This window comes from Aquimarina sp. Aq78 (genome assembly GCF_900299525.1).
In the GTDB taxonomy this organism is placed as follows: Bacteria; Bacteroidota; Bacteroidia; order Flavobacteriales; family Flavobacteriaceae; genus Aquimarina.
In genome coordinates, this window is record NZ_OMKA01000003.1 from 288,358 (window position 1) to 346,028 (window position 57,671).

Here is a 57,671-nt window from a genome sequence, read left to right on the forward strand (position 1 = left end):
TATTTACATTTCATCCATTAAAAAATACACTTCGGTCATAAATATTTTAAAAAGATCAGTTTCCTAATGATCTTTACACTATAAATTAAAAACTAAACCATCATGAAAACAATAATTATTATACTTGCTTTTTTTACCATTACAGCAACCAATGCCCAATCATCATATGAAAAAGGAATGACTAAAGCTTTTGAATTATGGGGAGATAAAAACCCAGATGAGGCTATTAACCTTTTTGAACGTATTGCTAAAGCTGAAAAAGAAAACTGGCTACCGTATTACTATGCTGCCCAAGTTCATATTATTACAACTTTTAGTATAAAAGATGCAGAAGCTATAGAATCCAGATTAAAAAAGGCTCAGGATTACCTTAATGAAGCAAAAACATATGCGAGTGACAATGCCGAAATACTAATTATGGAAGCATTACTTAACACAGCATATGTTGCATACAATCCCTCGGTATACGGGATGACATTGTCTGCCAAAGTTGAACAATTATATCAAAAAGCAAAGGTATTAGAACCCAAAAATCCCAGAGCGACTTTATACCATGCCGAATGGAAAATGGGAGGTGCAAAATTCTTTGGTAAAGACCCAAAAGCTTTTTGTCCTGAGATAGAAAAAGCTATCTTGTATTTTGAAAACGAATCCCATGATATTCCATTCTACCCAAAATGGGGTAAAGATCAGGTAAAACGTGTTCAGGAAAATTGTAAAGGATAATTTTTAAAAGTAAAAATTCACCCTTGATCATATTAAAATAAAAAAGAGGTGTACATGAATGATTTAAAAAGAATAGCCATTGTTTCCCTAGTGGTCTCTGTGATAGTTGCATTGGTAGCTTTATTAGTAAATGGTTTTAATTTTGACCGAATCCTTACTGTAAAATGGTGGACTATTGCCTATATGTATTGTTTCATTCTAACCTACCTAAACTCTCTTTATTTCACTATTTTAAATAATAAATTTGAATGGAAAAACAAAGGGCTACAAAGGGTTTTAATTGGAGCCGGAGGTTCTATCATCATAACAATGGTAGGGTATGCAATATGTCAGTTTGTTGTTGCTGTAGTCATACTTAAAACCCAAACAAGCTCAGAGTTTATTGCGGATCAGTCTTTTAAAGATTACCTGTTTCCATTATTACTAACAGTTATTATTTCTCTATTCTTTCATACGGTATACTTTTATAAAGCATTACAGGAGAAAAAAGTTACCGAGCAAAAGATTATAGCGGGAACTGTTTCTGCAAAGTTTGCAGCATTAAAGAATCAATTAGATCCTCATTTTTTGTTTAACAGCCTTAATGTATTGACCTCTCTAATTGAGGAAAATCCAAAAATGGCACAAAAATTTACAACATCATTATCAAAAGTATATCGATATGTTTTAGAGCAAAAAGATAAAGAATTGGTCACTGTGGACGAAGAATTAAAATTTGCTCGAACCTATATGACCTTAATACAATTACGCTTTGAAGACAGTATTATTTTTGAGATTCCTGAGCAAGCATTAAATCCTGAAGCCAGAGTAGTACCATTATCATTACAAATTTTACTTGAGAATACTGTAAAACACAATATAGTGATGCCAGAGAACCCTCTGCATATCAAAATCTATGAAAAAGATAATTTTCTAATCGTTGAAAATAATCTTCAACCTAAAGAAGTCATAAAACAAAGCAGTGGTGTAGGCTTAGGAAATGTACAACAACGATACGCACTATTAACGAAAAGAAAATTTTCGGTGTATAAAACGGAAGAGGCATTTATTGCAGAGCTTCCAATATTAACAAAACAAATAAAATCAGCAGATATGACAATTTCAGAAAATATAGAACACACAAAAAGCATAAAATATAAAAGAGCAAAAGAACGTGTACAAAAGATCAAAGAATTTTATGGCAACCTGATTTCTTATGTAATCGTTATCCCTTGCCTGGCTGTACTAAATTACAAAACAACAGGATTTGGTATTCCCTGGGTTATATTTCCTATTGTGGGTTGGGGTATCGGGCTCATCTTTCATTATTCAGAAGCTTATGGATATCACCCAGTATTAGGAAAGGATTGGGAAGAGAAAAAAATTAGAAAATATATGAACGAATCAAATGACAGCTACCATGAATGATTATAACGAAGAAAAAGCTTACGAAAAAGCAAAGAAAAGACTTGATGAAGAAAAAGGATTCTATTCTCACCTTGCTGTATATATTGTAATCAATATTGCTCTATTGTTTTTCATGTCTAACTTAATAACATTTATTGACGCTAATAATGATGACCCAGGCTTTAGAAACTGGAAATTCTGGAATACCATTTTAACTCCAGTAATATGGGGAATTGCATTGTTAGGTCATGGATTATGGGTATTTAGAGAAAGGTTCTTTCTGAAAAAATTCTTTAAAAAATCTATTTTCAGCAAAGATTGGGAAGAACGTAAAATCAAAGAATTTATGGACAAGGATAAGTTTTAATTTCTTTTTAAAACAATATCAATAAACTTAAAAACTAATTATCATGAAAGATTTCAATAAAGAAAAAAGATATGAACGGGCAAAAGAGCGAGTAGAAGAATTAAAAAAATTCTATAATAATTTATTCTCTTATGTTATCGTTATTGGGTTTCTTGCCGGATTAAATTATTATCAAAACGAATGGCATTATGCCTGGTTTTTATGGGCTGCATTCGGTTGGGGAATTGGTTTAGCTTTTCATGCAGTCAAAGCTTATAGAATAAACCCTATGTTTGATAAAGACTGGGAAGAACGTAAGATTAGAGAATATATGGACGAGGAACAAGGCCCGGAACAACAACGTTGGGAATAAAAATGATAACTATAAAAGTGTGAAATCAGGAGTGATACGCACTAGGCATAAATTCTTTACCTTTTTAAAACTTTAAAACTATCTAACTTTAAAAGAATGAACATTATAATTATTGAAGATGAAAAACCTGCTGCCAGACGTCTAAACAGAATGCTTGGTGAACTAAATATAAAAGTACATACCATGTTACATTCTGTGCGAGAATCTATAGAATGGTTTAGTACTAATGAACATCCGGATCTAATTTTTCTGGATATTCAATTAAGTGATGGTTTATCTTTTGAAATATTTGATGCAATCACTATAAAAAGCTCAATTATATTTACCACTGCTTATGACGAATATGCTCTTAAAGCTTTTAAGCTAAATAGTATCGATTATCTTTTAAAACCAATAGACGACGAAGAGTTAGAAGTTGCTGTAAAAAAATACAAGGAACAATTACCACAAAAACAACAGCTTCAGGTAGATTTTGAAGATATCAAAAAGCTGTTAATAAACCCTATGGATCGCACGTATAAAAAGCGATTCACGACAAAGGTAGGACAACATCTTAAAATATTTTCGGTAGAAGATATCGAATGTTTTTATTCTGAAAATAAAGGAACATATTTGCATACAACAGATAATAGAAACTATCTGATCGATACGACTCTAGAGTCTCTTGAAGACGAATTAAATCCACAGCAATTTTTTAGAGCAAGCAGAAAGTTCTACATCAACATAAATGCGATACAAGATATTATATCCTATACCAATTCAAGATTACAAATAAAACTTAATCATTTTAGCGAACAAGAAATTATCGTAGCAAGAGAGCGTGTAAAGGATTTTAAGATGTGGTTAGAATGATAGAGACTAAGAGTAGTATTTATTCTTGGTTTAATTATTGTCTGTCATCAGAAATCCACATATTGATCTATCAATCTGTCCTGGCAAAGGCATCAGTATCATTATCTACCTCACCAGGAGAACATTTTGTTTTTAAATATTTTGTGAAACAAAAGGTAATCCACTAAATTATTTCTTGGTTAATTAAAGAAACAACCATATTATATTCTATACCTCTTTTCATTTTTGATCCTTATGAGTATGTGATATAAATATTCTGGAAAAATAAAAGTATTACTTACTTTTGATAATACACACTCTATCATAATGACAACCCACTATAAACCTTTATTAGGCAAATACCTTATTTTTCCTTTATTTATTCTTGTATTCAACTCCTTTTGTGTTTCTGGTCAAGAAAATGATATTCAAGATGCTATAGCATATATTAAACAAGCTGGGTTATTTTACAACAATGAAGATTATGAAAAAAGCATGTCCTATTATGATAAAGCGGAACAAATAGTTAAAAAAGCGCACCATGACTCCTTATTATCTATTATATATGCTAGAAAAGGTCATATACATCTTAGAGATGGAAAAAATAAAGATGCACTTGACGCCTATTCAAAAGCATTAGATATTACAGAACAGACAGGGCACAAAGAAATTGAAATTAAAGCTAATTCGGGACTCATTGTTATTCTCAAAAGAATGAACAGATTGGACAAATCTCTAAAAATCGCACATCACTCACTTAAATTAATTCCGAATACTAATTTTTATAGAAAAGGAGCTCACGCTAGTATTTTGATTCTTACTAGTGAAGTGTATTTAGATAGAGAACAATATGATTCTACATTATACTATATAGAAAAAGGGCTAGATATAAGCAAAGAGCTGGGGTATAAAGAGGCTATTTTGGATTTATACATAAAAAAAGGAATGGTATATTATTATCAAAAAAAATATGATACATCCTTAGATTTTTTATTTAAAGCAAAAGGCATTCTGTCCCAACAAGAAATTAACAACAAAACCTACCCCATAATCAACACCAATTATTTCATTGCAAGTTGTTATTATCAGCAAGAATTTTATGATAAAGCGATTAACGTATTAACGAATAGTATAAACAACTTTGCAGAAAATGATTCCCTAAAACCTCCAGCGATTAGGTCTCATTTGCTACTAGCTCATTGTTACAATGAAAAAAAAGAACATGAAAAAGCAAATCTGTGGAGTAACAGATATGTTAAATTAAATGAATCTTATCAAAAAGATAAGGATCAAACAGTGGATATTATTCATGAAAAAGAGACTAATAGACTTCAAAAACAAATAGTAACCCTTAAAACAAAACAAACCAAAGATAAGCAAGCTAAAAACCTAATATTCTGGATTCTTTTAATCACATTAATGATGCTTACCTGTATCGTTTTTATGTACATCAAAAAACAACGATCCAATAAAGCTTTGTTTAATAAATTAATGAAAGAAATTAACAATTTAGAATCTATTAAACAAATCACGGCTAATAAGAAAGAATCGCCCAAAGAAATTATTATTGATGATCAGAAAATCAACGAAATTATTAAAGGCTTAGAAAAACTAGAAGCTCAAGAATACTTTTTAAAGTCTGAATGTAATTTACGATCCATGGCAAAAAAGTTAAAAACCAATGCCACGTATTTATCCAAAATAATAAACATTCACAAAGAAAAAAACTTTACCGATTATATCAATGACCTTAGAATTGAATATGTTCTAAAAAGATTAAAAGATGACAAAAAATTCAGGTCATTTTCTATTCAATCTATTGCTGCAGAAATTGGATATAAAAGTAGCTACTCGCTGGTGAAACATTTTAAAGCAAAAACAGGCATCAATCCGTCCTATTATATTAAGAGTTTGGATAAGCAATATTTAGACTCAGAAATTAGTATATAACTCATGGCTATTTTAAACAATTTAGCCATAAGTAATTATTATAAGCTCTTAAAATAAAATATATTTCTAACGAAATACATTTTTCTTAATTCTTATATACTTAAGAAAAAGGCTTATAAATAACTAAATCATCCTAAGAATGAAAAAAGACGGAACACAAAAAATCAATCTCAAAAAGTTAACAATAGCAAGGATCAACTTAGGTTCTATGAAAAAAATAGAAGGAGGATCCAGTGTTTTAACCAGTGACATTGCAGAAGTAAACGGAGTGATTATCGATTATTGTTATAACGAAAAATAAATATTACTTTTTCAAAATATTTATTACCCTGCTAATGTGCAGGGTTTTTTTATGGCTATTTTGTTTAAAATGGTCATACTTCATTTTTAATACCCCTAATTGCTACATACTTTAGTTTCAGAATCAAAACTATCCACAGTGATTAATTTTGATAAAGGGGGCAGCCGAAAACCTTATCTATAGAGTAGGTAATTAAAACTTATCATCATGTTTAATAACATTTTAGATTTAAAAGGAGCAACTCAATTAAGTAAAAACGAACAACAAACAATCAAAGCTGGTACATACTATGGTGATCAATGTCTTAGCCTTTGTGGTGGTCATTGTTCTTTTGGGCGTTGTTATGAGCAGTTAGACTAAATATTATTTCCCTAAGGTTAATCCTTAGGGACTTTTTTGTTGTATTTCTAATTTAAAACATTAAAAATGATTCATAAAATTTTAAAAGTAAACGGAGTTACGGTACTTAAAAAACAACATCAGAAATTGATTCACGGTGGTGCTTATGGATGTCAAAATGTAGCAAGAAGATGTATAGAGGATAGCGATTGCTGTTCAGGAAGTTGTGGAGTAGAAAGAATTATCAACGGAAACGTAGTTATACTTTCTATATGTTCATTTACCTGAATACCAGGTTCTATTTTTTGAACAACCTATAATGACAAAAAAACAAGATGTCATCAGGATAATAGACAGAAAACTGCAACTGTCTTAAAATGTTTGCTGTCATAATAAAAACAAATAATTTCTAACAAAATGAAAAAAATAATGCAATTAAAAGGAGCTCAAGTTTTAAATAAAAAAGAGCAAAAATCTATTAATGGAGGTAACACAGGTATGCGTTGCTATAGTCATGATGATTGTAGTGTTTTAAATTCGATACCTGGCTTTGAGCATGAAGAATTCTTTTGCTTTTGGGGAATGTGCCAAATAGCATAACAGATTTTTTTTATACGTACTAGGTTAACTTTAAAAAGTCAAAAGATCGAATGATCTCTTGGCTTTTTTTGAATGAGGGAGGGTAATAAAATGTACTAAAGAGATTAATACTCCCACTGTCTTTTCTTATTTAACTCCTCCTCGGCTTCTAATTCTTCCTTCGGAATTACTTTAAGAAAAGAAGGGTGTTGTTCTATGGCATACTCTAATTTACTAACGATATCGTCAATAGAATCATTTTCATAGTCTATATCCAGTGGCTCTTTTACAACCATAGATTGCAATATTCCCCGTTTTTTAATTCGAATACCTTTTTTATCAAAAGATCTTCTAAAACCATCTATTACAATAGGGATTACAATTGGTTTATATTTTCTGATAATATGAGCAGTTCCTTTGCGAATAGGCTTAAAAGGTTTTGTTGTTCCCTGCGGAAATGTAATCACCCACCCATCATCTAATGCTCTTGAAATATTGGTAATATCGCTCATTTTTACCTGGCGATTCACATCTTTTCCTTTCTCTCTCCAGGTACGCTCTACAGTTATAGCTCCTGCATATGCTAGAATTCTTGCTAACAATCCAGCTCTCATCGTCTCTTTTGCAGCAACGTAATATAAATTCATTTTTGGTTGCCACAGATACCCTACATTTTTAATAGAATCTGTACGACCACTTAAACTTGCATTAAAGACATGAAACATTGCTACTACATCAGCAAAATAGGTCTGATGATTAGAAACAAATAACACATTATTATCTGGAAGGTTTTTAAAAATTTCACTTCCTTCAATTTGTAATTCATTAAAACCTCTATAACGACTATGCGTTAACCCACCCATAATACGGATAAGCCATTTTTTAAAAAATAATATATGTCCAAATGGATTTCTTTTAAATAATCCCATATGTAGAAAACCGGTTGTATTAGGAATGCCAAATATACAAAATCATAACGCTATTGACGTCTTTAAAAGCATTTTAAGCTCACTTAACATCATTGCAGTTGCTCCCCAGACAACGTAACCGTTTAGTTCAAAGGAAGGTACCTCTATATTCTTTGCATAAGAAGTCGTTAATTTTTTAAAAACTACATTATCTTCATTAAGAAGTTCTGTTAGCGGAACCTCAATAACTTTTGCAACTTCTTCTTTCTGGCGAACAAAATTGGGTCTTCTTTCAGAAAACCCTAAAAACGGATGTACCCAAAAATTAGAAGGAGGTATATATACTTTTGTAAGGGACTTAAGAATCGTAACCGTATTGGGCTGTACTCCTACTTCTTCATGAGTTTCGCGTAATGCGGTCTCTGTATAGTCTACATCATAAGTCTCTACTTTTCCTCCTGGCAATGCTATCTGTCCCGAATGAACTCCTTCATATTCGGGTCGTAAAATCAGTACAAGATGAGTTATAGCATCCTTTGGGTAAAAAAGCATCATCACTGCAGCATTTCGAGGATTCTTCTCTTCAATTTTAAGATGATTTAATGCTTTCATACGAGCTTCTGGAGCCATAATAAAATGGGAAGATTCTCCCGGTACTGACATTTTTTCTATTTTTGGGATTAAATTTTTAAATGTTTCAAATGTCATTTACCAAATCAATTTTATGCTTTTGCGTATCTATTTTCATATTCTCTAGTTGTGAAGATACACATTCTAAGAAAAATAAACAGGATGTAAAAACAAATACAGATTCAATTTCTGTAAATGATAAAAAGGAAAAAACGAATACTACTACAACACAGGGAAAAAAGAAATTGGATAGCAAAAACAAAGACTCTGAAGAAGAGCCATTTAGACTAACTAATGATAGTCTAGAGGAATTCCTGACTAATTATGGTAAAGAAAATCCAGAGACATTGGTTAATATAAAAACCATATATGGTGATATCCATATCAAATTATATAAAAAAACACCTATACATAGAGCAAATTTTATTTATCTGGTAAAACAGAAATATTTTGATGAAACTTTTTTCTATCGTGTAGCCAAAGGTTTTGTAATCCAGGGAGGTAATAGTGATCGTCAACAAATGGCAAACAAACGTCATGAAATTGGAGACTATACCATTCCGCAGGAGCCCGTAAAAGGTTTGAGGCACACCAGAGGTGCTGTTGCCCTATCCAAACAATGGGTAGATAATCCATCAAATCGCTCCACACCATTCGAATTCTTTATTGTAATTGCTAAAAACGGAGCTTTTCACCTGGATGGAGAACATACGATTTTCGGAAAAGTTGTAAAAGGAATGGATGTGGCTGATAAAATCTCTAATGTTCCTACAGATGGTAGCGAATGGCCAAAAGAAAATATTTTTATAAAAGCTGAAGTGATTAAGTAATACTGGTTATTGTATAAAACAAAGAAAAAAGCGGACCTAAGTCCGCTTATAAAATTTAGCATGGCGCAGCAATAGTTTCACATTGACATGTATTATGTGTTCCCACAGCCCACTTTACGCGTTCTTTATATGGTCCCATAGGGTGAGCTAACCCTCCTTTTACCTGTGCAATGGTCTTCTTGTTTAATTCTAATTTTTTAAAATTCATTTTTTTCATGTTATAAAAGTTTTATGATTTATACCATTATATCAACAAGGAAAAAAATTGTTACCCCAAAAAAGAAACTATTTTTATAAAAACCGAAGAGAAGGAATAAAACAAAGAAGAAAGTTGTTTTGTAGTATTTAGGATTATTTAAAACCTAAAAGATTCTGATCTACACCTATTTTTGGTTATTGAAAAGAAAAAAGCCCTTTGAAAGGGCTTTTTAAAATAAATTTTAAGTACTTCTCTTATGATTATTGCTCGTTGGCATTATCATCTTAGAAAGCAGGTCCACAACCACTATAATCCAGACACTTTACAAACTTTTCATCATTTGTAGGGTGTTGTTCATCGCACGCACCAAATATTACACTACAATCTGTTCTCATTCTTCCACCTGATATATTTTTTAGGCTACCTCTAGTTAGTGATTTAACACCATTAATTTCTAAAATAGATTTTAACATGATTATTGTTTTAAGAATTAATTTGTCTGTATTTTTTTTTAAGTCGCTTACGACTTTACGACTATTTTCGCGAAAATATTTTATAACATCATAAAATGTTATGTCCAATAAAGGTAATGCAACAGTACACTTTATTGAAAGGTGTAGTACTTAACATTTATAAATTTTAAGGTATCAATTTATAAATGTTACCTTCTATTTTTATTGCATCCTTATTGGTAATTCAATGCAAAAAAAATGGTAGCTAGAAAAAGAAACTATTTTTATAAAAGCAGAGGGGATAAAAAAACAGCTAGTGTGTTTTAAGGGTTTTATTTCTGATACCAGCTATTAAAAGATTATAGTTTCTGCGTATAGTAATTGTAATCGGCTATTACTCGATCTACAAACTGTAATGGTTTTTCTTGTGGAGTAACATCCATTAAAGCACTTACTTTTTTAGAAAGTTCCAGAATAATATTATGATCTGCATCTCGCCTGGCTTCTGTATAAATAGTTTTTATTTTACGAATCTCTGCATCACTAAAAACAGTAACCTGAGGATACATGGCTACATAATCCTCGGGAATATCGACTAATATGGTCTGATTAAATCGTACACGTTGCCGCTCACTAATCACAGTAGTACCTGCTGCCATATCTCCAAGGCGTTGTCCTTTGCCGTTTAACAAAATAGAAACAACCGCAACACCTCCAAATGCCAAAGTAATATCTAATAAACGAAGCAGCCATCGTACCAGATAATTCGAAAAAGCTGGTCTTGCACCATCCATACGAGCCACTTTTATTTTCATCGTTGCTTTACCAGGAGTTTTACCATCCCAAAATGTTTCCCATACTATAAAATATAAGAATGGAGGTAAACTTAAAATTAACCAAAAAGCCCACTCGTCTCCATAATCAAGACTTAATGCCCCAATCATAAATATAGCTATGATAAAATAAGCTATGATAATCAAAAGATCAATAAGATACGCTAGAATACGCTCTCCTATCCCAGCAGCATTTTGCTGTATACTAACATTTTGAGCAGTTTCTATTTGAAAATTATCCATTAATTATGTTTCTTTGAGCCTCTTAATCTTCGATACATGCGTGAGGCGGCTTTTGTGAGGCAAAATAAAGATAAATGGTTAAAATTTGAAAGTGTTCTGGTTAATAATACTCAAATAACTCCAGATGAGCTATCTAATTTATATATAGAGATAACTGATCACCTTAGTTATGCTCAGACATTTTACCCTAATAGTCAAACTCTTAACTACTTAAATGGCTTAGCATCCAGTGCCCATCAAAAAATCTATAAAACAAAAAAAGAGAAAAAAAACCGATTGTATTCTTTTTGGGTTAAAGAATTCCCTTTAGAGTTCTATCAATATCAAAAACACTTACTAATCGCATTCCTGATTTCTGCTTTATTTACAGCTATCGGAGCGTACTCTTCTGCGACAGACGGAGCTTTTGTAAGATCAATATTAGGTGATGCATATGTAAATATGACCTTAGAAAATATTGCTAATGCAGATCCCATGGCAGTATATAAACAAATGGGAGAAACCAATATGTTTTTGGGAATTACTTTAAACAATATAAAAGTAGCTCTTAATTGCTTTATTCTAGGAGTAATGTTCGGGATAGGTACCATATATATGCTCATGCAAAATTTTATAATGCTAGGTTCTTTTCAGTATTTCTTCTACGAGAAAGGATTACTTTGGGAAAGTGCTCGCACGATATGGATTCATGGTACTATTGAAATCTCTGTAATTATTATTGCAGGATGTGCAGGCCTGGTTGTAGGAAATTCTATTTTATTTCCAAAAACATATACTCGACTTACTTCTTTTATTAGAGGAATTAAAGCAGGGTTAAAAATTGTGATTAGCACGATTCCATTTTTTATAGTAGCAGGGTTTTTAGAAGGTTTTGTGACCAGACATACAGAAATGCCGGATTGGCTAGCTATTGTAATCATATGTGGGTCGCTAGCTCTAATCTTATTTTATTACGTAATTTACCCAAGACAACTTTACAACAGACAAAAAAATGAATAATAATTACATAGAGTTTAAGAAAAAAAGAGAGTTAGGAGATATCCTAACAGATACTTTTGCTTTTATAAGAGAAAATGGTAAATCATTGATATCTGTTTTATTAAAAACATCAGGTATCGCTTTTGTATTACTTTTACTTGCTTCTGGGTATTATACTTATTCTTCTGCTAATATTTTTGATCCGGTGAGCATTCGAAATGGAGAGATGCTAAATTCGGGAGCGCTTATTATTGCTCTTTTTGCAATGCTAGCAACATTACTCGTATTTTATGCATTACTTTTCGGAACCGTTTTACATTATATTAAAAACTATATAAATAACAAAGGTAGTGTTGACCAGGGAGTTGTAGTACAGGGAGTAAAAAAAGATTTCGGAAATATTATCGGATTAGGAATACTTTCGGGATTGATTACTTTTTTTGGTTTCATGCTTTGTGCAATTCCAGGTATCTATTTATATGTCCCTATGAGTTTGGTTTTTTCAATTCTGGTATTTCGTAACACCAGTATTTCTGATGCTATAAATGATAGTTTCCTACTTGTGAAAAACGAATGGTGGATTACCTTTGCTACACTTTTTGTTATCGCGATAATTATAGGGATTATAAGTATGGTATTTTCTATTCCGGCAGTAATCTATACATTTACAAAAACATTTACTGCAGCTTCAGAAGGGTCTTTGGCCGATCCATCTACTATGGTTGATTGGGTTTTTATAGTCTTAAATACGCTATCATCGGCAGTTCAATATATATTATATATTATCACCGCAATTTCTACTGCATTTATATATTATAATTTGAATGAAAGAAAACACGCTACAGGCGCTTTAGAACAAATTGACTCTTTAGGTAAATCAGAATAAATTGAAAATTCTTTACTACGTCTTATTTTTTGTACCACTCTTCTTATCGGCAAGGGTTCAGGACAGTACTGCTATATCTGCTCCCCAGGAGTTAGTTTATGATCTCGATTCTAAGCAAAAAGCACCACAGTTTGATAACCCGAAAATGGAGGAGTTTAAAACACAAGATGATTTTGATTATACCGAATATCAGGAACCTGATAACTGGTGGACGCAATTTAAAAATTGGGTGACTCAACTCTGGCATCGGTTTATCTCGTGGTTATTCGGCACAGAAGAAGTAACCGGATTCTGGGCTGTAGTTTTTAGATTACTACCCTATCTCTTAGTTATAGGTGTATTATTTCTATTAGGTTGGTTATTTATGAAAGTAAATCCTGCAGATATGCTTCTCGAAAAGCAACTTGCTCCACAGGTAGAGCTTACAGAAGACGAAGATATTATTCAAAATCAGGATATCCAACAGCTCATTAATCAGGCCTTAGAGCATAAAAATTATAGATTAGCAATTCGGTATTATTACTTGTTTGTATTAAAAAAATTATCTGATGTAGAACTCATTCAATGGGAAGCTCAAAAAACAAATACCGATTATATAAAAGAATTAACAGATGATTCGGTACAACATCAATTTAAATCTATCACCAAGTTATATGATTTTATCTGGTATGGAAGCTTTGAGGTTAATGAAAAGTTATATCTGAAAGCTGAAAAAGAGTTTACTTCTATAACCCATCTTATCCAACGTTAATGTGATGACTAAAAGTTCTAAAATATTAATCATCATCATTATAGGAGCCATTGGTTTACTCACCTATATAGAAGCTAGTGAGCCCGAACCTGTAAACTGGTATCCAAGTTATGCCAAAACAGATAAAATTCCCTTGGGTTCTTTTGTTTCCTACAATTTAATAAAAGAGTCTTTTGATACTCAAGAGTTACAGGATATAAACCAACCACCTTATGAATTTCTCAAGGATAATGATAGTGTATCAGGAACATATTTTTTTATTAATGGATCAATAAGTTTTGATAAAAATGAGCTACATACAATATTAAAATGGGTCGAAAGAGGGAATACTTTATTTGTTTCAGCAAAAACTATAGAAAATCGATTATTAGACACTCTTAATATTGAGACAGATAATCTTATATCTATTGATAAAATATCTACTAAACCACTTGTAGAGTTGGTTAATAAAGAGCTTAAAACACAGTCACCTTTTTTATATAATCAAGATATTTACAATCCTTATTTCAATGAATTAGATACTGTAAATGCTACTATCTTAGGGGTTTCACAGTTATATAATGATACATTAAAGATCAAAGATCCAAAAGTAAACTACATACAACAATCTTTTGGCAATGGAAAAATTCTATTACACACCTTTCCCGAAGCTTTTGGGAATTATTTTATGCTAAAAGACAAGAATTATCTATATACTCAAAACCTTTTGGCATATATAAATCCCAATCAAAAAATACTATGGGATAATTATTATAAATCGGGAAAGACATTTTATACCTCTCCCCTTTTCTTACTTTTAAATAATCGCTATCTCAAATGGGCATACTACTTTGTTCTTATTGGAGTAGTCCTTTTTGTAATTTTTGAAGGAAAACGAAAACAACGTAGTATTCCGATTATAGAGCCTTTAAAAAATCAGACTTTATCTTTTACAAAGACCATTAGCGGAATGTATTTTGAAAAAGGAAAACATAAAGAAATAGCAACTAAGCAAAACCTGTTATTTTTGGATTATGTTCGTAACGTGCTTAGAATTCCTACAAATGAACTAAATGAAAAAACAATAGTCGATATTGCAGCCAGAAGCAACAATAGTATAGAGGATACCAAAATAATATTTAAATATTTTGATGAACTCAATAAAAAAGTAAAAATTGAAAAAGAAGATTTATTAAAACTTTATCAATTAATCAACATATTCAAAAGTCGATCTTAAAAAACGATATATCATTTAAACGAAGTATAAATGGAAAACGAAGAAATTAAAAACAATATAAATCCAGAACAATCCCCTGAAACAGAATCTCAAGAGCAAAATCTGAGTTTTGAGAACAGGATTGATCTTAGTGAATTACAACAATCTGTAGAAAAACTAAAGGCAGAATTGGCAAAAGTAATCGTTGGACAGCAGGATTTTATCGAGCTATTAATTGTTTCCTTGTTGTCTAACGGTCATGTTTTAATCGAAGGAGTCCCTGGGATCGCAAAAACGGTGACTGCCAAATTATTCGCAAAAACGTTAAAGACTGGTTTTAACCGAATCCAATTTACTCCTGATCTTATGCCAAGTGATGTATTAGGAACTTCTGTACTTAATATGAAAACAAGTGACTTTGAATTTAAAAAAGGGCCTATTTTTTCTAATATGGTTCTCATCGATGAGATTAATCGTGCTCCTGCCAAAACTCAAGCAGCCTTGTTTGAAGTGATGGAAGAAAAGCAAGTAACTATAGATGGTATTCGATATCCTATGGATCCTCCTTTTATGGTATTGGCAACTCAAAATCCTGTAGAACAAGAAGGGACTTATGCTTTACCAGAAGCACAACTGGATCGATTTTTATTTAAAATCAAAGTAGATTACCCTACTTTTGAAGACGAAGTAAATATCCTAAAGACCCATCATGTTAGAAAAACAACAAAGCCTTTAGAAATGGTTGATCCTGTGATTACTCCGAAACAATTACTAGAATTTAAAGCAAAAACACAAGATGTAATCATTGAAGAAAAAATTCTGGGGTATATTGCCGAGATTGTAACCAAAACCAGAACACATCCTCATTTATATTTAGGAGGTTCTCCACGTGCATCAATTGCTGTTATGAATGCCTCAAAAGCTTTTGCTGCAATTAACGGGAGAGATTTTGTAACACCAGAGGATATAAAAAAATCACTTTTTCCTGTGTTACGCCATCGTTTAATCTTATCACCAGAACGTGAAATGGAAGGAATGACAACAGAAAATGTTATTGAAATGATATTGCAATCTGTAGAAATACCCCGTTAGTTTTGATCCAATTTTTAAAATCACTATATCTAAGTTCCAGAGTGTTTTATATATTCACTCTAATATCAGTATTGTTTTTATTATCATACTGGTTTACTTCAATATACCCTATTGTCTGGTTATTGGTATGGGGATTAATGATTGTTTTTCTGTTTGATATTGTGGCTTTATATAATACTCAAAATGGAGTTCATGCCAATAGAATTTTGCCCGATAAATTTTCGAATAGCGATTTTAATGCTGTTCCGGTAAGAATAAAAAGTAATTACAAGTTCACTACTAATGTAGAGATTATCGATGAGATCCCTGTACAATTTCAAAAACGTGATTTCCTCAAAAAAGGAAGTATCTCTCCTAAGTCTATTTTAGATTTTGAATACTCATTACGCCCTGTAAAACGAGGAGAGTATGTCTTTGGAAACCTATATGTGTACGCCATGACCAGGATAGGTCTTGCAAAACGTCGTTATAGTTTTGATAAAGCTGCAATGGTAAAAGTATATCCTTCTTTTATCCAAATGAAAAAGTATGATTTTTTGGCTATTGATAATAAGTTAACCCAAATAGGACTTAAAAAAATACGCCGTATTGGGCACACTATGGAGTTTGAGCAAATCAAAGAATATGTAACCGGTGATGATGTTCGTACCATTAACTGGAAAGCTTCTGCAAAACATGGTAATTTGATGATCAATCAATTTCAGGATGAGAAATCTCAACCTATATATTCTATAATCGATGCTAGTCGTGTTATGAAAATGCCATTTAAAGGATTGAGTCTTCTGGATTATGCTGTTAACAGTACGCTGGCTTTTTCTAATATTGCCTTAAAAAAACATGATAAGGTAGGGATGTTATCTTTTTCTAATACAGTAAATGATTTTTTGCCGTCTAGCGGAAAGAAAACATACATTAACAATATTTCTGAAACACTTTATAATGTCAAAACCCAGTTTCTTGATTCTGATTATGGATTATTATATACTCATGTTAAACGACAAATAAACCATAGAAGTTTACTCCTGTTATATACTAATTTTGAGCACATATCATCTTTAAAAAGACAACTTCCATATTTACAGGCATTAGCAAAAAAACATGTACTGGTAGTCATCTTCTTTCAGAATACAGAACTTGATCATCTTATCCAACAAAATGCAGAAGACCTACAAACTATTTATGATCAAACTATTGCGCAACAATTTGCATATGATAAAAAAGTAATGGTAAAAGAGCTACAAAAACATGGGATACAAACTGTGTTAACTACCCCAGAAAATCTTACTGTTAATACCATTAACAAATACTTGGAAATTAAAGCCAGGGGGTTATTATAATGTTTCCAATGGTTTCTTGAATATCATCATATCATTGGATTTAGCATGTAAACCCAAAACTCTAGATAATCAACATATTACATACCCTATATTTAAGATTTAGTTTTTGGATACAAATAGGAAAAATATACGAAAAAGAAAGCATCTGTTCTTTTAATGGAAAATAAAAATAATGCAAACCAAAGTTCGCTTTATATAAGACTTTACTAAAAGTTACGTAACAATTCATTACACTTAAAAATTTAAAATTGATTATTCTTTTTCATTACATATTTCACACTTGTGTTAATGAGTTTATCCAATAAATTTTCTTCAAAACATCTTACGTGTAGTATATCACAAAATTCTTCGTAGCCAATTTTGAAAACATAAAAAATCATAATTTTAACTCAAATAAAAAATGCTCCTGATTTCCCAGAAGCATTTTAGATAATTGAAATTACATAATGTAATTATTTAAACTCAATTAATTCTTACCACCACCAGGATGAAGCATTAATATTATCTCCACCCATAGCAGCAGAGGCTTGCTCGTAGTTACTCGCATTTACAGATTGTTCTAAACTTGGGTACCTCAATCGTATAGGAACCATATCATTATTAAGATTGCCTGATCCCGCCTTGATAAAAGATGGTTTACCTGTTCTTTTCCAATCAAACCAAGGTTCTACTCCGGTATGATAAAGTGCTAACCATTTTTGTTCATATAATCTATCTGTACTATTATCATATGGCACTGCTGTTGTAAGAAAGTCAACAGGTATGGTTACTCCCCATTGATCAAAAGAGGACTGTACAGCTATATCATAATAACCTTTTGCTGTACCAGCAGAAATCATAGTCTTTTCTTTGGCTTCTGCTAAAATAAAATTCAACTCACTATACGTCATAAATATTCCTTGGATTCTCTCTGCTTCTTCAAAGAACTCTACTGCTTTTCTACTAAAATCTGCAGGACGCCCTATTTCTCCCAGTGGTTGTCCTGGTATTATTCCTAGTGTTCGATCGTCGGTTCCTTCCTTAGGGTTTATCCATAAGTTTAAACGAGGGTCATTATTAGTGTCTAACAATCCTAAAAAATGAGCTGTTGGTATACGTAAAAAGTATTCATAATCTCTTCCTCCTCCTGCTTGAGATACGTTAGATACATCAGGAACAACTCCGCTATATTTATATATAGCATTATCATCATTTGAAGTAAATACAGGATATGTATCTGGATTATTTATAATACTATTCATATCTGAGCTTACATTTTGTACTCCGGATATTCTCATTAACAAACGTAAACGTAACGAATTTGCAAACTTTTTCCATTTACCTAAATCCCCATTGTATACAATATCTCCTTTAATAGTTTCTGAAACATCAGCAATAGTATTTGCTTCTTCTAACTTTGAGAATATAGCTGCATAAATATCTTCTTGTTTATCATAAACAGGAGTAGTGATTCCTTCAATTGTTCTATTAGCTTCTGTCATAGGTGCGTCGCCATATGCATCTGTGATAACACTGTAAATATATGCTTCTAGAATTAAAGCAATAGCTTTATAATTTTCATTATTATTCTCTTCTGCAATTACTTTTAAATCACTAATATCCTGCAATATCCTATACATTGGGGACCAGAATCTATCATCTGCCTGCCAACGATATATATCGATATCATTAAATTCATAATTCCCTGTATATTGCCCTATAACATCTCCAAAACCGTAAGTTTGATTCACTGTAATATTTGACAAATCAAACAAAACTGTAGGTAGCAATAAGTTTTCGCTTGCTGTTACTGGATCATTTGGATTGGTATTCAACTCTTCGAACTGATCTGTACAAGCTCCTAGAATAATCAGAGTTAATAAATAAACTATTTTTTTCATGATTATGTTACTTTTTATAATTTCATATTAAGTTTAAAACCGTACGTTCTTGCAGAGGGTAGTTGAGTTACTTCAAATCCTGGCAATAAAGACCCTCCGTTTAACGCCTGAGCTTCAGGATCTATATTGGGAACATCTGTCCACAGTACTAAATTGGATCCAACCAGGCTTATAGAAAACTGTTGTAAACCAAGTGGTTTAACAACTTTTTCAGGGAAAGTATACCCCAGGCTTAACTGACGTAGCTTTATGTAGGAGGCATCAAAAATATTTGCTTCGGCATTACTTCTTGGCACTCCGTATGCCCATGCTTCTGCAGTTACTTCCTGAGTATTTGGGACAAAACCTCCTGCCCCATCACTTACTACTCCTTCTCCAACAACTCCATCTCTCCATCCAGCTGTTAGTGCTAGAATTCCACTTTCTCTTCCAATTGCATTGGTATAAGAATAAATTTCTCCTCCTTGTCTGATATCAAATAACACAGATAAATTTATTCCCTTATATCTTAGATTTGTTGATAATCCTAACATCCAATCAGGATTGTAGTTTCCCACTTTTTTTCTATCTCCTGTGAGTGGTAAACCATTTTCAAATATAATTTCTCCAACATCATTTCTAACATAGGCCTGGCCATAAATATCTCCCATTTGTTCTCCTGGTCTAGCCTCTACTGTAACTCCATCTGGTCCTTGAGCGATAATAAATGTATCCAGGTCTCCTGATAAGGATTTTACTTCGCTTTCATTTTTTGAAAAATTAGCATTTATGCTCCATTCAAAATTCTCGGTTCTAATAGGCACCATACCTAAGGCTAGTTCTATTCCCGAATTTTGAATCTCTCCTGCATTTGTTACCAAAGAATTGAATCCATTACTCCCAGATACTCCAACATTAAGAATTTGATCTCTGGATATTGATGTATAATAAGTTGCATCTAAAGAAAGTCGTTTTTTGAATAAAAAGGTTTCTAATCCAAATTCTGTAGATGTAGTTCTTTCTGGTTTCAAATTAGCATTTGGTAATTGAGTCGGGTTGGTCAATGTACCAGGTAGTGTGGCAAAATTAAATGTTTTTGAAAGTCTATAAGGATCGGTATCTTTACCTACTTCTGCTATATTAAATCTAAGTTTTAAGAAATCTATTGCTTCTGGCATAGAAAACAACGCAGAAGGAATAAAAGACAAGGAAGCTGCAGGATAGAAATACGAATCATTTCCTGCTGGTAGTGTAGAAGACCAGTCATTTCTCGCAGATATATCTAAATATAAAAAGTCCTTATATCCTATATTTGTAAATGCATATACGCTATTAATCCTTTTCTTAAAGATATCTCTTCTCAATTCTGGGGTTACATCAATATTCTGTGAATTGTAAATTCCAGGAATCGTTAATCCATTACCTAATAAGAAACTTTCGGTAATTTTTTGATCAAATCTATTGCTTCCTATTGACGTTTTGGTTTCAAAATTGCCAAATTCTTTTTCATATGAAAGCAAGAAGTCTGCATTGATTTCAGAAAAATTAATTCTTTGCTCTCTATATAATCCATTTGGAGCTCTTTGTGCACCAATAGATCTACGTGACCATCTAAAATCATTTGATTCGTCTGCCCCTATTCGAGCTAATAGGCTTAGGTTTTCTGTAAAGTGATACGTTGTATTTACATTTCCAATAAACCTTTTCTTATTGAATGTATTAATATTCTCATTTACAATAAACCAGGGATTATCTCCCCATGTAAATAATTTACGTTGTTCTTCATTTTCTACATTCCAATAGTTTTTTAAATCATCTAAATCAACATTTATATAGTTCCAAAGTAAAGTATACATTATACCTTGCGAGCCATATCCTGCTACCGGAAGGTTATCAGAACTCCTATCTATATAATTAGCTAATCCTTGAATTTTCCATTTATCATTGATACTATAACTAGCGTTTAATCTAAAACTGTTTCCTTTTAGGTTTGTGTTAGGAATTATTCCTTCATTATAATTATTCCCATAGCTAAATAAAAAATTCCCTTTCTCATTAGCTCCAGAAATAGAAACTGTATTATTTAAATTTACACCTGTTTCAAAAAAGTCATTTAAATCATATCGATTGATAAATGGTCTATCGATTGATTCTCCTAAAGATAATTCATGGGAAACAATAGATCCATCAAGTCTTGGTCCATAATTAGTACCAAAATTTGAGGCATATGCTCCGGCCCATCCACCACCATATTCGGTCTGTAAATCTGGTAATCTTAATGCAGAACTAAACATAGTAGAAGACGAGATTTCAACTCCTAAACCATGCCCTACTTTTCCTTTTTTTGTAGTAATTACAATTACACCATTTGCTGCTCTGGATCCATATAATGCAGATGCCGCAGCACCTTTAAGCACCGTTACAGATTCAAAATCATCAGAATTAAGTTCTGAAAGGCCATTACCATAATCCGTTGGAAGATCTACTTGATCAGTAGAATTTCCTCCAACTCCAAAAACACGATTGTTTACAGGTATACCATCCAAAATAAACAAAGGTTCGTTACTATTAAGGTTTAAGGAATTCTCTCCTCTTATCACCACTCTTGCAGAACTTCCTAAACCATTACTTGCTCCTGTTACCTGTAAACCGGGAACTTTACCAGAAAGAGTATTGATAACATTAGTCGCTTTAACTCTATTAATATCTTCAGATTTTAGTTCGCTAACTGCATATCCTAAAGCCTTTTTTTCTTTTCGTATCCCTAAAGAAGTTACTACTACTTCTTCTAATAGATCAGCCCCCTCTTGTAATGAAATATTGATAACCGTTTGGTTCTTTATCATTATCGTTTGAGTCTCATATCCCAAAACAGAAAATTCTATAATTTCTCCTTCATTAACTTCTAAAGCATAATTTCCATCAAAATCTGTTGCAGTACCTCTTGTTGTATTTTGTATTATTACATTTACTCCTGGAACAGGTGTCCCAGCAGGATCTACTACAACACCCGTAATTTGTTTTTGAGCAAAAAGGGAAGTAGAAAAAATGAGAAATAAAATAATCAGGTTCTTGTTCATTTTCACAAGTTTTTAGTGTTATTTAATAATTGATTTAGATTGCCTATTTGAGTGTAACTTTTACCCAAGTATTAATAGTTTGATTTTTAGTTTTCAAAACAGTTTTCATATACTTTGTACTAGTGGGAGGTTTTATTTTGGTAGTAAACTCTCTTTTTTGAATATCGACTTCTCCCAAAAGAGCAAAATTATCTTTCTCTCCTTTTTTATAATTATCGGTATAGCTTATATATACTTTTCCTGTTTCATTTTCCTTATGCTCTGTTAACCACTGCAGATGTAGAAATTCATTATTTACACATACTCCTTGCAACTTAGATACATCTACTTTTTTCATTAGAGAAATTCCATCTAATTCTAATGCTGTTTCTTCTGGTACAGTAATATCCAGATAATCACAAATAGTAGGGAATATGTCTACGATAGCTACTTTGTTGTTTTTAAAGTAATTATTATCAATAGGCTTACTTAATGCTATCCAAGTACTTCGTTCTCTATAAGATTGTTGACCATGATGTTTCCCATCACTAGGCATTCTTCCGTGATCTGTTGTCACTATTATGAGCCAATCTTCTCCTGTTTTTTGTTCTCTTAATTTGACAGCATCCCAAATAAGACCGAGTAGTGAATCTTCAAAAGACACTACATTAAAATACGTAGGGCTTTCTCCAAAAATATGCCCCATATCATCACTATGCTCTAGATATATCCAGGATAAATCTGGTCCTGTTTCAAATATGTGATTGGCTGCTTCCCTAGCCACTTCTGCATCTATTCGTTTTAGGTATTTTTTTAATTTATCATGCGGAAACTTTTCTTCATTTAACTCTAAGCCATCAAAAGAATAATCCATTTTTATGGCACTCGTTTCCTTTAATCCTTCTCCTACAAGCTTGGTTCTGTTATCCAACCATGATGAATAAATAGCAATTTTCTTATCTGGATAAGTATCTTTAAATACTCTAAATATCGAAGGGTAATTATAGTTAGGCTTTAGGATAGAATTTCCATAAACATTATGCTTGTTAACCCAAGTACCCGTAAGTAAACTATTATAGCCAACCGCAGATATAGTTGGTGTTTCAGTGTATTTTCCTTTTTCTCCTCCAACATATGCTTCAGAAAAAGCACCTTCTTTGGACATCGTATCTATAAAGGGAGTATTAGATTTATAAAATAAATCTGTTGAAATACCATCAACAATTATGAATACTACTTTTTTAGCACCTTCGGTAGTAGTATTTTTAGAAGTTTTATCCTGACCATTAACAGAACATCCAATTAGTATTATCACTATGTATAAAAAAAATCTCATAAGAATTATTAGTTAGTTAAAACAAGATTAATCATCTGGAAAAAAGATTAAACTATTACTGTTTTCCCATTGCAAATCTACATCGAAGTAAAAATAGATTGAACAACCAGTCAATTAAAAAAAGTTTACTGTATGGTTAAACTAATGTTATAGATTTTCTATTTAAGTTAACTAAATTGTTTTAGTAGTTTCAGTCGATCAGCATTTGCACGCAAGGAAAAACACCTTGTTATCAACACATTACCAGGTGTTTCAACATAGAAATTAGTACAAGTTTCAGAGGTATATAGAAGTAGTATTTTGCTAGATTAGTCATATGGGTCTTTTGATTTGTAAAACAAAAGAAGATTTAATAAATCGATTTTAAAACTATATTTTTGACAAAAATCAACAGTTAATGGGTAGAAAAAACTTAAGTGAAACACGGCAAAAAGAAATCATAATTGCTTTCTATACAGTAGCCAAAAAAATCGGTTTAGAAAATACTTCTGTAGCAAAAGTTGCCGAAGAAATGGGAATTAGCAAAGGCTTAGTAATGCATTATTTTGAAACAAAAGAGAGTCTTCTAGTTGCATTAAAAGATTATATTCTCGAAAAATACTTAAGTTTTATTGATTCAGAAAAACTTAAATCCATAGATAGTAAGGAAAAACTAGAAGAGTTTATTATACTTTTATTTTCAAGAAAATGGAATGATTATGTAGACGATGGGGTTTTTTATAGTTTTTATGCACAAGTATATCGAAATAAAGATTTTAATAAAAGTTTTAAGTCTTTTTTGGAAACATTACACGATGTCTTAAAAGACAGGTTGTTGGATGCAAGAAACAACGGAATTATAGTGAATACTAATATAAGTGAGCTTACCGAAATTATTTTTGCCCTTATCGATGGAGCTTACTACTATCTGGGAACTTTTACAAACAACAGAAAAGAATATGAAAAACAAGTAGCCATATACATGAATCATGTAAAACAATTAATTCAATATAAAACAAGTTAGGTATTTATACTTATTAATTGATAAACTTTCTTTTCAAAACAATTCTAATTATCGATATTAAGCCAATTAATCCCCAAACTACATTTACCACAATTGTGGGATAATCACCTACAGGTAAAGCATTAACAATCAAACATAAAGCTCCAAAAGTGTTCATACCATGAAATAGTTCTTTATTCGATTTTAGAATTTCTAAACTTAACAATAAATAAGCAAGCACATAAACTATAGCGCCCAGCCAACCAATAATTTGAGTTATGGTCATTCTTCTACAATTTTACATCAAATAAACTTCTATTTTCAATAAACCTATATACTCATATAGCATTATTTACCTTTTCATAACATTACATCTATACTTCGAATCTTAACACATAGCATAATCGGACTTGCAATTGAATAAAAATTAGACATCATAATTAATTAGATTTATTGAACTTTTTCTTTTGCTAGCAAATTTCGCATCCAATGTGCTTCACAAAGTTGCTTATTATCAAAAAATCGATGTTATCAAATTGCTTACTGAAGAAGGTATTAATATAAAGGCAATGAATAGTAATGGATCGAGGACATTAATAAAAGAGCTCTTGAAAATTAAATAAGAAATTTATTTTCATTCCCAAATAGAATATATTTGAATCATATACTCTCAAAATATGCATTAAAAATTTCGAGAGTAATACTAAAAATAGGTACTCTAAATCAATACAAAAAAAGCTTCTTTAATTAGAATTTGTTTACTACCTATGCAACTATAAAATCATTATTTTCTGTTTTCTATTTTTATAGAATATTCATACCACTAAGAGATATACATTCTTTGTGGCAATCTTGGAAAAAAAACTATATTTACCATGTAAGCAACACTATTTTACTTATTAAATCATACATACTAAAAATGATAATTTTTTGTTTTAGAGATTATGAAGAAAATAAATTTTTGATCAAAAAATTAAGTTAGTTAAATAGTATAACTTCAAAAATTTAAAAGAAACTTATTAGAATTAACTCATCTAAAAAACACAAACATGACAATTAAAAAATCAATGATTATAGCTGTTTTAGCTATAGCAACTTTAGGAGCTTGTACAGAGAAAAAAGAAAAAAAAGAAGAAAACACAGATCCTGCTAAAGTAGAAGCTACTCAAGAATCAACAATAGAGGTTGATGAAGCTGAAAAAGCAAGATTAGATAGTATCCAACAAGTAAAAGAACACGGACACGCACATTAATCTATATTGCAAAAATGTTAAAAAACACCAAAACATTCTTTATATTTCTCGCCTTTGTGCTGGTTTCAATAACAGCAAACGCTACGCATGGTGTTGATGATGAAACACAGTCTTTTTTATTGGGAAATAAAGGAATTGCTTTTGGACCGTTTCTATACATCGGTGCAAAACATATGATAACAGGATATGACCATCTACTTTTTCTGGTAGGGGTCATTTTCTTTTTATACAGAACAAAAGAAATATTATTGTATGTAAGTTTTTTTACAATCGGTCATAGTTTTACCCTATTACTTGGTGTAATGGCAGATATTAATGTAAATGCATTTTTAATAGATGCCATTATCGCATTATCGATTGTATATAAAGGATTTGATAACCTAGGAGGATTTAAGCATTTTTTTAAGAAACAACCCAATACCAAAATAGCGGTATTAATTTTTGGATTGTTTCATGGTTTTGGATTAGCAACCAAATTACAAGAATTTAATTTTGATAAAGAAGGCCTTTTTGTAAATCTAATCGGTTTTAATATAGGTGTAGAAATAGGACAGTTTTTAGCCTTAGGATTAGTTCTTATACTTTTAGGGGTTTGGAGAAGGTATAACAGTTACGTTAAATTCTCTAATCTTACCAATATAATTCTTATGGCTGCAGGCTTTTTGTTGTTTGGATTTCAAATGACAGGATATTTCATGACGTAACTCTAAATTATGACAACAAGCAATACCCACATAATGAATAAAAAACAACTTATAAAATCAATTTTTATAGCCTTATTTATTGGTTTTGTTGTGCTTATAACTGCAGTTTTGCCTGCAGAATACAATATAGACCCACTAGGTACAGGAAAGCTTTTTGGTTTTAGCAGATTATATGTAAATGATACTGAAAAAATAAAAACAGTCGATACAGAACCAGTATCTCAATTAAATTTCGAGAAACTTAAATTAGAAAAATTAGGTTCTCCGGTAAGTGTACCTAAACCCAAAGAAGCAAACAATCCACCACCATCAGAACAATTTACAGAGCAAAATGATACTATTAATGTGACTGTCCCTGCTGGAAAAGGTATAGAATACAAGTTTAAAGCATTAAAATATGGGAGTATAAAGTATGAGTGGAGTACTGCTAATGATGCTATTGTTTATATTGATTTTCATGGAGAAGTACGACAAGAAAACCCTCCCGAAAATGTATTTTATGAGAGTTATACTTTGGCATATTCTAACAATATGGCCGGAACATTTACAGCCCCTTTTGAAGGTAAACACGGTTGGTATTTTAGAAATAACAACAAAGAAGATATTGTCGTAACGATAAGATTAAAAGGACAATACAAACTATTTGATAAGTAAAACCCATATATAAAACTTCGGATTCCAGACTACCTACCATCTTTAACTCATAGGATATATAATTTTCTTGCCTTCTATAATATAAGGAAAGTACTCCTTAGCTTTATGTCAACGTACAAAAAAAACCTGTATTAAAATATTTCAATTTTTAATTACCAATCATTATTTAATATAAAAACACAGAACTAAAAAATTAAATAGTTTCACTGAAAACGGGGTAGTTAAATTGATTGATCGTATTTAGTTTTGATTAAATTATAAACAATGAGTGGTTCATTTTTTTATTGAATTGAAAATATTTGACTCCATAACATTACGATGGAATAGGAATGATAATATATAGAAAATTGAAAAAAGTTTGGATCATTTCAATAAATACAAATCATGAAAAAAATCTTTTTAAAGACCTTCATAGCTCTTATGATGCTTATAGGTCTAAACAGTTGTGAAACCAATGATGTAAACGATCCAATTGAAATCTCAACAATAACAAGTGATAATATAGAAAAAGCAGGCAGTCAGGGGTGTGATATCTCCTTAACTGCGTATCAAGGTCCTGGTATTTATTGGAGTAATGCCGAGCATGCATATCCTCCTGTAGGGGGCATTCTGACTTATAAAACCGAATGTCAAAATTTGATTGGATGGACAATAGACTCTAGTTTTGAAATTATAGGAAGTGACACTCAACAAGAAGTAAAAATTAAAAGAATTAAGAAAGATGCAGCTACTTTAATTCTCATTACCAAAAATAACAATGGCGGATTTACGTATTATAAAATTGAACTCCCAGAATACAAACTGCCTCCACTATCAACATTTCTTTGTCCACATGATAACGTACATACTCAAATAGCTCGTATTGGCGTTCGCTACGAATTACATTTGAAAGCAATTAATTATGATCCAAAATTTACCTACAAATGGCAGCTCGCAAATGGGTGGACAATTGGTAATGGAGAATACCTTGATTTCAACTATGGGGGAAGAAAACCAGTATCTATTACTCTAACAATATCTAAAGAAGGTTGCCCAACAAAAAAAATAACCAAAACATATGTCGTAGATCCAGGTGGTATATAGAGTTTGCCTATTATATTGTGATTCTACATTGATATCCTAAGGTTTGGAGATAGTTACGTCCTTTGGCATTTCTATAATGCCAAAGGCTTTTTGTTTATAATTTTAAGTTTAATCTTTTTAATTAATCTCTAATAACAAGGTATCGGTTAAAATACATTTCATCCTACAAAAATGACAACTGGGGAGTTTCTTATTGTTCTCAAATAAAGATTTATAGACTTTTGATTCATCAAAAAACAAATAACTATAAAACTTTATCTTATGAAAACTCTAGCTTTACTAGCCGCGCTTTTAGTTTCTAACTTTCTTCTTCAAGCTCAAGAAAAAACTAAAGGAGTAACCATTACAGTAACCGTTCCCAATATAACAAGTTCTGAAGGAGAAGTTATTTTTGGGCTTTATAACGAAAATACTTTTATGAAAGCTGCCCCAATCAAAGGCGAAAAAAGTACAATTGTAGATGGTGTAGCAAAAATTACTTTTTCTAATGTTCCCGAAGGAGTATTCGCTATTAGTTGTTTTCATGATGTGAATGGAAATAATCGAATGGATTTTGAACCTAGCGGAATGCCAAAAGAAGATTATGGTGTATCTAATAACAATATGAGTTACGGTCCTCCATTATGGGATGAAGCCAAATTCGAAGTAAACTCAGAAAATCTGGAACTAGAAATCAGAATGTAATTTATAACCCCATATTCATCAATCAAAACCTGACTAACAGGTATATCTAAAAAGGAATAGCATTTCATCTGTGCTATTCCTTTTTTTATTTCAAACACAATAGATAAAATAAATTTTTAATAATTATTTAATAAATAATATCAATAGCTTTTATATTTTTGTTCCCCAAAACGCAAACCATGACCATAACACAATTAAGATATGTTTTAGCAGTAGCCGAACACAAAAATTTTACGAAGGCTGCAGAAAAAACTTTTGTGACTCAACCTACGCTAAGCATGCAAATTCAAAAGCTTGAGGAAGAGCTAGATATCCTCATCTTTGATCGTAGTAAAAAACCTATTGAACTTACAGAAGTTGGTAACAAACTTGTTCAACAGGCAAAAAATATTGTAAATGAAAGTGAACGAATTCAAGATATTGTAGATCAACAAAAAGGGTTTATAGGTGGTGAATTTAAATTAGGTGTGATTCCTACGATAATGCCTACTCTTTTACCTATGTTTTTAAACAATTTTATAAAAAAATATCCAAAGGTAAAATTAAAAATAGAGGAGTTAAACACAGAAGCTATAATTGAACGTCTTCTCGATGGTCATCTTGATGCTGCTATTGCAGCAACTCCTTTAGAAAACGAAAACATTAAAGAACGTGTTTTATACTATGAACCTTTTGTAGGTTATATTCCTTCTACTCATAGATTGAATCAAAAGAAAAAAATTGATATTACTGATCTTGATATTGATGATATGCTTCTGCTAGAGGATGGTCATTGTTTTAGAGATGGGATTATTAACCTGTGTAAGACCAAGAAAAGTTATGAGGAGGATCATTTTCAGTTAGAAAGTGGAAGTTTTGAGACACTTGTAAAGTTGGCAAATGAAGGTTTGGGAATGACACTTCTACCCTATTTACATACTTTAGATATAAAGAATGACGAAAAAAGTAATCTTCACTACTTTAATGAGCCTTCTCCCGCACGAGAAGTGAGTTTAATTTTTAATAAAAGTGAATTAAAAATGCAAATTATTGATGCTTTGCATTCTACCATTGCTGGAGTTGTAAAAGGAGCTATTACTTTTCAAAATGTAAAAATCATTAGCCCTATGGCAAAAGTAAAAAGCGACTAGAAAGTCGCTTTTTTTTTATGATTTTAAATAGATTAAACAAGATTGTAATTCTGGTTGTTTCATCGTTAATGATTGAATCCAGATTTTTAATTCTTCAATCTCGTGAGGAAGCAGTCTGTTTAGTGCTTTTAAAACTTCCTTAGTAAAAAGATTAACATCAAAACTTACTTTTTTAAGCACAGTTTTTGTGTAATCAAACATTGCTCTAGCCATAAATTAATAGGGGTTTAAAAAATGTTAGGTTTAAACAAGTAATTGTAGGAATAATCTTATAGTTTTTAAAGTTGTTCTAGCTAATATATGTAAATAAAACCAAAAAAATAGTCTTTTGGCGCTTATTTAACACTGTTAAAAACTGTTATCGCCATCCAAAATATCTCCCAAACCACCTAGAATACTACCTTCACCTTTACTTTTTCCTCCTCCTCTGGGGGCCAATGCCAATACTCTATTTGCAAGTCTGCTAAACGGCAAAGATTGTATATACACAACTCCTGGACCTGTTAATGTTGCAAAAAACAATCCTTCTCCTCCAAAAATAGTATTCTTAATCCCTCCTACAAATTCTATATCATATTGTATTCCTTTAGAAAATCCAATAATACATCCTGTATCTACTTTTAGTTTTTCACCAGGTTGCAGTTCTTTTCGGGATGTAGTTCCACCTGCATGAACAAAGGCCATACCATCACCCTCTAATTTCTGCATAATAAAGCCTTCACCACCAAATAGCCCTCTTCCTAATTTTCTAGAAAATTCTATTCCAATAGAAACTCCTTTGGCCGCACATAAAAATGCATCTTTTTGGCAAATAAATTTCTCCCCATAATTAGTTAAATCTATAGGAATAATCTTTCCTGGATATGGAGATGCAAAACTTACTTTCTTTTTCCCTCCTACCTGATTATAAAAAGCTGTCATAAATAAGCTTTCTCCTGTTAACAATCGTTTACCAGCTCCAAATATTTTACCCAGAACTCCAGTATCTTTAGCAGAACCATCACCAAAAATCGTATCCATCTTTATTCCATCTTCCATCATCATAAAACTTCCTGCTTCTGCAATCACTCCTTCTTGTGGATCTAGCTCTATCTCTACATATTGCATTTCTTCGCCAATAATTTCGTAGTCGATTTCGTGTGCTGTCATATTTTTAATGTTTATAGTATATTGATTAATGAATAGTTTCTTTATAAGTAAACGAATTTCATAAAGTGTTACAGTCTATCCTTTTTTTTCGCTATACTATTTTACTTTTCATTTTTCACTTTAACTGTCCATTCAAAATTAAATGTAGAAACTTCAATACCATCTTGATTAGTTCCTATTGATTTCATCCATACCGTTTGTCCTTCACCGGTTTCGATAGTTTTTCTAATGGCATCAGCTACCAAATCTCCTTCGGTACACACAAAAGTAATTCTACCAACAGCCTTTTTGGTATATGTTGCATTATTGCTTGCCACCAGCATTGATATCTTTTTTCCACTATCTCTTATATATCCTGTTACCAAGGCCCCGGTAGTTAATTCTGCCGCCATTCCCTGCACTGCCCAAAACATAGATTTAAAAGGATTTTGGTTTATCCATCGATGTTTTACACTAACGGTACAGCTTGTTCTATCTATATTTTTAACCCTTACACCACATAGCCAGGCAGAGGGTAACTTAAATAGTAAGAATGCATTAAGTTTTCTAGGAGTAATATCCATGAGTTTTATTTTTAGTTCTCACAATATAGGCAAAAGAAATAGTCAAGAAAAGGGTTCTAAATCTTAAATTTATGTTAAAATATGGTACTATGTTTTGCATAATACCTTTTTTTAACCATATATTTGCATAAGAAACTATTATATACTTTTACAATGTCAATCAAAAATCACAAAAATATCGCAACGTTTATGCATCTGGGAGTATTTTCTAAATACTTTATTCCTTTTGGGAATTACATAGTTCCAATATTATTATGGTCTACCAATAAGGATAAGTCAGATTTTATAGATGATCATGGTAAGGAAGCAATCAATTTTCAATTAAGTATTCTATTATATACTGTAATACTAGGAATATTTTCTTTTCCATTTTTCATTTTTCATGTCTTTGGAGATGCTACAATTACTGATTTGTTTCATTTTAATGATATATCAATCAACTTTTCTGATGCAGGAGGATTTAGAACTCTTATAGGAGCTTCCTTTATTGGAATTATAGCATTAATTGGATTTTTTCTGGAAATTATTTTTGTCATCACTGCCGCTTTAAAAGCGAATAAAGGCGAAAGTTACAGATATCCATTATCTATACGATTTATAAAATAATATAATGAAACAAACAATTAACATAAAATATATTTTGATAACCGCTCTTGCTGTTCTGTTGTCCTTCTTTTTTCATGAATTGGCACATTTACTTACAGGAAAGTTATTAGGATATCCAATGAAGATGACACTTAATTCGGCTTTCTTGGTAAATGGAGAATATGAATCTGCATGGCATGATCATTTTATAAGTGCTGCAGGACCAATTTTCACTATACTAACAGCATTTGTGTTTTTTTATGTGATTAGAAAAACAAAAAACACATACTGGTATCCATTCTTGTTTTTTGCTTTTGCATTTAGATTAATGGCTATGATTGTATCTATCTTTAATCCTAATGATGAAGCCAGAATAAGCCAGTGGCTTGGACTCGGACAATGGATACTACCGTTAATTGTATGTTTTACTTTATTTTTTCTTGTCATAAAAACGTCAAAAGAACAAGGATATAGTTTAAAATTTAACCTAATCAATTATCTTTTAACCTCTGTTTTAATTGCCGGTGTAGTACTTTCTGATCAATATTTTTTAAAATAATCATCAATCATCAAACACCAACATCAATCAAAAAATGAACAGTTTAACTTTTAAAAATTAGTTTTATGAAGATCGAAAACACAAAAGCGCAAATGCGCAAAGGTGTTCTGGAATATTGCATACTTTCTATCCTTAAGGACGATGATGCCTATGTAGCTGAAATTTTAGAAACCCTTAAAGACGCAAAGATGCTTGTGGTAGAAGGCACGATATATCCCCTATTAACTAGACTCAAAAACGCTGGATTGCTGAGTTATCGCTGGGAAGAATCTACATCAGGGCCACCACGAAAATATTACGGACTCACAGAAACAGGAAAATTGTTTCTTAACGAATTAAATACCACTTGGGACGAATTACGGAATGCTGTAAATCTGGTAACCAAACAAAAAAAGAAGTAAAATGAATAAGACAGTTAATATAAATTTAGCAGGCATATTTTTTCATATAGACGAAAACGCTTACTTAAAACTGCAACGCTATCTCAGCGCTATAAAACGCTCATTTACCGATTCACAAGGGAGAGATGAGATTATATCTGATATAGAAGCCAGAATAGCAGAATTGTTCAGTGAAAAAATAAAGGATGAACGACAGGTTATCGGAAACAAAGAAGTAGAAGAAGTAATTGCCGTAATGGGGCAACCAGAAGATTATAGATTAGATGAAGAAATCTTCGAGGATGAACCAAACACAACATATCAAAAAACGAAAGCATCAAGACAGTTATTTAGAGATACTACAAGTTCTTATGTTGGAGGAGTAAGCTCTGGATTAAGTCACTATCTGGGGATTGAACCAATTTGGATTAGATTAGCCTGGGTATTGTTTACTATTTTTTCTAGTGGTGCATTTATTCTAATCTATATCGCATTTTGGATTTTTGTACCAGAAGCAAAAACAACAGCTGATTTTTTGGCTATGAAAGGTGAAGCTGTTAATATCAGTAACATCGAAAAGAAAATTAAAGAAGGATTTGATGGTGTAGCAGATACGGTAAAAAATGTAGATTATCAAAAATATAGTAGCAAGGTAAAAAGCAGTTCTACTACTTTTTTTGAAGCTTTAGGTGATGTATTACTATTCTTTTTAAAGATTTTTGTAAAATTTATCGGTGTGATTCTTATTATAGTAGCCGGCGTTACTCTTATTAGTTTATTTGTTGGTCTGTTTACCATAGGAACATTTGGATTTATGGATGTTCCCTGGGTAGAATATATTGAAGTAGGCAGTCACCCCGAAGTTCCATTATGGTTAGTATCATTAGTAACATTTTTTGCTGTAGGAATACCTTTTTTCTTTTTATTTATTCTTGGTTTAAAAATTCTGATAAAAAACCTAAAATCTATCGGAACACCAGCCAAGTTAGGTTTATTAGCCATATGGATATTTTCTCTTATCGGGTTAGGAATTCTTGGAGTTAGACAAGCTACACTAGAAGCTTATGACGCAGATGTAATCATGGAGCAAAAAGTACTTCCTATCACAAGTAATGATACCTTAACCATAAAAATGGAAGGAAATAACAGGTATGTCAAACATTTATACCATAGAAATGATTATAAAATCAAAAGAGATGATCAAGGTAATCGAGTAATTGTTATCCGGGATATAGAAATATACTTAAAAGCTTCAAAAAGAGATTCGACAGTACGAATTACTATAGAAAAAAATGCAGAAGGAAGATCGTATGAAGAAGCTTCAAAAAGAGCCAAAGAACTTAAATATGGATATGAAGTTAATGGTAACACCCTCTTATTAGATGGATACGCAATTACCGACTATGCTAGCAAATACAGAGATCAGGAAATAAAAGTAATCTTAACATTACCAGAAGGAATTACAGTATTTGCTAATGACAACACATCAGAATTTAATAACTCATGGAAATACGATGATTATATTTCTATTGATGGTAAAGAAGGAGAATACATCAAATTAGTCGACGGAAAATTCGAATGTAAAGAATGTCCAGAAGATAAGAACGATTGGGAATATAACGAATGGGATGAAGATGATGATAGCGTAAACATAAATATAAACTCTGAAGACAATGACTTTAAACTAAAAATAGGAGAAGACGGAGTAGAATTAAATAATGAACCTGTAAAAGTAAAAATAGACGAGAACGGAATCGAAATAAAAACCGAAAACTAAATCAATCTGCTTCTGGCAGAGTTAATCAAAAAACGAACAGTTAAACATATCAAAACAAACAATTATGACTACACTAGCCAAAATTATTATCACCTTTTGCTTATCAGCTTTATGTTGCTCCTGCAATGTTGTCTTTAATGGGGTTAAAGGCCAAGGAGAAGTAATTAGAAAAGAAAGAACCATCAGTCAAGACTTTAACGCCATAAAAGCAAGTAGAGGCTTAGATGTTATCCTGGTAAACAATTCTGATCAAAAAGTAATTGTAGAAGCCAATAAAAACTTACACGATCATATCGAAGTATATGTAGAAGGTAGTACACTATATGTTACTTCTGATGAAAACATATACTATGCAGACGAAAAAAATGTATTTGTCTCTTATGACAAAATCAATAAAGTTCATGTTAATAGCGGTGCCAGCATCTCTTCAGATGAAGCTGTAGTTCAAAAAGATCTTGATCTTAGTGCTACTAGTGGTGCAGATATTAAATTAAGAGTAAAGGCAGAAACTATAACAACTTCTGTTACCAGTGGAGCCATGATGAACTTAACCGGAAAAGTAAATAATCATAAAGCAAATGCTACCAGCGGTGCAGATATCCGTGCAGAAGATTTGTTAAGCTTAGTATCCGAAGCAAGAGCAACAAGTGGTGCTTCTATTAAAATCCATGCCAAGGACGAGTTTACAGGTAAAGCAACAAGTGGTGCAGATGTTGTGTACTACGGAAAACCAGAAAAAGTATCTGAAACAGATAACTCTGGTGGAGATGTTAGAGGTCATTAAGATCTAACAACCCAATTAATTTAATCAACCAAAACTAAGCTGCCTGAGAAAGCAACACTAACCAACCAATGCTTTTCGGGCAGTTTTTTTATAGAATCTCTGTTTCTTTTAAATCTAGTTAAAAAAACAATTCTTCCCCTTCTATAGCATATAAAAATACAAGAAAGTGTCCTGATTTTTTGATTTTCAAAAAATCAGGACACTTCATAATGTGACAGTATTAAGTTTACATTCAGTATTAACAAACTTAAAAAATCACAAAAATGAAGTATTTAAATGTTACAAAAATCATACTTATTGTATGTTTTACACTTGTTATTGTTTCCTGTCAAGAAGATATGGATATCCAAGAGGATACTATAACAAATGAAATCTCAGAAATTGAAGAAATTGATTTGGCAACCTTCAATTTTTCTAACGGAATTAGTTTGACCATGAGTAAAGGATATGAAGAATCAGAACCTTATATATCCGGTCTAGAATCTGGTACTAATGACACCAAGATGTTTATTGATTTTAAAAATAACTCTATGCTCAAGGTGTACTTATCACTTACTCCAGAAGGCACTCCTGTGCCTAAAGCTCTAATAGATTTTGCAAGTTCTGATGAAAAAACAAAGTTATCAAGCAATAGACCAGTAGTAGAAAAATTAGATCACTCGGTTTTTTCTATTGCAAAATTCCCTACAAAGTTAATGACTACAACAAATCTTAATATAGAAACCAAAGCTTTCTGTGATAGTCATCAAGGGGCAGAGCAATGTTATAATAGTAAATTTGGCAGTAAACGTTATCAATCCTCTGCTACGTGGAAATATATACAAATGTATACTTCCGTTTTTCATGATAGTAATGGGAGTATAACTGCTCACCTTACCTATGGTAAAAATAAGACTAAACAAAAGGAGCATACTATACAACCGGGATGGTGGGCAAGAAAAACAACAAATAGTAGCTGGGCAAGAAGAAGAGGTTCATATCGCTTCGCTCCTTTTGGAGAACATTGGAAAGGGTATACCGATGTTCATAATTAATTACTTCGGGTAAAAAATCAGATATTTTAAAAGGTTGCTTATATGGCAACCTTTTTTATTAATAACAAAATATCTCATGTTCATATAATAGATACTACATTATTTTTAATCTGAAATAATATAAACCACTTCTCTATTTATATTTGTAACAAGTTTTATACAAAACTATACTTAAAGGCAAAAAAAACTGTTTATTAGTATATAAATTTCACACAAATATGAGAGCACTATTGTTAGTATTGACACTTTTGGTATTGGGAAACACCTATGGACAAAAGGAAAAAATTAAAGGCAACAAAATTGTTAGTACAGAACAACTAGACGTTGAAGACTTCCATACCATAGAAATTCATGAAGGTTTCGAAGTTACATTAGACGAGAGTAGTGATAACCAGGTAAAGATCGAAGCAGATAGCAATCTGCAAGAGGTAATACAAGTAGAAGTTGTAGATAGTGTTTTAACAATCAAGTCGGATCGGGATATGCGACGTGCAAAAGCATTAAATCTTGATATCTCTTATGCTTCAGAATTAAAGAAAATTATACTATATGACAAGGTAAATGTTAGATCATTATCTCCTATAAATACGACTAAACTGATCGTAAATGCAAATGATAATGCCGAAGTATTTCTTACCGCTGATGCCAATCGCGTAGATTGCATAACCAATGGAAAATCGATAGTAGAGTTACATGTTACAGCTCAGGAAGTTACTTATCAAATAAATGAAAATTCAGAATTAAAAGGAATTGTTACGACTGATAGCCTTAAAGTAGATTTATACCAAAAAGGATATGCCAAACTTGAAGGCGAAGTAAAATCAATGCTGGTTAGAGCAGATAATGACACTGATTTTTATGGTGAAAAATTAAGTGTTATCAAAACTACATTAATTGCAGAAGGTGCTAGTGATTGTTATATTTTGACTAATGAAGAAATTAGTATTGAAGCTAAAGATAAAACTGAAATCTATCTCCTTGGTGAGCCTAAGGTTATAATGAAAACATTTGCTAATGAAGCTATTTTGTATAAAAAAAATATAGACTACGTTCCTAGTAGGTTTAAGATAAATTAAAAAAGAACATCTCGCTTGGCGAGATGTTCTTTTTTTAATGCTGTATTTTTTTCGGCTTAAGCCGAAACTTTGTCACTTGTTTCTACTGTTGCCAGATATCGTTCTGCATCCAGCGCAGCCATACATCCGGTTCCTGCAGCCGTAACAGCTTGTCTGTACTCTTTATCCTGAACATCTCCTGAAGCAAATACTCCTGGGATATTTGTCTTAGTAGACTTCCCTTCGGTAATCAAATACCCTGTATCATCCATATCTAATTGTCCTTTAAAGATATCTGTATTCGGTTTATGGCCAATAGCTATAAACAAACCGGTTATCTCAATTTCTTCTTTATCATTTGTCTGGTTATTTACCATTCGTAACCCTTCTACTACCTGATCTCCTAATACCTCATCAACTTCGGTATTATACATTACCTTAATATTTGGTGTATTGTTCACGCGATGTTGCATTGCTTTAGAAGCTCTCATATGATCTTTACGAACCAGCATCGTTACATTAGAACATATATTAGATAAATATGTAGCTTCTTCTGCAGCGGTATCCCCTGCTCCTACAATCGCTACATCTTGCCCTTTGTAAAAGAATCCATCACAAACTGCGCAGGCAGAAACTCCACCACCACGTAATTTTTGTTCACTAGGTAGTCCCAGATATTTTGCAGTAGCTCCTGTAGAAATAATAACGGTTTCTGCTTCAATCTGCGTTGAATTATCTACAGTTACTTTATGGATTCCTCCATCTGTAGTATTAAAATCAACAGCAGTTACCATCCCGATACGTACTTCTGTACCAAAACGCTCTGCTTGTTGTTGTAATTGTACCATCATCGTGGGACCATCTATTCCTTCTGGGTATCCGGGGAAATTATCCACTTCTGTAGTAGTCGTTAATTGGCCACCTGGTTCCATACCAGTATACATAATAGGTTTAAGATCTGCTCTTGCCGCATATATTGCCGCAGTATATCCTGCAGGACCTGAACCTATAATAAGACACTTTATTCTTTCTATTGTATCAGACATATTCTCTTCGTTTTATATATTGTAAAAGTAGCAATTTGATCATAAACCTTACAGTAAAGTTATTAAGAATTGTTATATCCATATAGACATCTTATATCTATACACTATATATTGAATTTACTACAGTTTTTAATTATAATACCATTTATACTTTGAATTTACCTACGCTATCTCTAAGAAAAAACTAAAAGATAACCTGAGTAACTTTATTTCTTAAAACAATAAAAGCTACCTGTTACAGCAGCTTTTATCTTTATTTTATTTACTTTTTATTCTCACTGCCAATCTGGTACGGTACCCAACAGAGTCGAGCACTAGCCCTACATTCGAGCGGCATCAGGGAGATCGAGTAAACAGAATCTATATCTTAATCTATTTTTTTTTATTACTCTTACCTGATCACTCAATACTACCAATCTGATACGGTACCCGACAGAGTCGAGCACTAGCCACATTCGAGCGGCATCAGGGGGAACCACTAGTTACAAACTAGCAGGAGCGGGGCAAGCATGAGGTGATACGCTATCTCTAAGAAAAAACTAAAAGATAACCTGAGTAACCTTATTTCTTAAAACAATAAAAGCTACCTGTTACAGTAGCTTTTATCTTTATTTTATTTACTTCTTACTCTCACTACCAATCTGGTACGGTACCCGACAGAGTCGAGCACTAGCCATCACATTCGAGCGGTAGCAGGGGTCGAACAATAGCAATTACATTCGGGCGGCAGCAGGTTAATTATTAATCATCAATTCAAAAACTTCCTTATAACCTGCTAATTCAGCTATTTGTAAAGGAGATTTATTTACATTATTAATATGGTTTGGATTAGCTCCATGGGATAGTAATAAACTAACCATCAGAGCTCTCTTACCATAACCTTTATCATTAAATACTGCTGACCAAAGAGCCTGATTACCATAAATATCTACTAGATTTATATCTATATTCTTTTTAAGAGAGGTCTCCAAAATTTCTTTATCAAAATATATTGCTATATGATGTAAAATTGTTTGTCCTTTTTTATCTTGATAATTTAAATCGATTCCTTTATCTATCAGAAAAAGTGATATTTCTTTTAACTCCTCAAATATTGAAACCATAAGTAAGTTATAAGAACTTTCGTTTATAATATTTAAATCTTCTTGAGAAAAATTAGTAATAAAGTCTTTAATTTTTTTATCTCTTATAAGCCTAAATAAATCCATTTATATATATATTAAAATAACCTTCTATTCTCTTTGAGGACGCGCTTGACCTTCATAAACACCACTTCTATTTGACGAAGGTAATTCAGGCACATACTTTGATGGGTTATTATATTCATCCAACACTTGCTTCCATGTAACCTCACCATTAATATACTTCTGTCTTAATGCATGCCATTCGTTTCCTGGAGTATGTCCCATATCCCATTGACCTACTCTACTTTTAGTTTGATCCCACTGAATTAATTGAAATGTATTTGGATCATAAACATTTCCATTTACATCAGCTTTAGCTGCATTACACCATACTGTTTCAACTACCCCTTTTCTAAAAGATGGTCTATGCCTTGACTTATAAATACGTTCAACTATACTCCCTACTTGACGTAAAGTTGATTCATTTAATTCAACAGGAAGCATTCTAAAGGTTGAAGAAAAACCTATTTCACTTCCTGTTTTACTAGTTAATCCTCTTAAACTTCTAGCATTAAAAAATGCTCTAACTTCAAAAGCAGATAAAGCTAAATCAAGAGTTCCCCAACCATAATTACCTTCTGAATAATTATTTATAGCAGAAGCTGCTCCTCCAAGCGGGCTCATCTCAAAAGCAACCCATATAGGGTTACTTAGTCTAGCAAAATCTTGCATTGCTTTTTGTCCCGCCTGATGCTTCGCTATATCTATTTTCCTTTGAAAAGCTTTATCTCTAGATTGACCTACTTTTTTTGCTTCTTCAGGCGTAGTGTAAAACCCGTACTCTGAAATATCTGGAGGGTTGTAAAGGATAGGGACTAAATCAAGCTGTATTTTACCTGTTTTTTGCTGCATACTATTCCAATAATAGTATTCTTCCTGCCCTTCTAATTCAGTAAAAGCAATTACTTTATTACCGCTAAATGAATATGGAGTATAATGTGGATATTTTGCTGTCAATGGATCCACGGCAAAAAATCTACCCACTCTAGGATCGTGCATCCTGTATCTATAATTTAAGCTATTCCCTTCCCCTTTAACCTCATCATCTTTCTCCTGTCCTTGGAATCCGTATCTATAGTCTCCACTATTACCATGTCTATTAGGTAGAAGCATCCCGAACGGGTAATAATCATTAAATGTAAGAACGTCTGGCACAAAGGTAGTAACAATTGTTGGATTAGCATCTGCTACCTCTGTAGATATCGCTACATTATCTATAGCAAACACCTGTGTGATATCATCTTTATCTTTGGTTCGTACCCACTGTATCATAGTTACTACCCCTGCTGCTGTAAACGTAAATGTTTTTTCACCGTTGGTAGTCTCTATTTTTTCATGTAGAATTTCTCCAAAATTAGATGCTTTAATCTTAATATCAGGAGAAGAAGTTAATTCTAGATCATAGGTGATCGTATACTCTTTATCTGGTTCGGTAAGCATAGAATGTGCAATCCCGTCGTTACGATCATCTACCGATGCTACTAATTGGTTGGTATTTGTTGTTACTTGCGCTCTACCATTTTTAAACCAATTATAATCATCATCTATAGATATCCATCCTTCAAAATCATATTGATTAACAACCTGTGTCGTACTAATACTTGTTTGTAAGAGTTTACGGTCGCTAATTACACTTAATACATTACCTAAATGATTACTTAATTCGTAGCGTTTGTCTCCAACCGTTTTGGTTATTAAACTGGTTGTTTCTGGTTGTATAGCTACCAATTCGAGATGTTTTTTCTCTACTCCTAGTCTACTACTGCCATATACTTGATGCTCGGTTAAGGTAATTTGTTTTTGATCTGTAATATCCTGTGGGTTGGACTCATTCGTCTCGTACACTGCCATTACATTACCCTGTGCATCCCGCACATATACCGTAACCTCTTCTGGTTGCCCGGGTATAGCCATTACTTTGGCAATACGATTACCTAGTCCGTCATATACAAAACGTATACGCACGCCATCTTTTTTAGTAATCTCTCGTATTTTACCATCTACGCGCCAGTCGATATTGGCTATATTATCTTTTTCATCCCTTAGTAACTGTCCTATGGCATCGTATTGGTAGTTTCCTTCTTTCTGGTCTTTTAGATCATTAAATCTACTTCCTTTTACTGCATCATCTACATGATCCAACTTATTACTATTAGGCAAGTAGTGATAGGTAAGATCATCCATATCTACTTGATTGCCATTTTTATTAACAGTTACTCTATTTAGCTTTTTTAAATTCCCGTTACGATCATAACTATACGCACTGGTATAGTTTTGTGGTGTTGTTGTTTTAGAGATATCATAACCTTTCATATCTTTAATACGATTAAGCTGATCGTACTGGTAATGATTCATCTGTATCCCTTGTGGCGCCCCATTGGTATTTACCAGACTGGTAGTCATCTGCTTTATATTACCATTATAAAGCTCTTTTGGGTTTTGTGCAGCTGCATTAGTATGTACAAAGGCGTTGATAGATCCTACTGACTGGTAATCGTTTTCATAATACCCTAATGTATATCCATAGGCATCTTTTGCTGTTTTTTCTGTACCATCTGCTCCTGGATCATCTTTAGGATCCAGACTATCAGAATTTACTCCCTTTAGCCAACCATGTATTGTGTAGGTATAATCCTGTCCTTGTACTTGTTGATCTCCTAGTACTGTTCTAGCTAGTGGTCCATGAGCAAAATATTCGTATTGTGCATCTTGCTCCCATATATATCCATCTGCAGAGGTTTCTACCTTTACAATACGGTTATCTGCATCATAGGTATATCGGTGTATAAATTGATCTTGTTGCCCCTTCTGGTAATATACTTTATTTACATTACCACTAATCAAATCGTATTCGTATTCTATATTTTTAGTTCCTGAAAAAGGGATGTCTTGAGAATGAGAGAGGATACGATTATGCTGTACTAATTCTTTTACATTACCATGAACATCGTAGTGATAGTAGATCGCATTTTCATAATCCCGGGTTTGTATACCTTCTTTAACCGTATCATAATAATAGATAGCGGTTACCCGGTTACGAGAGCGTGCTTCTACTGTAGCGTCTAATACCCCTATGGTATTAAAAATATCGGCTGCATGACTTACTGGTTTGGTATATTGTGTGCGGGTTACTTCGCGTTGCTCCTTGGATATAGAATATGGATAGCTATCCATAGCTACTCGGTTTTTGGTAGTACTATCGATTAGTATTCCTGTAGATGCTTCTATAGCAATAGAAATATTAGGAATTAGTTCGCCTGCTTCGATAATACGTCCTAAACCATCGTATCGGGTATAACTAAAAGTATTATTTTTTAATTGCTTTGCGTTTTGCGAAGCTATAATTCTACCCAGTTTATCATAGGCAAAACGAGTAATCCCCCCATCTGGAGTATATTGCCATACCAATTGGTTAAGGGCATTATATTTATAGCGTGTTTGTAAGCTATGATCTGGTAGCAATGCATCTTCCTCTAAATCGATGTTGGTTGCTCTATAGGTATTGATACGATCATTAAGAGTCCCTGCACCGCTATCGGTTTCTAACTGATCATCTGTAAAACGATTTACTCCTTCTGGCGGTACGGTCTGAATTAGGTTCCCTGCCTGATCGTAATAGTATAGTGTATACTGATATTCTTTATCAAAATATTGCATATCAAAATGCTCTACTACTCCTTCTATAGCATGCTTTACGTAGGCATTAATAAACATCTGACGTTGCCCCTCTAAATATGCTTGATAGGTATCCAAAGAATAACTGGCATGAATGCTTCGTGTAAGTTCCTCACAGGTATTCTGATCTGATTGTGGCACTTCAATCCCACTCGTATCTACTGGAAAAGGACTTGGGATAGGAATACATGCCCCTCCTTGTTGTAATTGTACTAAGTGATTGGCAGTAAAAGTACGCCATGAATCTCGTTTATCTACTGCAGTAGTATTGGTATGCGCCTTATAAGCATTGATCACGTTAACCATATCCCTATATCCATAGTTAAAATCGGTTGCCCCAAAATCGGCTATGGTCATATAGAAAAGAGATTGCGTATCGCTAACTCCCATAGTTTTTAAGTACTGATCATAGTCTGCCACCAAATATCCCAAATGATATTTACAGAAATCATCTGAACTATAATTCTCCTCTGTATCTCCTATTCTTATTAGAATGTTTTTATAAACCTCATAAGCATCTGTACAACTTACTGGTGGTAAAGGTTGTGGTAAACAAGGCTCTGCACAAGGTTCGTTTAATCGAGCAGCAAAAGTGATTTGTGATACTTCTGTAAACCTAGTAGCTTGTCTACTAGTTAATAGATTTGTGTTTTTATCAAACGAAGTTGTTTGAGTACTACTACTATTATTAGTAGTACTTCTGGTCGCTGTTGGATTTAAGCTTACTGCTAATAGGTCGCAAAGGGAAAAATCTACACTATATGATTTTCCATCAATTTGTTCTCGCCGACTAATTGATAAAATAACATTTTTAGCTAAAATAATTTCACCGCTTGTATTTCTATATCGTATTGAAGCACTAACTCCTCCGGAAAGTGAGGAGTAAGAGAATTTGGACGAATCCAAAATCATTATATCCAAAATCTCTTCTACATTATAAAAGTCCTCTTCAAAATCAAGTCTAAAATAGGTAAAACCATTATTTGGATATCCGGTTGGCCAACTATTAGGTGTATAATTTGCACTAAATGATATCCAATGTCTTGTATTATTATGAATCAAGCCTATTCTAGAAGGATCGCCATATATCCTGCTAAAATAACCAACAAAATCATCAAAATATGTTAATGGCGGATTATGAGCCTCGTATTGTGGAGCAAGTCCTATTCTAATTCTTTCTCCAAGTTGAAAAGAACCTAAAAACAGATCATCATACACTGCTTTAGGGACTTTGGTACCTGTTCTTGTTGCCTCTAATTGTGCATTAAATATTTTTTTAATTAGTACTTCAAATTGATTTTCCAGATCTGGATTTGTTTGGCAAGCAGATACATCTTCATTTTTTAATTCGTCTGGGTCTGGTAGTAATGGTAAATTTTCAGCTTTATCTAATAAATCACAACCAAACCATAAATTAGTAGGATGAATTCGTCTAATGTTATCTTTTTGATATTCAACAATTTTTGTATCACTTTCTACAATAGTATTATTTTCATCTTTATGAGAAATTATAAACTTTGCAAGTCTAGGGTTATTATAACCACCAAAATTATTTTTAATACCTACGATATTCCCCTTATGTAAGTTCTTAATATTCGTATTAATATCAAATCTAATAACTTGTATATCTGAAAAACGTATTTCAAACTGACAGTTATACCCTCCGTTCTGATCCCCAAAAGTAGCATACACATGATCCAGATTAGAATAATTAAGCTTAGGATAATCACAATAAACATAAACATTACTAGGACCGGGAACATAACACCCACTATTTGATGTGAAGAAATCTTGTAATAAAGTTGTATACTCTGGATATTCTTTCAAGGAAATAGATTGAAAAAGATTATCCGTAGTTGCTTTTCCTTTATCAATTAAGGCATTCATTAAATTGGTCATATCCTCCCCAAATCGTTGCTCTAGAGAGTCATCAATACAAACTATATCTCCAGTTGTTAAGTGATCATTAATATCCCCACAACATAAAAAATTAAGGATTCGTTCTTCATTTTCGGCTACAGTACCTACGGTACCCACTTTTGCGATTCCTGTTTCTATGGTATTTAACCAAGTGACCTGTACGGTTTGTCCAATAATGGTATTAGATACCCCTTCTGTTAACCCAAAGCTTACCGCACTAATAGTTCCCTGGTCGGGAAGCATCGTATCCAGACTCCATTGCATTTTTTGTACTCCATCTACAGTCAAGGTATACACACCACCTCCTAGGCTATTCCATAATACACTGGTTCCTCCTCCAAAATACTGTGCTAAGTAGCTATTGGTATATTCTGTTAATTGTGCAATATCATAGGATGTTGCATTAATCTTTCCTAATTCTATTAGTTTGTTCAGTAATTTCACCATAGACTTAGAGAAATAACTTTCTATGTTACAATCTCCGGATTCGTCCCAAGTGTTTCCTGTTCCCAAATATTGTCCTACTTCGTTGGGGGTTCCTACACTACATTCGGCAATACGAGCTTTGGTAGTGCCATTAAAAATAATCTCTTTTATAGCTCCATTTTCTTCTATCTGCGCCAATAACTGGTATTCAAATACCTTTGCTGTTGTATTATAGGTAGCATGTATCTTACTAATATTTGTTATGCTCCATTGTTGTCCATAGGTACTCCAACTTTGTGAAAAGGTATTTGGTAAACTAAGCGTTTGCTCTCCCTGATCTAATGGTGCACCTACTCCTATTTGTTGAGTATATTTTTTTCCATGTACTGTACCAGAAATAATAACATCCTGCGATGCGGGGAAACTACCTCCTAACTCTTCAAATAATGCCATCGTAAAATACTGCCCTGTATATGCAAGAGGTGTTTTTGGCGTTCCTCCTTTTTGATTGAGATCATTAAAAAAACCACCCCAGTATAATTCTAAATCTCTTGCCAACGGACAGATGCCTGTATTGATAAAATATTCGTAGTTTACCTGCTCAGCAATATCGTTCAATACTTGTTCTGGAGTTGCCCCGGCATTGTGGTACATATCGGTAGGCTGAAAACGTTTTTGTTTATTTTGATAGGCCGAGGACTTTTCATATTGGCAAAGTCTATCTGTGGTATTACTTATATATGCTTGCAAGCGAGTTATTGCACTTCTGTTATAAGTATCTAAACGAGCAATCAAACTAACTGGTGCTTCTGACACTCCAATACAACCATTATAAAACCCTCTTTTAAGGGCGTAAGCATCCATAAAAGTAGACAGGATACGTTGTTTAAGCCCCATATAATTGGTCTTATAAGAGTTCCAGAATTGATCTTGTTTATCTATCGGCAATCTTTGAATTGCAGAATACACTGCTGGTACTCCTGCTGGTACACTACACTCTTGTAAGGTGTTACAAATCGCAGTTTTGTATACCGAAGCCATTAAGGATGCTTTAGAGCCATCATAGTTTGTTGTTAAGGCTTCTTTTATAATAGATTTTCTGGCAGTATATAATGCACTGGTCTCAAAGTTATTTGGTAATGTTTTTGTAAAATAAGGGTCCTCATCGGCAATAGTTGTTCCATTGCTAGATAAAACCCCTGCATCTACTGCTTCTTTAAATGTTGTTATGGATTTTAGATAATTATCATACCCATCAGGATTAAAATAACTGTTCGTCCCTGAGCGAAGCGTTTTTAATTCGCATACTGCTGTACTGTATGCTAAATAGCCATACTCTGGGTGGTATGTTATCAACGAAACTGCCCAACTATCCTGCCAGGTATCTGGATGTATTATATCAGAAACATGCTCTAAGTACTGTGGTTCTACAAATACTTGCTCTGGGTTTTCTGAATCCTCTCGGACAGGACTATCGGCAATGATGGAAGGGGTATATGTAATGGTTTCTACCCCATCCTCATCAATGTCAGTCTTTTTTTGAATAGTTATATAACTAATCGTTCCATCTTTTTCATAATAATGCCCTTTTGTATATAATTCTGTCTGTGAGGATGGTTGCGGATCATAGGTTTCATGCCTGGGGTTTCTCCAACTATTATGTACCGCATCACTTACTTGTGTATTTAACAAACGGTTTTCTGTATTAAATATATTTAATAGTGTTGTCGTCGACCCTGATACTCCAGCTCCATATTGCCCTAAAGGACTTATATCTTGTAATAGCTGTTCTTTTTTGGATTGACAGCTAATTGAATCTGCGGTATCTTCATTAGCTCCTACACTACCATCAGAACATGGTGCCATACAAGCTTCTAACGCCTGATCCCATTGGGCTGCTAATGCATTTTCTAATTGCTGAATTTCTATGGTTGTCAACAATTCTAATTGTGCAGGGTCATAAGTTTCTATTTGATCGTCTACATAAGCTTGTCTTGCTTCTTCGTTGGTTGTAAAATCTCCTCTTAAACTTTGAGCACATTCTTCACAACTAGTAAAACATCCGTCTAGCAGTAAAGGCGTAGGAGATACATCTTCTTGTTTTACATAACAAGGATCGTTCGGATCCTGTAATCTGGCAATATAATCGTCTGCATATTCTTTCAACTTTTCTGAATCAATCTCCAGATCTTTAGTGATATTAAAGGTTCCTCTTTTAATCGGAATTTCCATTTCATCCAAGGCAAAAGTATTTCCTTTAGTTCCTCCTAAAACCACAGAAGTTTGTTGTACTGGATTCGTCATCAAACTTTGTGCTGCATTGTTTACAATATCTATAGTTAAATTATATGCTAAAGGATAAGTAACTTCACATTCGTCTGTTTCGGTAATTTTAGTTTTAAAAACAAAATTGGGTTGTTCATGAATCAGATCGTATACAAATTTTCTGGTTTCATGATGTATGGCTGTTTTGACTGAAGTATAGGATAATTGATCTTGCAGATTCCCTAATATGGCTGTACTTCTTATAGCATTATGATCTTCGTTGTTATCGGTATCACTACGGTTAATTTTCCCCAGAAGATCGGTACGGATTTGTTTATGTAATCCTGTGTCATCATTTTCTTCGTCTAATCCAATTAGATGATCTGGCTTATAGCCTGCAAGAGCAGTTGCAATGGTACGTCCTTGCGGATCCAGATAACTAATACTTAGTTGACGGTTAGGATCTAACACCATATTTTTTTTGTAATGGACTGCATTTCCTACCGAGTAACCAAACAAACGATTTAACTCTTTTTGCTCTGGTGTACCATAGTAGTATTCCATCTCATGTCCAGATCCCAATTGATGTGTTGGTCCTACTCCACTTTTTCTGCGAATACGTCCTGTATTATCTGGAGTATATTCGATTTGAGACATAGGAAGTCCTTGTGCATCAGGTATTCTATTCTTAAAAGATCCCGTAATGGTATTTGCTGTAGAATAATAGTGTGATGCTCCTGATTGCACCCCCATAAGTTTATCAGCAGAAGGCTGATCTATTATGTTTTGAAGGTTTTCGTCAAAATCTTGATAGCTATAAAAATGCCCTTCGGCATCAGTATTAAAATTAAGGTAATATTTTAATTCTGCATCATTGGTTGGTACAGGAAGTACTTCTACCGCAGGACGCCCCTGCGCATCATAAATTACCTCACCAATAATAGCATGCTGATCGGTATTAATAGTAGTAACTGTTTGTCTGTTACGAAGACCTCCATCAAAGTAACTAACTACTTCTTTCTTTTTTCCGTTTTCTGCATACGAGGCCTGAAATTGCCAATTTTTGCCAGACTCATGTTCCAGCTCCTTTGTTATCTCAAATACATGAGGCCAGTCTGCAACAGTATTTTTAACCGATGCCCCACTAGTCCATTCTCCTAATTTTTCTCGGGATATATCTTCTAGAAAATATCCAACTGCCCGCACTCTATAAATCAAGTAGCCTTGAGAATACACCAATGGTATTTGGTAATTATTTTGTTTTATACGAACCCGCGTGCTATTTTGTCTAAAGTTTTTTTCTGTAAAATACACTTCATCTACTCGTAACGGAACTATATTTTCTCCATAATTATCTACCCAAGTCCATTCCAGATCATATTCTTTTGCTCCATCTACATGTTTCCAATAAAACTCTACCTCTTTTCCTTTAGGAGTAACATTCAAAACAGGAACTGTATTGTTTAATAGTTCAAAACGCTCTTTTTGATGCCCGATAGCTAGCTGTATATTAGGTGGGATTGTTCCATTTTCTATAGTAGCTATATTATTTTCTATATCCTCATAGCTATATTTTAATATTTTTACCTGTGCTCCATAGGCTCCCTTTAAGTTGTACTGTTGCTTATCGATGTAACTACCTGCTCCTAATGCCCTATTTTGCTCTACATACAATTCTTGCGTATGACTGGTGCTAGCTGGGATACCATCTGCCTTTATAGGAGTAACCTCTATAGTTACAGAGAATTTATAGATGGTAAATGGAGCTGTATCTGGTAATATGCTTAAGTTAACATAAGCAAATGGTTCTTTGTCTATTGCCGTAGCAGTTGTTAGGAAAGAAGATTGATACGTTAGTATATTTCCTACTTGTTGTGCCTGCTTTATTACTGTACCATCAAATACTTGCTCTTCTTGTGCATAGACATTGTAGGAAAGCATGATCATAGCTATCCCGAAAATATACCTATAAATGTGTTTTTTTAAATTGTACATAGCGTAAGTCTTATGGATTAGTTTGATCGATTAATGTGTAAGTACTATAGATATCGGTAAGCATGAGTTGGTTTCCTTGTCGAATTACATAATCCGAAAGCTTTTTTTGCCTTATGGATTTTGTGTCTGTATTATCTTCTAATTCGATCTCTACCCTTGCTGTATCATATTCTTCTTTCCCTTCATTTGTAATAAAAGGCATTTTCTGAGCGAAGTATAACTCTTGTTTTAATAGAGTGTTCTTTTCTTTAAGTATATGTAAAATTACTTTTTGAAATGGTATCGGTAATTGACGACTTTTTACATTCATTTCAATAATATCTATTCCTTGTCTATTTACTAGAGAAACTGGTATATAGAACTGCAATATCTTAGATATATCTGTGGGGTTCTCTATTTTTCCTGATTGTTTTGTATAGTATATATTTTTGGACTTATGGTCTATTCTTAATTGTCCTTCTGGAAACTGTAAGGCTTCCATATCCAAAGCTTTCATTATAAAAGTGTTCCCCTTCTTATATAGTGTTCCATTATATTTTTCGGTAACCTTACTTCCTGTATATCCTCTATACATAGTGTAAGTCATCTTTATATCATAACCTGATTCCTTAGTATAAGCTCTCTGAAGTTTTTCTAAAACAGCAATAGCTTCTTGTGTTTGTGCCTTACCGTTATTAGTTCCTGCTATTAGCACTAAAGCTATAATGATCCCATATCGGACTATAATCGCCATATTCTTAATCTTTTGATTTTTTGTATACTGTTCTTTATTTACTAGGTAATCCCAATCTATTTGGTTGCTTTGGTATTTCCGGATCGGCTTTCTTGAATAGTGAATACTCCTCTTTCTGTTTCTTTTTTAATTCTAACCAAGTCTCCTTCTGCATCATATTCATAAAAAGTGGCAAAATTATTTTCGTCCAACTCAGACATCAACCGTTGTGTTGCTGGATCATACACAAAGGTTTTCATATTACCATCATAAGGATGAAAACGAATATCATCAAAATATACATTGACCTCTGAGGATGTATTTTCTAAAGATAATGTCATCTGGTGAGCATCTACAGGTATCGTAAAAGATCCTGATACTTGTTGCCATCCTTCGATTACTGGACCTTGGGGTTTAAATTGTAAGCCATGAGTATCCATAATCACCTCATCTGCATCTTTGTATGCTATTTTTACTAAAGTATTGAGGTAAGTGATTGGCTGATATCCTGATATTTCTTCATCTTGATAAAAGGTAACTTCTGGATTTATTCCAGACTGTTTAGAATCGTTATCTTTTACACTGGTTAATGTTACGGTGTCTAATCCTGCATTTAACATACTAAAATTTGAAATCATATAAAACTGCCCGTTTTCTACTCTTACATCGGTAAAAGTAAGCGTCATATTATCCTTATTATCTCTAATTGGATATCGGTAAGTTAACGTAGTGCTAGTTCCATTTCCTGAATCTTTTCTTCTAACTTTAGGCGACAAATAAGTAAATGTGCTAGTACGGTTTTTATTTAAGGCAAAAGAAAATCCAATAGTATGCCCATAAGTATCTTTTTCTAATGTTAACCCATATACAGTAAGTTTTCTTTCCTCTATTTGTGTATCGTTTACATAGGCTAGTAGTGGGTCAAAATCCAGGTTTTGGGTTGCACTTTGTGGAATATATATTTCTGGTATATAATATATATCTGGATCGGTATCTATAATGCGATTTTTTAAATGGTTCAATAATTCTACAAACATCTGACTTTCCTTACTATCATTAAAGAGTATGACATCTGGATTTACTCGATTTATGCCTTGTTCTCTAACCCATCCATTAACCACATAACGATCTCCTGCTTTGGGCTTAAATTTCTCACACCCAAACAGCTCAGGGATTTCTTCTTCTAAAATTCGTACTTGTACTCCTTGTCGTATCCCGGGGCAATCATTTTCTGACCTCTGCTCTGCATAGTATACTTGCCCATCTATCAATTCTTCTGAATCTGCATATACAGTTCCTCCAATTTTACGATCATACCATCGAATTTCATATCCAATTGCTAATAAATCTGCAATCGTATGAGATTTATTATTATAAAAAGTTTGTAGAGTTTCTGGGACAAAAGGAGGAGAAACGACAACTACATTAACAGTAATCTCTTTTCTAAATTCACTTATATCTCCGTAGATATCGACCTGAGAAGCATAATATGTGACTCCGTTCTCTACTTGAATTGTTGCGGATAATTCGCTACCGTTTTCTTGCTGATCATACCATTTGATAGTAGATCCTTCTATTATTTTTAATTTTTGTTCCAGTTCGGCTAAAGTGGTTCCTTCACATACCACTTGATAGCCATCTCCTTCTGGAGGATGAGTTCCTATAGAAACAATTACGGATGCTCTACAAGGAGTTCCTGATCCTTCGGCAAAATATGTTTTTTCATCTTCTAATATTGTATCTATACTAAGTGGTGTTCCTCCTACTGGTACGGTATACCATTGTACATTATCGCCTTCTACCTTTAAATCATTGATTGTTGCTTGCATACCTTTTGGGAAGTTTTGAAACTCTTCTACTACTGGTACATTATCACTAATCTTAACAATTAATGGGGTTCTCGTGTTTACAGTATCACTAGTATCATCCCACCAATATGTTATTCCTGCTGGCTTTTCTGCTTCGGTAGTTATAAATTCTTCCTTTTTAATAGCAGTACCTCCTGTTTCTGTAAGATACCATACAATATGTTCTCCTTGCGGAACCAGATATTCTACCAAAGGATACTCTTCTGATATCCCACTTAAACAAAAGTTTGTATCTACAGGACAGTCTACACAATCTTTGGGAGTACAATTCAGTAGAAACCCTGTGGTTGACATCACTTTTAATGAACCATCCGTACCTAAGTATGTGATAGCATTATGAACATTAGTTATATCAATACTAGAGAACGATGCAATACTAAGGTCACTAAGTCCTGGAGCAGATCTAAATACTTCAAAAATACTAACCCCATTTAATTGTAATGCATAACCAAGTGGAGCACTTATACTTTTCCACACTAAGGTATCCTGATTGTTAATATTGAAAACCTCATCTACGCAAGTTTCAAAAAATGCAGGGTTATCTGTAAGGGTATACTCAACTTGCGGAAAGGAGATAATATCATTTTCTTTTAAGAAATTTAATGCCTGAATCACTGCTTCTTCGCAGGTTATAAGGCTACAATTGTTCTGATTTTTTATCTTAATAATAATTGGATATCGTTCTAAAGTTAGATCTATGATTACTGAGTTCGTAGCCAAAAAGTGGTATACTCCTTCATCGGCTGCTGTTACATTAGTAATGATCAAATCTTTGCTTGTAGCTCCTGTTATTGCAACCCCATCTTTATACCATTGATAACTATTATTATCACTATTCAATGCAGTAGTACTTAAAGTGATGGATTGCCCTGTAATAACATTTTTGGTTTCGGGTTGATCAACCTTGGCTTGGGGAATATATAAAAAACTTGTAAGGTTTGCTGTGTAAGTCTTAAATTCTGGTTCTACATTCCAAAAAACAAATCTGTTAAAATCAATCATCAGGTGTTTTAAACTAGTTAACTGACTTAATGCCGTAGGTACTCTTCCCGAAAGCTGATTATTACTAAGGTATAATTGCTGTAGGTTTGTTAATTTTCCAAATTGAACTGGAATTGGTCCTGACAATTGATTTCTTGCTAACTCCAAATATTTAAGAGATAATACATCTCCTAAAGCAGCAGGGATATTTCCTGAGAGCCTATTGTCATTTGCTTTAAAATCTTGTAGTTTTCTCAAATCCCCTAGTTCTGAAGGAATAGTATTGGTTAATTTATTTGTACTCAACCATAAATATTGAAGGTTACTTAGCGCTCCCAATTCTACTGGTATACTCCCTGAGAGTTGATTATGATTTAAATAAAGATGTTTTAAACTACTTAATTGCCCTAATTGAATTGGAATACTTTCTGAAAGTTGGTTTCTAAATAAACTCAGTTCTTCTAATTTGGTAAGATTACCCAATGATAGAGGAATACTACCAGATAATTGATTGTCGCTTAAACTAAGATATTTCAAGTTTAATAATCCACTTAATTCTACAGGAATTGTTCCTGTTAATAAGTTACGATACAGGCTAAGTCTTTCTAGGCTTGTAAGGTTACCGAGTTCTACAGGTATATTTCCTGTAAATTGATTCCCCATAGCTTCCAAAGTTCTTAATGCTTTTAATTTCCCTATAGCTGGTGGAATTTCTCCTGTTAAATGATTCCAGGAAAGGTATACATGCTCCAAACTTACTACTTCTCCTAAAGCAGATGGGATATCCCCAGATAGTTTATTATCATTTAATCGTAATGTAGTAAGATGAACTAACGAAGAAATCGAAGCGGGGATTTTTCCTGTTACATTATTTTTCGGTAATTTCAATGCTGTTATTTTACCGTCTACAACTGTAATTCCATACCAATCGCATACCGGAACAGTAGCAGATAACCAATTCGTGTTGGTGGTCCATCCTGCTCCATTTGTAGTTGTATAAAAATCTATAAGTGCTTGTTTTTCTGCTGCTGATACGCCACAAGAATCTCCCGGAGCTATAGATATTGTTATCGGGTTACGTTCTATTGTTAGTTCTTTTACAATACTATTAGTTGCTGTAAAATGATATATTCCAGCATCACTATCCTCAATAGTATTAAGTATTAGTTTTTTATTAGTTGCCCCTGTAATAGCTACTCCATCCTTATACCACTGATACCTATTATTAGTACTGGTAAGTATATTAGATGTTAAGGTTACTTCTAAACCAGCAACAACGGTTTTAGACTCTACTTTATCAACTTTAGCTTGCGGATCATGGATAAAACCTACTCCTAGTTTTGCTTTTAAAGCTTCAAACGTAGTTTCTATTTCCGAAAATATAAATTGATTATCAAAAATAGTAAAGTTTCTAAATCCCGAAAACTGATCTAACCCTGTAGGAACACTACCAGATAACTGATTGTTATTTATTCTTAACACTTCTAATTTAGTTAGTTGGGCAAACGTTTCAGGAATGTCTCCCGATAATTGATTATTAGAAAGTACTAGTGATCTTAGATTGCTAGCCTCTCCTAACTCTACCGGAATAGAACCTGTAAGTTGATTTGCACCCAATTGAAGATTTTCTAGTTGTGCTATCTGCCCTAATGATTTTGGTATATTCCCTATAAAAACGTTGTTAGATAGTAATACATGTTCTAAGCTTAAAAGCTCCCCTATATTTTCGGGAATTTCTCCTTCTAATGTATTATTACTCAAATTTAACGTCTGTAATTTGGTTAAGGTTGCCAACGATACAGGTAGTACTCCTGTAAGTTGATTGTCTGAAAGCTGAATATCTTTTAAACTAGTTAATTGAAACAAAGAAGAAGGAATATCACCTACCAAATCGTTATTTATTAATCTTAATGAAGTTACTTTTCCATTAGTTACTTTTACACCATACCAGTCACATACCTTAGAATTGGGATTTGTAATATCCCAAGGCTTATTATTTGCTAATGTATTTACCCAACTGGCACCATTAGCCTCATTATATATATCAATTAAAGCCTGACGTTCTGTTGCGGATATCTCACAAGAAGCGGTACCTACTTCTAATTGTATTTGATGACGTGTTAATGTCAATCCAGTAACTACACTATTGGTTGCTATAAAATGATATACCCCAACATCAGAATCACTTGCTGCTGCTATTACAAAATTCTTGCCTGTTGCTCCTGTAATTACTACATCATCCTTATACCACTGATAGGTATTATTTGTACTGGTTAAAGCCGTACCTGTTAAAGTTATAGGTTCTCCTACTGATGCAGTTATTATTTCTTCCTGATCTACTTTGGCCTGTGGGGTATAGATAAAATTGGCTCCCAGTTTTGTTTGTAAAGCCACAAATATGGGCTCTATCTCTGAGAACACAAATTGGTTATCAAAAATGGTGAAAATTTCAAATCCAATAAGCTTATCAAATCCAGCAGGAATATCTCCTCTAAGCTGATTGTTATTTATTCCTACCTCTTCTAAGCTTATTAATTGCGTATATTCTACAGGAATGTTTCCTGTAAATTGATTATTGCTTAGTTGCAGTTTTTTTAATCGTGTTAGTTGGCCTAGTTCTTTCGGTAAATTTCCTGAAAAATTATTATTAGACAATATAATCTGCTCTAGATCTAATAATTGTACAATTTCAATAGGAATTTCTCCTTCTAATTGATTACCAGACAGATTCAATTCTTGCAAATTAGTCAACTCTACCAATGCTGGGGATATACTCCCTATCAAATTATTATTGCTTAATTTTAATCCAGTCACCTTTCCTTTTACTACAGTTACTCCATACCAATTACATACAGGAATATCAGTCAACCAATTCGTTGTAGTAGTCCAACCTGTTCCTCCAGTTAGTCTATAAAAATCTATAAGTGCTTGTTTTTCTCTGGTAGACACAGCACAGGTATCAGATGTAACCTTTACTGTAATTGGGTTACGTTCTAAAATCAAATCTTGTACAATAGTATTTGTCGCCTTAAAATGATATACTCCTGCGTCGTCTTCTTTTGCTGCTATTATTTTTAATGTACTATTAGTCGCTTCTGGTATTGCTATCCCGTTTTTAAACCATTGATAGCTATTATTGCTACTGGTAAGTTCCTCTGTACTTAATGTAATCTCTTCTCCGATCACAACAGGCTGCTCTTCTTTTAAATCAACTTTGTCTTGAGGATAATATTTAAATCCAGATCCAAATCTCAAATTATATGCATTGAATTCTGATTCTAGATCAGAAAACACAAATTGGTTATTGTTGAGATGTACTAATTGAAGTTTCGGTAATGTAACTAGACTAGCAGGGATTTTTCCTGTAAGTTCATTATCATGTATCCACAAAGATTCCAAATTAGATAATTTGCTTATAGAATCCGGAACCCCACCAGTAAGCCTATTACTATGTATATCTAATGATTTTAAATTAGACAACCGCCCCAAAGAAACTGGAATGGCTCCTGAAAGTCGATTATTATAAACATATAACGACTGTAAATTTGATAAGTTCCCCAACTCTTCAGGGATACTACCTGAAAGACTATTATTATACAGATTAAGATCTACCAAATTAAATAATTGACCTAGAGTTACTGGAATACTTCCTGTAAGTCGATTATTATCTAAATGCAATGATTTTAAATTTAATAACTGTCCTAATTCTACAGGAATCGTTCCTGTAAGAACATTGCTATAAAGGTTTAAATCTGTAAGTTTTGATAACTCCTCCAGTGCTACAGGAATTTCTCCTGATAAATT

48 protein-coding genes (1 of these 48 running past the window's edge) are annotated in these 57,671 nt (G+C 32.8%); 31 read left to right on the forward strand and 17 right to left on the reverse strand.

What is annotated here, in order from left to right:
• Window positions 1-102 precede the first annotated feature (102 nt).
• The 10 genes from DG435_RS06250 to DG435_RS06285 all read left to right on the forward strand — a co-directional run bounded on the left by DG435_RS06250 (window position 103) and on the right by DG435_RS06285 (window position 6,852).
• The gene (locus DG435_RS06250) at window positions 103-726 is read left to right on the forward strand and encodes a hypothetical protein (protein WP_106793322.1); all 624 of its coding nucleotides are present in this window, start codon (window positions 103-105) and stop codon (window positions 724-726) included.
• A 54-nt stretch (window positions 727-780) separates the two neighbouring features.
• The gene (locus tag DG435_RS06255) at window positions 781-2,133 is read left to right on the forward strand and encodes a 2TM domain-containing protein (RefSeq protein WP_106793321.1); all 1,353 of its coding nucleotides are present in this window, start codon (window positions 781-783) and stop codon (window positions 2,131-2,133) included.
• Window positions 2,126-2,479, forward strand: a complete 354-nt coding sequence (locus DG435_RS06260) for a 2TM domain-containing protein (RefSeq protein WP_106793320.1) — start codon at window positions 2,126-2,128, stop codon at window positions 2,477-2,479. The genes DG435_RS06255 and DG435_RS06260 overlap by 8 nt, the downstream gene beginning before the upstream one ends.
• Window positions 2,480-2,522: 43 nt before the next feature.
• Window positions 2,523-2,831 (forward strand): 2TM domain-containing protein, encoded by a 309-nt coding sequence (locus DG435_RS06265; RefSeq protein ID WP_024770247.1) that lies wholly within the window; start codon window positions 2,523-2,525, stop codon window positions 2,829-2,831.
• 96 nt (window positions 2,832-2,927) lie between these two features.
• The gene (locus DG435_RS06270; protein WP_106793319.1) at window positions 2,928-3,683 is read left to right on the forward strand and encodes a LytTR family DNA-binding domain-containing protein; all 756 of its coding nucleotides are present in this window, start codon (window positions 2,928-2,930) and stop codon (window positions 3,681-3,683) included.
• A 306-nt stretch (window positions 3,684-3,989) separates the two neighbouring features.
• A complete protein-coding gene (locus DG435_RS06275; RefSeq protein ID WP_106793318.1) occupies window positions 3,990-5,612 on the forward strand; it encodes an AraC family transcriptional regulator in 1,623 nt (540 codons plus the stop codon).
• A 139-nt stretch (window positions 5,613-5,751) separates the two neighbouring features.
• Window positions 5,752-5,913, forward strand: coding sequence for a hypothetical protein (locus tag DG435_RS25465; protein ID WP_159025638.1), 162 nt, complete (start codon window positions 5,752-5,754; stop codon window positions 5,911-5,913).
• Between the two features lie 207 nt (window positions 5,914-6,120).
• Entirely contained in the window at window positions 6,121-6,273 is a 153-nt protein-coding gene (locus DG435_RS25470; protein WP_159025637.1) for a hypothetical protein, read from the forward strand.
• A gap of 66 nt (window positions 6,274-6,339) precedes the next feature.
• On the forward strand, window positions 6,340-6,540 hold the full coding sequence (locus tag DG435_RS06280; RefSeq protein WP_106793317.1) for a hypothetical protein: 201 nt from the start codon (window positions 6,340-6,342) through the stop codon (window positions 6,538-6,540).
• A 129-nt stretch (window positions 6,541-6,669) separates the two neighbouring features.
• Window positions 6,670-6,852 (forward strand): hypothetical protein, encoded by a 183-nt coding sequence (locus DG435_RS06285; RefSeq protein WP_106793316.1) that lies wholly within the window; start codon window positions 6,670-6,672, stop codon window positions 6,850-6,852.
• A 104-nt stretch (window positions 6,853-6,956) separates the two neighbouring features.
• On the opposite strand, the gene DG435_RS06290 is transcribed toward DG435_RS06285, so the two are convergent.
• Window positions 6,957-7,760, reverse strand: coding sequence for a 1-acyl-sn-glycerol-3-phosphate acyltransferase (locus tag DG435_RS06290; RefSeq protein WP_024770250.1), 804 nt, complete (start codon window positions 7,758-7,760; stop codon window positions 6,957-6,959).
• A 42-nt stretch (window positions 7,761-7,802) separates the two neighbouring features.
• On the reverse strand, window positions 7,803-8,402 hold the full coding sequence (locus DG435_RS06295) for a CoA pyrophosphatase (protein WP_234387128.1): 600 nt from the start codon (window positions 8,400-8,402) through the stop codon (window positions 7,803-7,805).
• A gap of 38 nt (window positions 8,403-8,440) precedes the next feature.
• Between DG435_RS06295 and DG435_RS06300 the strand changes: the two genes are divergently transcribed.
• Entirely contained in the window at window positions 8,441-9,199 is a 759-nt protein-coding gene (locus tag DG435_RS06300; protein WP_106793315.1) for a peptidylprolyl isomerase, read from the forward strand.
• A gap of 55 nt (window positions 9,200-9,254) precedes the next feature.
• Here DG435_RS06300 and DG435_RS25475 read toward each other — a convergent pair whose 3' ends face one another.
• The 3 genes from DG435_RS25475 to DG435_RS06310 form a co-directional block, all read right to left on the reverse strand.
• Window positions 9,255-9,416, reverse strand: coding sequence for a hypothetical protein (locus tag DG435_RS25475; RefSeq protein ID WP_158237238.1), 162 nt, complete (start codon window positions 9,414-9,416; stop codon window positions 9,255-9,257).
• 266 nt (window positions 9,417-9,682) lie between these two features.
• On the reverse strand, window positions 9,683-9,871 hold the full coding sequence (locus tag DG435_RS25480) for a hypothetical protein (RefSeq protein ID WP_159025636.1): 189 nt from the start codon (window positions 9,869-9,871) through the stop codon (window positions 9,683-9,685).
• 338 nt (window positions 9,872-10,209) lie between these two features.
• Complete coding sequence (locus DG435_RS06310) at window positions 10,210-10,926, reverse strand: RDD family protein (protein ID WP_106793313.1); 717 nt, start codon at window positions 10,924-10,926, stop codon at window positions 10,210-10,212.
• 36 nt (window positions 10,927-10,962) lie between these two features.
• On the opposite strand from DG435_RS06310, the gene DG435_RS06315 reads away from it, so the two are divergent.
• The 6 genes from DG435_RS06315 to DG435_RS06340 are packed head-to-tail and all read left to right on the forward strand — an operon-like array spanning window position 10,963 to window position 17,165.
• Window positions 10,963-11,925, forward strand: coding sequence for a stage II sporulation protein M (locus tag DG435_RS06315; protein ID WP_106793312.1), 963 nt, complete (start codon window positions 10,963-10,965; stop codon window positions 11,923-11,925).
• Window positions 11,918-12,790 carry a hypothetical protein gene (locus DG435_RS06320; RefSeq protein WP_106793311.1) on the forward strand — a complete coding sequence of 291 codons (873 nt, stop codon included), beginning with the start codon at window positions 11,918-11,920 and terminating at the stop codon, window positions 12,788-12,790. Before DG435_RS06315 ends, DG435_RS06320 begins: the two co-directional genes overlap by 8 nt.
• Before the next feature lies 1 nt (window position 12,791).
• Entirely contained in the window at window positions 12,792-13,541 is a 750-nt protein-coding gene (locus DG435_RS06325) for a DUF4129 domain-containing protein (protein WP_106793310.1), read from the forward strand.
• A 4-nt stretch (window positions 13,542-13,545) separates the two neighbouring features.
• A complete protein-coding gene (locus DG435_RS06330; protein ID WP_106793309.1) occupies window positions 13,546-14,757 on the forward strand; it encodes a DUF4350 domain-containing protein in 1,212 nt (403 codons plus the stop codon).
• 30 nt (window positions 14,758-14,787) lie between these two features.
• Window positions 14,788-15,828, forward strand: a complete 1,041-nt coding sequence (locus DG435_RS06335; protein WP_106793308.1) for a MoxR family ATPase — start codon at window positions 14,788-14,790, stop codon at window positions 15,826-15,828.
• A gap of 5 nt (window positions 15,829-15,833) precedes the next feature.
• On the forward strand, window positions 15,834-17,165 hold the full coding sequence (locus DG435_RS06340; protein ID WP_106793359.1) for a DUF58 domain-containing protein: 1,332 nt from the start codon (window positions 15,834-15,836) through the stop codon (window positions 17,163-17,165).
• A gap of 473 nt (window positions 17,166-17,638) precedes the next feature.
• On the opposite strand, the gene DG435_RS06345 is transcribed toward DG435_RS06340, so the two are convergent.
• Genes DG435_RS06345 through DG435_RS06355 form a run of 3 tightly spaced genes read right to left on the reverse strand, consistent with a single transcriptional unit; the run spans window position 17,639 to window position 23,419 of the window.
• Window positions 17,639-19,045: a SusD/RagB family nutrient-binding outer membrane lipoprotein gene (locus DG435_RS06345; protein ID WP_106793307.1), complete on the reverse strand. Its 1,407-nt coding sequence runs from the start codon at window positions 19,043-19,045 to the stop codon at window positions 17,639-17,641.
• Window positions 19,046-19,059: 14 nt separating this feature from the next.
• The gene (locus tag DG435_RS06350; protein ID WP_106793306.1) at window positions 19,060-22,104 is read right to left on the reverse strand and encodes a SusC/RagA family TonB-linked outer membrane protein; all 3,045 of its coding nucleotides are present in this window, start codon (window positions 22,102-22,104) and stop codon (window positions 19,060-19,062) included.
• A 43-nt stretch (window positions 22,105-22,147) separates the two neighbouring features.
• On the reverse strand, window positions 22,148-23,419 hold the full coding sequence (locus DG435_RS06355) for an alkaline phosphatase family protein (RefSeq protein ID WP_106793305.1): 1,272 nt from the start codon (window positions 23,417-23,419) through the stop codon (window positions 22,148-22,150).
• 397 nt (window positions 23,420-23,816) lie between these two features.
• On the opposite strand from DG435_RS06355, the gene DG435_RS06360 reads away from it, so the two are divergent.
• A complete protein-coding gene (locus DG435_RS06360; RefSeq protein ID WP_106793304.1) occupies window positions 23,817-24,422 on the forward strand; it encodes a TetR family transcriptional regulator in 606 nt (201 codons plus the stop codon).
• A 13-nt stretch (window positions 24,423-24,435) separates the two neighbouring features.
• On the opposite strand, the gene DG435_RS06365 is transcribed toward DG435_RS06360, so the two are convergent.
• The gene (locus tag DG435_RS06365; protein WP_106793303.1) at window positions 24,436-24,687 is read right to left on the reverse strand and encodes a hypothetical protein; all 252 of its coding nucleotides are present in this window, start codon (window positions 24,685-24,687) and stop codon (window positions 24,436-24,438) included.
• Window positions 24,688-25,450: 763 nt separating this feature from the next.
• Here DG435_RS06365 and DG435_RS06370 point away from each other — a divergent pair.
• From DG435_RS06370 to DG435_RS06395, 6 genes are all read left to right on the forward strand, one after another.
• Complete coding sequence (locus tag DG435_RS06370) at window positions 25,451-25,654, forward strand: hypothetical protein (RefSeq protein ID WP_106793302.1); 204 nt, start codon at window positions 25,451-25,453, stop codon at window positions 25,652-25,654.
• Between the two features lie 14 nt (window positions 25,655-25,668).
• On the forward strand, window positions 25,669-26,358 hold the full coding sequence (locus DG435_RS06375; protein ID WP_106793301.1) for a HupE/UreJ family protein: 690 nt from the start codon (window positions 25,669-25,671) through the stop codon (window positions 26,356-26,358).
• Window positions 26,359-26,391: 33 nt separating this feature from the next.
• Entirely contained in the window at window positions 26,392-27,012 is a 621-nt protein-coding gene (locus DG435_RS06380; RefSeq protein WP_234387127.1) for a hypothetical protein, read from the forward strand.
• Window positions 27,013-27,396: 384 nt separating this feature from the next.
• Entirely contained in the window at window positions 27,397-28,095 is a 699-nt protein-coding gene (locus tag DG435_RS06385; RefSeq protein ID WP_106793299.1) for a hypothetical protein, read from the forward strand.
• Between the two features lie 261 nt (window positions 28,096-28,356).
• Complete coding sequence (locus DG435_RS06390) at window positions 28,357-28,779, forward strand: DUF2141 domain-containing protein (protein ID WP_024770267.1); 423 nt, start codon at window positions 28,357-28,359, stop codon at window positions 28,777-28,779.
• 179 nt (window positions 28,780-28,958) lie between these two features.
• Window positions 28,959-29,909, forward strand: a complete 951-nt coding sequence (locus tag DG435_RS06395; protein ID WP_106793298.1) for a LysR family transcriptional regulator — start codon at window positions 28,959-28,961, stop codon at window positions 29,907-29,909.
• A 15-nt stretch (window positions 29,910-29,924) separates the two neighbouring features.
• Here DG435_RS06395 and DG435_RS06400 read toward each other — a convergent pair whose 3' ends face one another.
• From DG435_RS06400 to DG435_RS06410, 3 genes are all read right to left on the reverse strand, one after another.
• On the reverse strand, window positions 29,925-30,122 hold the full coding sequence (locus DG435_RS06400) for a hypothetical protein (protein WP_024770269.1): 198 nt from the start codon (window positions 30,120-30,122) through the stop codon (window positions 29,925-29,927).
• 135 nt (window positions 30,123-30,257) lie between these two features.
• Window positions 30,258-31,058 carry a TIGR00266 family protein gene (locus tag DG435_RS06405; protein ID WP_106793297.1) on the reverse strand — a complete coding sequence of 267 codons (801 nt, stop codon included), beginning with the start codon at window positions 31,056-31,058 and terminating at the stop codon, window positions 30,258-30,260.
• A 101-nt stretch (window positions 31,059-31,159) separates the two neighbouring features.
• Window positions 31,160-31,621 (reverse strand): DUF4442 domain-containing protein, encoded by a 462-nt coding sequence (locus DG435_RS06410; RefSeq protein WP_024770271.1) that lies wholly within the window; start codon window positions 31,619-31,621, stop codon window positions 31,160-31,162.
• Window positions 31,622-31,774: 153 nt separating this feature from the next.
• Between DG435_RS06410 and DG435_RS06415 the strand changes: the two genes are divergently transcribed.
• The 7 genes from DG435_RS06415 to DG435_RS06445 all read left to right on the forward strand — a co-directional run bounded on the left by DG435_RS06415 (window position 31,775) and on the right by DG435_RS06445 (window position 37,816).
• A complete protein-coding gene (locus DG435_RS06415; RefSeq protein ID WP_024770272.1) occupies window positions 31,775-32,227 on the forward strand; it encodes a DUF4870 domain-containing protein in 453 nt (150 codons plus the stop codon).
• 4 nt (window positions 32,228-32,231) lie between these two features.
• Entirely contained in the window at window positions 32,232-32,765 is a 534-nt protein-coding gene (locus tag DG435_RS06420; RefSeq protein WP_106794143.1) for a hypothetical protein, read from the forward strand.
• 65 nt (window positions 32,766-32,830) lie between these two features.
• Entirely contained in the window at window positions 32,831-33,166 is a 336-nt protein-coding gene (locus tag DG435_RS06425) for a PadR family transcriptional regulator (RefSeq protein ID WP_024770274.1), read from the forward strand.
• A gap of 1 nt (window position 33,167) precedes the next feature.
• Entirely contained in the window at window positions 33,168-34,922 is a 1,755-nt protein-coding gene (locus tag DG435_RS06430; protein WP_106794144.1) for a PspC domain-containing protein, read from the forward strand.
• Between the two features lie 64 nt (window positions 34,923-34,986).
• Window positions 34,987-35,706 (forward strand): head GIN domain-containing protein, encoded by a 720-nt coding sequence (locus tag DG435_RS06435; RefSeq protein ID WP_024770276.1) that lies wholly within the window; start codon window positions 34,987-34,989, stop codon window positions 35,704-35,706.
• Window positions 35,707-35,969: 263 nt separating this feature from the next.
• Entirely contained in the window at window positions 35,970-36,740 is a 771-nt protein-coding gene (locus DG435_RS06440) for a hypothetical protein (RefSeq protein WP_106794145.1), read from the forward strand.
• Between the two features lie 218 nt (window positions 36,741-36,958).
• Window positions 36,959-37,816 carry a GIN domain-containing protein gene (locus DG435_RS06445; protein WP_106794146.1) on the forward strand — a complete coding sequence of 286 codons (858 nt, stop codon included), beginning with the start codon at window positions 36,959-36,961 and terminating at the stop codon, window positions 37,814-37,816.
• Window positions 37,817-37,872: 56 nt separating this feature from the next.
• Here the strand turns inward: DG435_RS06445 and trxB are convergent, their stop codons facing one another.
• From trxB to DG435_RS06470, 5 genes are all read right to left on the reverse strand, one after another.
• On the reverse strand, window positions 37,873-38,841 hold the full coding sequence (trxB, locus tag DG435_RS06450; protein ID WP_106794147.1) for a thioredoxin-disulfide reductase: 969 nt from the start codon (window positions 38,839-38,841) through the stop codon (window positions 37,873-37,875).
• 734 nt (window positions 38,842-39,575) lie between these two features.
• Window positions 39,576-40,049 carry an ankyrin repeat domain-containing protein gene (locus DG435_RS06455; RefSeq protein ID WP_106794148.1) on the reverse strand — a complete coding sequence of 158 codons (474 nt, stop codon included), beginning with the start codon at window positions 40,047-40,049 and terminating at the stop codon, window positions 39,576-39,578.
• Between the two features lie 24 nt (window positions 40,050-40,073).
• Window positions 40,074-50,306 carry a GH-E family nuclease gene (locus DG435_RS06460; protein ID WP_159025704.1) on the reverse strand — a complete coding sequence of 3,411 codons (10,233 nt, stop codon included), beginning with the start codon at window positions 50,304-50,306 and terminating at the stop codon, window positions 40,074-40,076.
• Window positions 50,307-50,316: 10 nt separating this feature from the next.
• Window positions 50,317-51,039 (reverse strand): hypothetical protein, encoded by a 723-nt coding sequence (locus tag DG435_RS06465; RefSeq protein WP_106794150.1) that lies wholly within the window; start codon window positions 51,037-51,039, stop codon window positions 50,317-50,319.
• A 56-nt stretch (window positions 51,040-51,095) separates the two neighbouring features.
• Window positions 51,096-57,671, reverse strand: the 3' portion of a protein-coding gene (locus DG435_RS06470) for a leucine-rich repeat domain-containing protein (RefSeq protein ID WP_106794151.1). The gene runs 1,818 nt beyond the window's last position; only the last 6,576 of its 8,394 coding nucleotides appear in the window; its start codon lies off the right edge, out of view — the gene reads right to left on this strand; the stop codon is at window positions 51,096-51,098.

What these genes read in the sequence shown, in the direction of transcription:
- DG435_RS06250 (WP_106793322.1), top strand. Translation starts at nt 103, where the DNA reads ATGAAAACAATAATTATTATACTTGCTTTTTTTACCATTACAGCAACC.
- DG435_RS06255 (WP_106793321.1), top strand. Translation starts at nt 781, where the DNA reads ATGAATGATTTAAAAAGAATAGCCATTGTTTCCCTAGTGGTCTCTGTG.
- DG435_RS06260 (WP_106793320.1), top strand. Translation starts at nt 2,126, where the DNA reads ATGAATGATTATAACGAAGAAAAAGCTTACGAAAAAGCAAAGAAAAGA.
- DG435_RS06265 (WP_024770247.1), top strand. Translation starts at nt 2,523, where the DNA reads ATGAAAGATTTCAATAAAGAAAAAAGATATGAACGGGCAAAAGAGCGA.
- DG435_RS06270 (WP_106793319.1), top strand. Translation starts at nt 2,928, where the DNA reads ATGAACATTATAATTATTGAAGATGAAAAACCTGCTGCCAGACGTCTA.
- DG435_RS06275 (WP_106793318.1), top strand. Translation starts at nt 3,990, where the DNA reads ATGACAACCCACTATAAACCTTTATTAGGCAAATACCTTATTTTTCCT.
- DG435_RS25465 (WP_159025638.1), top strand. Translation starts at nt 5,752, where the DNA reads ATGAAAAAAGACGGAACACAAAAAATCAATCTCAAAAAGTTAACAATA.
- DG435_RS25470 (WP_159025637.1), top strand. Translation starts at nt 6,121, where the DNA reads ATGTTTAATAACATTTTAGATTTAAAAGGAGCAACTCAATTAAGTAAA.
- DG435_RS06280 (WP_106793317.1), top strand. Translation starts at nt 6,340, where the DNA reads ATGATTCATAAAATTTTAAAAGTAAACGGAGTTACGGTACTTAAAAAA.
- DG435_RS06285 (WP_106793316.1), top strand. Translation starts at nt 6,670, where the DNA reads ATGAAAAAAATAATGCAATTAAAAGGAGCTCAAGTTTTAAATAAAAAA.
- DG435_RS06290 (WP_024770250.1), bottom strand. Translation starts at nt 7,760, where the DNA reads ATGGGATTATTTAAAAGAAATCCATTTGGACATATATTATTTTTTAAA.
- DG435_RS06295 (WP_234387128.1), bottom strand. Translation starts at nt 8,402, where the DNA reads ATGTCAGTACCGGGAGAATCTTCCCATTTTATTATGGCTCCAGAAGCT.
- DG435_RS06300 (WP_106793315.1), top strand. Translation starts at nt 8,441, where the DNA reads ATGTCATTTACCAAATCAATTTTATGCTTTTGCGTATCTATTTTCATA.
- DG435_RS25475 (WP_158237238.1), bottom strand. Translation starts at nt 9,416, where the DNA reads ATGAAAAAAATGAATTTTAAAAAATTAGAATTAAACAAGAAGACCATT.
- DG435_RS25480 (WP_159025636.1), bottom strand. Translation starts at nt 9,871, where the DNA reads ATGTTAAAATCTATTTTAGAAATTAATGGTGTTAAATCACTAACTAGA.
- DG435_RS06310 (WP_106793313.1), bottom strand. Translation starts at nt 10,926, where the DNA reads ATGGATAATTTTCAAATAGAAACTGCTCAAAATGTTAGTATACAGCAA.
- DG435_RS06315 (WP_106793312.1), top strand. Translation starts at nt 10,963, where the DNA reads ATGCGTGAGGCGGCTTTTGTGAGGCAAAATAAAGATAAATGGTTAAAA.
- DG435_RS06320 (WP_106793311.1), top strand. Translation starts at nt 11,918, where the DNA reads ATGAATAATAATTACATAGAGTTTAAGAAAAAAAGAGAGTTAGGAGAT.
- DG435_RS06330 (WP_106793309.1), top strand. Translation starts at nt 13,546, where the DNA reads ATGACTAAAAGTTCTAAAATATTAATCATCATCATTATAGGAGCCATT.
- DG435_RS06335 (WP_106793308.1), top strand. Translation starts at nt 14,788, where the DNA reads ATGGAAAACGAAGAAATTAAAAACAATATAAATCCAGAACAATCCCCT.
- DG435_RS06345 (WP_106793307.1), bottom strand. Translation starts at nt 19,045, where the DNA reads ATGAAAAAAATAGTTTATTTATTAACTCTGATTATTCTAGGAGCTTGT.
- DG435_RS06350 (WP_106793306.1), bottom strand. Translation starts at nt 22,104, where the DNA reads ATGAACAAGAACCTGATTATTTTATTTCTCATTTTTTCTACTTCCCTT.
- DG435_RS06355 (WP_106793305.1), bottom strand. Translation starts at nt 23,419, where the DNA reads ATGAGATTTTTTTTATACATAGTGATAATACTAATTGGATGTTCTGTT.
- DG435_RS06360 (WP_106793304.1), top strand. Translation starts at nt 23,817, where the DNA reads ATGGGTAGAAAAAACTTAAGTGAAACACGGCAAAAAGAAATCATAATT.
- DG435_RS06365 (WP_106793303.1), bottom strand. Translation starts at nt 24,687, where the DNA reads ATGACCATAACTCAAATTATTGGTTGGCTGGGCGCTATAGTTTATGTG.
- DG435_RS06370 (WP_106793302.1), top strand. Translation starts at nt 25,451, where the DNA reads ATGACAATTAAAAAATCAATGATTATAGCTGTTTTAGCTATAGCAACT.
- DG435_RS06375 (WP_106793301.1), top strand. Translation starts at nt 25,669, where the DNA reads ATGTTAAAAAACACCAAAACATTCTTTATATTTCTCGCCTTTGTGCTG.
- DG435_RS06380 (WP_234387127.1), top strand. Translation starts at nt 26,392, where the DNA reads ATGAATAAAAAACAACTTATAAAATCAATTTTTATAGCCTTATTTATT.
- DG435_RS06385 (WP_106793299.1), top strand. Translation starts at nt 27,397, where the DNA reads ATGAAAAAAATCTTTTTAAAGACCTTCATAGCTCTTATGATGCTTATA.
- DG435_RS06390 (WP_024770267.1), top strand. Translation starts at nt 28,357, where the DNA reads ATGAAAACTCTAGCTTTACTAGCCGCGCTTTTAGTTTCTAACTTTCTT.
- DG435_RS06395 (WP_106793298.1), top strand. Translation starts at nt 28,959, where the DNA reads ATGACCATAACACAATTAAGATATGTTTTAGCAGTAGCCGAACACAAA.
- DG435_RS06400 (WP_024770269.1), bottom strand. Translation starts at nt 30,122, where the DNA reads ATGGCTAGAGCAATGTTTGATTACACAAAAACTGTGCTTAAAAAAGTA.
- DG435_RS06405 (WP_106793297.1), bottom strand. Translation starts at nt 31,058, where the DNA reads ATGACAGCACACGAAATCGACTACGAAATTATTGGCGAAGAAATGCAA.
- DG435_RS06410 (WP_024770271.1), bottom strand. Translation starts at nt 31,621, where the DNA reads ATGGATATTACTCCTAGAAAACTTAATGCATTCTTACTATTTAAGTTA.
- DG435_RS06415 (WP_024770272.1), top strand. Translation starts at nt 31,775, where the DNA reads ATGTCAATCAAAAATCACAAAAATATCGCAACGTTTATGCATCTGGGA.
- DG435_RS06420 (WP_106794143.1), top strand. Translation starts at nt 32,232, where the DNA reads ATGAAACAAACAATTAACATAAAATATATTTTGATAACCGCTCTTGCT.
- DG435_RS06425 (WP_024770274.1), top strand. Translation starts at nt 32,831, where the DNA reads ATGAAGATCGAAAACACAAAAGCGCAAATGCGCAAAGGTGTTCTGGAA.
- DG435_RS06430 (WP_106794144.1), top strand. Translation starts at nt 33,168, where the DNA reads ATGAATAAGACAGTTAATATAAATTTAGCAGGCATATTTTTTCATATA.
- DG435_RS06435 (WP_024770276.1), top strand. Translation starts at nt 34,987, where the DNA reads ATGACTACACTAGCCAAAATTATTATCACCTTTTGCTTATCAGCTTTA.
- DG435_RS06440 (WP_106794145.1), top strand. Translation starts at nt 35,970, where the DNA reads ATGAAGTATTTAAATGTTACAAAAATCATACTTATTGTATGTTTTACA.
- DG435_RS06445 (WP_106794146.1), top strand. Translation starts at nt 36,959, where the DNA reads ATGAGAGCACTATTGTTAGTATTGACACTTTTGGTATTGGGAAACACC.
- trxB (WP_106794147.1), bottom strand. Translation starts at nt 38,841, where the DNA reads ATGTCTGATACAATAGAAAGAATAAAGTGTCTTATTATAGGTTCAGGT.
- DG435_RS06455 (WP_106794148.1), bottom strand. Translation starts at nt 40,049, where the DNA reads ATGGATTTATTTAGGCTTATAAGAGATAAAAAAATTAAAGACTTTATT.
- DG435_RS06460 (WP_159025704.1), bottom strand. Translation starts at nt 50,306, where the DNA reads ATGTACAATTTAAAAAAACACATTTATAGGTATATTTTCGGGATAGCT.
- DG435_RS06465 (WP_106794150.1), bottom strand. Translation starts at nt 51,039, where the DNA reads ATGGCGATTATAGTCCGATATGGGATCATTATAGCTTTAGTGCTAATA.